Source organism: Mycobacterium rhizamassiliense (assembly GCF_900157375.1).
Lineage (GTDB): Bacteria > Actinomycetota > Actinomycetes > Mycobacteriales > Mycobacteriaceae > Mycobacterium > Mycobacterium rhizamassiliense.
Genome location: NZ_LT721901.1, coordinates 5,088,158 through 5,144,896, shown reverse-complemented (window position 1 = coordinate 5,144,896; position 56,739 = coordinate 5,088,158). Strand labels below are relative to the sequence as shown.

Below are 56,739 nucleotides of genomic sequence, written 5' to 3'. Positions count from 1 at the left end.
GCCGAAAACGCCACCGGGCTGCGCAACCTGTTCAAGCTGTCGTCGCTGGCGTCCTTCGAGGGCCAGCTCGGCAAGTGGTCGCGCATGGACGCCGAACTGATCGCCGAACACGCCGAGGGCATCATCGCCACCACCGGCTGCCCGTCCGGTGAGGTGCAGACCCGGCTGCGGCTCGGGCATCAGCGCGAGGCGCTGGAAGCGGCCGCCAAGTGGCGCGAGATCTTCGGCGCCGACAACTTCTTCCTGGAGCTGATGGACCACGGGCTGTCCATCGAGACGCGGGTCCGCGAGGGCCTGCTGGAGATCGGCCGCAACCTAGGCATCCCTCCGCTGGCCACCAACGACTGCCACTACGTCACCCGCGACGCCTCCCACAACCACGAGGCGCTGCTGTGCGTGCAGACCGGCAAGACCCTGTCGGACCCGAACCGGTTCAAGTTCGACGGCGACGGCTACTACCTGAAGTCGGCCGCCGACATGCGGCAGATCTGGGACGACGAGGTGCCCGGCGCCTGCGACTCGACGCTGCTGATCGCCGAGCGGGTCCAGCCCTACGACGAGGTGTGGGCGCCGCGCGACCGGATGCCGGTCTTCCCGGTGCCCGAGGGACACGACCAGGCGACCTGGCTGCATCACGAGGTGATGGCGGGCCTGCAGCGGCGGTTCGGATCCGGCGTAGGCCAGGACTACATCGACCGGGCCGAGTACGAGATCAAGGTCATCTGCGACAAGGGATTTCCGGCGTACTTCCTGATCGTGGCCGACCTGATCAACCACGCGAAGTCCATCGACATCCGGGTCGGGCCGGGGCGCGGTTCGGCGGCCGGCTCGCTGGTGGCCTACGCGATGGGCATCACCAACATCGACCCGATCCCACACGGTCTGCTGTTCGAGCGGTTCCTCAACCCGGAACGCCCGTCGGCGCCCGATATCGATATCGACTTCGACGACCGCCGGCGCGGCGAGATGGTGCGCTACGCCGCCGACAAGTGGGGCTCCGACCGCGTCGCCCAGGTCATCACCTTCGGCACGATTAAAACCAAAGCGGCACTCAAGGATTCGGCGCGGATCCACTACGGTCAGCCCGGCTTTGCGATCGCCGACCGGATCACCAAGGCGTTGCCGCCGCCGATCATGGCCAAGGACATCCCGCTGTCCGGCATCACTGACCCGGCCCACGAGCGGTACAAGGAAGCGTCCGAGGTCCGGGGGCTGATCGAAACCGACCCCGACGTGCGCACCATCTACCAGACCGCGCGCGGCCTGGAAGGCCTGATCCGCAACGCGGGTGTGCACGCGTGCGCGGTGATCATGAGCAGCGAGCCGCTGACCGAGGCGATTCCGCTGTGGAAGCGGCCGCAGGACGGCGCTATCATCACCGGCTGGGACTACCCGTCGTGTGAGGCCATCGGCCTGTTGAAGATGGACTTCCTGGGCCTGCGCAACCTGACGATCATCGGCGATGCCCTGGAGAACATCAAGGCCAACAGGGGAATTGACCTCGACCTGGAAGCGGTGCCGCTCGACGACAAGGCCACCTACGAGCTGCTGGGCCGCGGCGACACCCTGGGTGTGTTCCAGCTCGACGGCGGGCCGATGCGCGATCTGCTGCGCCGGATGCAGCCCACCGAGTTCAACGACATCGTCGCGGTGCTGGCGCTGTACCGGCCCGGACCGATGGGCATGAACGCCCACAACGACTACGCCGACCGCAAGAACGCCCGCCAGGCGGTCAAGCCGATCCACCCGGAGCTCGAGGAGCCGCTGCGCGAGATCCTCGCCGAGACGCACGGCTTGATCGTCTACCAAGAGCAGATCATGTTCATCGCCCAGAAGGTCGCCTCGTACTCGATGGGTAAGGCCGACGCGCTACGCAAGGCGATGGGTAAGAAGAAGCTCGAGGTGCTCGAGGCCGAGTACCAGGGCTTCAAGGAAGGCATGACCGCCAACGGCTTCTCCGAAAAGGCGGTGAAAGCGTTGTGGGACACCATCCTTCCGTTCGCCGGGTACGCGTTCAACAAGTCGCACGCCGCCGGCTACGGCCTGGTCTCGTACTGGACCGCCTACCTGAAGGCCAATTACCCGGCCGAGTACATGGCCGGGCTGCTGACGTCGGTGGGCGACGACAAGGACAAGGCCGCGGTCTACCTGGCCGACTGCCGCAAGCTGGGCATCACGGTGTTGCCGCCGGACGTCAACGAGTCGCTGGTGAACTTCGCGTCGGTCGGCCAGGACATCCGCTTCGGCCTGGCCGCGGTGCGCAACGTCGGCGCCAACGTCGTCGGCTCCCTGATCGCGACCCGCAACGACAAGGGCAAGTACACCGACTTCTCCGATTACCTGAACAAGATCGACATCTCGGCGTGCAACAAGAAGGTCACCGAGTCGTTGATCAAAGCCGGTGCCTTCGATTCGCTCAGCCACCCGCGCAAGGGCCTGTTCCTGGTGCACACCGACGCGGTCGATTCGGTGCTCGGCACCAAGAAGGCCGAGGCGATCGGACAGTTCGACCTGTTCGGCGGCGGCGACGACGGGGCCGACACGGTGTTCACCATCAAGGTGCCCGAGGACGAGTGGGAGGACAAGCACAAGCTCGCGCTGGAGCGAGAGATGTTGGGGCTCTACGTGTCCGGCCATCCGCTCAACGGTGTGGCGCACCTGCTGGCCAGCCAGGTGGACACCCAGATCCCTGCCATCCTCGACGGCGATGTCGCCAACGAGACCAACGTCCGCGTGGGCGGCATCCTGGCCTCGGTGAACCGGCGCGTCAACAAGAACGGAATGCCTTGGGCGTCAGCCCAATTGGAGGACCTCACCGGCGGCATCGAGGTGATGTTCTTCCCGCACGCCTACTCGGCCTACGGCGCGGACATCGCGGACGACGTGGTGGTGCTGATCAACGCCAAGGTGGCCATCCGCGACGACCGGATCTCGCTGATCGCCAACGAGCTGGTGGTGCCCGACTTCTCCCACGCCCAGCCGAACCGGCCGTTGGCCGTCAGCCTGCCGACCCGCCAGTGCACGATCGACAAGGTCAGCGCGCTCAAGCAGGTGCTGGCGCGCCATCCGGGAACCGCGCAGGTCCACCTGCGCCTGATCAGCGGCGACCGGATCACCACGCTGGAGCTGGATCAGTCGCTGCGCGTGACACCCTCGCCGGCGTTGATGGGTGACCTCAAGGCGCTGCTCGGCCCGGGGTGCCTGGGCGCCTAGCCGCAAGCGCACACCTGACGTCGTCCGGCTCAGAACCGGTAGCGCAAAATCCGCGCCTTGCGCGCGGACGTCTCGAACATGCCGGATACCTTGGTGGCCAACCGGATCCACTCCGGAAACAGCTCGATCTCGGGCGCGTGCGTCAGGCTGGCCTCCTCGACCAGCTTGAGCTTCGGGTTCCACTGCTCGGGCACGCGGGCGTCCTGAAATCCCGGATACCCCCACTGCGCACCGACGGTGGCGAACATCCGCTGCGGGGCGAGCTTGACGGCGGCCCGGCTGAACCAGCCGATGCGCCCGTAGTCGTTGAACGCCAACTCCCCGGACCTGAAATGTTCGGTGAGACGGCAGAAGACGGCGACGATCACCGGCTCGGACAGGAACGCGAACAGCCCGTTGGCGATCACCATGGCGGGCCGCTGCGAGGGAATGCCGTCGGCCCAGCTGTGATCGGCCACCGAGGCGATCACCGAATGGGCCCGCCTGCTGATCGGAAGCAGCCGCCGGCGCAGGGCGATGACGCCCGGCAAGTCGATGCTGTACCAGTCGACCGTCGGCGGCACATCGACCCGGAACGGGCCGGAGTCCAGTCCGGCGCCGAGTTCGACGACGACGGCGTCCGGATTGTCGGACGTGAACGCGCGCACCCTTTCGTCGAGCATCTTGGTGCGCAGGGCCGACTGGCACACCACGCTCTTGGGGACGCCGAGCCCGTCGAAGTCGAAGTCGATCTGGCCGACGATCTCGGCGGCAAGCGGGTCGCCGAGAATCGGCTGCGGCCACCGGCTGTCCAGCGTTCGTGCGTATTGCGACAGCAACGCAGTCTGCTCCAGCGGTGACAGCTCGCTGACGTCAATACCGCGACCGGACCGCATAATCCGAACGTACTAGCTGCCCGCTGTCCGCGGACGGTTGTCCGAAATAGAAATCGCGCATTGTATTCCCCGCCGCCCGCGCCGGACGTACGCTCACCGATGTGACGTGGGCAAATCAATACGACGCCGCAGCCGCTGGGCCGGTCCGGCCGTCGTGACCGGGGGACGGGTGTCGACGATGCAGGAGTTCGGCCGTACAGGAGTACGAAAGATGCTGCAGCGCACCGGAATTATTCAGGAGTCGGGGGCATCGCTGTCCGGCGATCCCGACGAGGTGGTGCAGCTGCTGGCCGCGCCGTGGTACGACGAGCGGCTCACGCAGCTAGCCGGCGAGCTCGGGCGTGACGCGGACGGCGTGCGCGCCGAGGCCACGGTCTACCTGCGCGAGATGGCGGCCTCGCTCGACGAGCGGGCGGTGCAGGCCTGGCGCCGGTTCAGCCGCTGGCTGATGCGGGCCTACGACGTCTTGGTCGACGAGGACCAGATCGCGCAGCTGCGCAAGCTGGATCGCAAAGCGACGCTGGCCTTTGCCTTTTCGCACCGCTCCTACCTGGACGGTCTGCTCCTGCCGGAGATGATCGTGGCGAACCGGCTGTCGCCCGCGCTGACCTTCGGCGGGTCGAACCTCAACTTCTTCCCGATGGGCGGCTGGGCCAAGCGCACCGGGACCATCTTCATCCGGCGGCAGATCAAAGACATTCCGGTCTACCGGTTCGCGCTGCGCGCCTACGCCGCACAGCTGGTGCAAAACCACGCCAACCTGAGCTGGTCGATCGAGGGCGGCAGGACCAGGACCGGAAAGCTGAGGCCGCCGGTGTTCGGCATCCTGCGCTACATCACCGACGCCGTCGACGAAATCGACGGCCCCGAGGTGTATTTGGTGCCGACGTCGATCGTCTACGACCAGCTGCACGAAGTGGAAGCCATGACCACCGAGGCCTACGGCGCGGCGAAACGGCCCGAAGACTTCCGCTTCCTGGTCCGGCTGGCGTTGCAGCAGGGCAAGCGGCTGGGCCGCGCCTACCTGGACTTCGGCGAACCGCTGCCGCTGCGCAAGCGCCTCGAGGAGATGCGCGCCGACGAGCTGGGGACCGGCACTGAAATCGAGCGCATCGCGTTGGACGTCGAACACCGGATCAACCGCGCGACGCCGGTCACGCCCACCGCGGTGGTGAATCTCGCGTTGCTGGGCGCGGACCGGTCGCTGTCCATCAGCGAGGTGCTGGCAACCGTGCAGCCGCTGGCCAGCTACATCGCGGCCCGGAACTGGGCGGTCGCCGGCGCCGCCGACCTGACCAACCGCTCGACCATCCGGTGGACCCTGCATCAGCTGGTCTTGTCCGGGGTGATCAACGTGTACGACGCGGGCACCGAGGCGGTGTGGGGGATCGGCGAGGACCAGCACCTGGTGGCGGCGTTCTACCGCAATACCGCGATCCACATCCTGGTCGACCGCGCCATCGCCGAGACGGCGCTGCTGGCGGCGTCGGAAATCTCCACGGACGGCACGGTGTTGCCGGTGACCGTGCGCGACGAGGCGCTGCGGCTGCGCGAGCTGCTGAAGTTCGAGTTCCTGTTCTCGGCCCGCGCGCAGTTCGAGAAGGACCTCGCCGACGAGGTCCGGCTGATCGGGCCCGTGGAGGACACCAGCAAATCCGCGGCCGCCAGCATGGTGCGGGGGCTGCTGGAATCGGCGGATTTGCTGCTGGCGCATCTGGTGCTGCGGCCCTACCTGGACGCCTACCACATCGTGGCCGACCGGCTGGCCGCCTACGAGGGCGAATCCTTCGACGAGGACGCCTTCCTGGCCGAGTGCCTCGAGGTCGGCAAGCAGTGGGAGCTGCAGCGCCGCGTGGCCAGCGCCGAATCGCGGTCGATGGAGCTGTTCAAGACCGCGCTGCGGCTGGCCAAGCACCGCGAACTGGTCGACGGGCCGGACGTCGCGCAGCGGCGGCGGGAATTCGCCGACGAGATCGCGACCGCCATCCGCCGGGTCAACGAGATCGCCGAGCTGGCCAGGCTCCGATCCGCCTAAAGTGGTCGGTATGCCGCTCACCGGAGAGTACGAACCGTCGCCATGGGATTGGTCCCGCGAACAAGCCGACAAGTACGCCGAATCCGGCGGCACCGAGGCCGCTGACATGAAAGGCCTGCCGATCATCTTGCTGACCACGGTCGGAGCCAAGACTGGCAAGCTTCGCAAGACCCCGCTGATGCGCGTCGAGCACGAGGGCCAGTACGCCGTCGTCGCCTCGCTGGGCGGGGCCCCCAAGCATCCGGTCTGGTACTACAACATCGCCAAGAACCCCCGCGTCGAGCTGCAGGACGGCTCGGTCACCCGCGATTACGACTCCCGTGAGGTGTTCGGCGGCGAGAAGGCCGTCTGGTGGGAGCGGGCCGTGGCGGCCTATCCCGACTACGCGGACTACCAGGAGAAGACCGAGCGCCAGATTCCGGTGTTCGTGCTGACACCGGTGAATTGAGTCCCTTCACCAGGCACGTGGCACCATTGATCGGTGTCCGCTGAACTGAGCAGTAGCCCGCGCACCCCGGGAAGCCGGCCGCTTGTCGCGGCCGACATCGACACGGCGGCGCAGCGAATTGCTCCGGTGGTCACGCCCACCCCGCTGCAGTTCAGCGATCGGCTGTCGGAGATCACCGGCGCGCGGGTCTACCTGAAGCGCGAAGACCTGCAGGTCGTGCGCTCGTACAAGCTGCGGGGCGCCTACAACCTGCTGGTGCAGCTGTCCGACGCGGAGATCAACGCGGGCGTGGTGTGCTCGTCGGCGGGAAACCACGCGCAGGGCTTCGCGTACGCGTGCCGGAAGCTGGGCGTGCACGGCCGCGTGTACGTGCCGGCCAAGACCCCGCGCCAGAAGTGCGACCGGATCCGCTACCACGGCGGGGAGTTCATCGACCTGATCGTGGGCGGGTCGACCTATGACCTGGCGGCCGAGGCGGCCCTGGACGACGTGCAACGCACCGGCGCGACGCTGGTGCCGCCGTACGACGACCTGCGCACCATGGCCGGGCAGGGCACCATCGCCGTCGAGATGCTCGACCAGCTCGGCGAGCTCGGTGTTGGGGAGCCCGACCTGGTGGTGGTCCCGGTGGGCGGCGGGGGCTGCATCTCCGGCATCACCACCTACCTGGCCGAGCGGACGTCGAACACGGCCGTGCTGGGCGTCGAGCCGGCCGGTGCGGCGGCGATGATGGCCGCGCTGGCCGCGGGCGAGCCGGTGACGCTGGACCACGCCGACCAGTTCGTCGACGGCGCCGCGGTGCGGCGGGCCGGCACGCTGACCTACGCCGTGCTGGCGGCGGCCGGCGACATGGTGTCGATCACCGCGGTCGACGAGGGCGCGGTGTGCACCGCGATGCTCGACCTCTATCAGAACGAGGGCATCATCGCCGAGCCGGCGGGCGCGCTGTCGGTGGCGGGCCTGCTGGAAGCCGACATCGAGCCCGGGTCGACGGTGGTGTGCCTGATCTCGGGCGGCAACAACGACGTGTCCCGCTACGGCGAGGTGCTGGAGCGCTCGCTGGTCCACCTCGGCCTCAAGCACTACTTCCTGGTCGACTTCCCGCAGGAGCCCGGCGCGCTGCGCCGTTTCCTCGACGAGGTGCTCGGGCCCAACGACGACATCACCCTGTTCGAGTACGTCAAGCGCAACAACCGGGAGACCGGCGAGGCGCTGGTGGGCATTCAGCTGGGAGCGGCCGCGGAACTCGAGGGCCTGATGGCCCGGATGCGCGCGACCGAGATGCACGTCGAGATCCTCAAGCCCGGGTCGCCGGCCTACCGCTACCTGCTGCTCTAGGCGCCTGTAGCCGTCAGCGCGAGTACGCGGCCAGATACGGCGGCACCGGGACGGCGGGATCCAGGTCGTCGGCGGGCACCGGATTTCCGGCCGTCACGCTCAACGGAACCACGCCGGCCCAATGCGGCAGCTCGAGGTCCTCGGGTTCGTCGGCCGGACCACCGCTGCGAACCTTCGCCGACACCTCGACGAGGTCCAGCGCGAGCACCGCGGTCATGGCGAGTTCCCGCGGATTCGGCGCCCGGCAGTCGTCGGCCCGTCCGGCCGCGACGTGATCGAGCAGGCAGCCCAGGGCACGCAGCTTCTCCTCGGGGTCGTCGACCAGGCGCGCGTCGCCCAGCACGACCACCGAGCGGTACACCAGCGAATGGTGCAGCGCCGAGCGGGCCAGCACCAGCCCGTCGACGAGCGTCGCGGTGACGCACACGGGCAGGGCCGCATGCGCGCTCAGCATCGGCCGGCTGCCGGTGGAGCCGTGCAGGTAGAGGGTCTCGCCGCAGCGCGCATGGGTGGTCGGCAGGACGACCGGCCTGCCGTCGTTGACGTAGCCGAGGTGGCAGATCAGGGCCTCGTCCAGGATGCGGTGGACGACGTCACGGTCGTAGCTGGCGCGCTCCCGGTAGCGGGTGGGGGTGGTGCGCGAAGTGGGGTCGTAGGTGGTCGTCACGGATTGCCTCTTGAGTTTGTAATAGTACATAATGCATTTCGTGCCAGTACAACAGAGCATAGCCGGAACGGGCGCGGAGTCCATAGCCGCCAACATCGAGGAAGCGATCTCGGCGGGCTCGCTGGCGCCCGGGGACGCGCTGCCGCCGATCCGGGAACTGGCCGGCCAGCTCGGGGTGAACGCCAACACCGCCGCCGCCGCGTACCGGCTGCTGCGCGATCGCGGGGCCATCGAAACCGCGGGCCGTCGCGGCACCCGGGTGCGGCACCGGCCCGCGACCACCCCCCGCTCGCTGCTGGGGCTCGACGTCCCCGCGGGGGTGCGCGACCTGTCCACCGGCGCTCCGGATCCCGCGCTGCTGCCGATTGCCGCTGTGCTGCAATCGAATTGGAGAACCGTCGGTCGTCCGGTGTTGTATGGGGAGCCGGCGCTGTCGCCCGGGCTGGCCGAGCACGCCCGCGCGACACTGTCCGCGGACGGGGTTGCGGCCGAGCACCTCGCGGTCACCAGCGGCGCACTCGACGGCATCGAGCGTGCCCTCACCGCGCACCTGCGTCCCGGTGATCGGGTGGCGGTCGAAGACCCGGGCTGGGCGAATCTCCTGGATCTGCTTGCGGCGCTGGGGCTTTCGGCCGAGCCCGTCGGTGTCGACGACGACGGGCCGTTGGTCGCCGACGTGACCCAGGCGCTGGACCGCGGTGTGCGCGCGCTGATCCTGACCAATCGCGCGCAGAACCCCACCGGGGCGGCGTTGTCGCCGGACCGCGCCCGCGCGCTGCGCGCGGTGGTGGCCGGCCGCGACGTCCTGCTGGTCGAGGACGACCACTGCGCGGGCATTTCCGGCGCGCCGCTGCACACGTTGGCCGGATCGACCACGCATTGGGCCTTCGTTCGCTCGGCGTCCAAGGCCTACGGCCCGGACCTGCGCGTCGCCGTGCTCGCCGGGGATGAGCGCACCGTCGAGCGGGTGCACGGTCGGCTGCGGTTGGGGCCCGGGTGGGTGAGTCACCTGCTGCAGGGTCTGGCCGTGAGCCTGTGGTCCGACGACGCGGCGACTCGCCTCGTCGCGACGGCGGAGCGGCGATACGCGAGCATCCGCACCGGATTACGGGACGCGCTGGCGAACCGCGGTGTCGTCGCGCACGGGCGGTCCGGCCTCAACGTGTGGATCCCCGTTCCCGACGAGACGGTCGCGATCACGCGGCTACTCGCCGCGGGCTGGGCCGCCGCCCCCGGCACCCGGTTCCGGATTCGCACGCCCGCGGGCATCCGGATCACCGTGGCGGACCTGGCCGACGACGAGATCGACCCGCTCGCCGACGCGGTGGCCAACGCGCTGCGCAGCGCCGGGCGCTCCAGCGTCTAGGTCTGGGGCCTGGCACCCAGGACATCGCGGAACAGCGCCTGCCGCAGGGCGAGTTCCCTCGGGTCGTTCACCAGGTAGAAGCCCAGCTTGTTCATCACGTAGCCGAACCCGATGCCGGTGTCCGGATCGGCAAACCCGAACGAGCCGCCCGCCCCCGGCGTGCCGAAGGCATTCATCGACGAACCGAAGGTGCAGAGGGGACTGGGCTTGTTGAAGCCCAGGGTGAAGTTCGATTCGACGTGTAACACCTTGTCGCGCAACCCCTTTGTCGGCGGCTGCGCGGGCTGCTTCAGGGCGTCGAGGGTGCCGGCACTCAGGCCGAGTTCGGGGTCGCCGGTGCCGGCGCTGCCGTACAGCCTGGCGATGGCGCGCGCGGTGCCGGTGCCGTTGACGGCGGGCATCTCGACGACGCGGAGCTCGTCGCGGTTGAAGTCCTCCAGGTTGTTGATCCCCTTGGCGATGGCCAGCGCGGGCGCCGCGAGGTCAAACGGGTTGAACAGCGCCAGCGCCAGGCCGCGCGGCATGGTGTTCAGATGAAACAGGAGCTGGGGCAAGGACCAGCCGTCCAGGAGTGCGACGCGATCGCGATCGACCGAGGCCGGCAGGCCGATGTGGAAGTCCAGCCCGAGCGGGCCGGCGATCTCCTCGGCGAAGAACCGGCCCAGCGAACGCCCGGCCGGGTCGGTGCGGCGGATCAGCTCGCCTTCGTACCAGCCCAGCGTGATGCCGTGGTAACCGTGCCTGGTCCCCGGGGTCCACGCGGGCGCCTGCGCCGCGAGTCTGGCCGACATCCTCGGCGGGTCGGCGAGCTCCTGCAGCGTCAGCGGCGGTTTGACGACGGGCAAGCCGGCCTGATGCGCCAGCAGTTGGCGGACGGTGATCGCCTCTTTGCCGGCCTGAGCGAATTCCGGCCAGTAGTCGGCGACATTGGCGTCGTACGAGAGATGGCCCCGGGAGGCGGCCAGCGCGACCGCAAGGGATGCAACGCCTTTGGTGGTCGAGAAGACGTTGACGAGGGTGTCGTGCTGCCACGGCGCCCGCGTCTTCCCGTTGCGGTAGCCGCCCCACAAGTCGACGACCTTGCGGCCGTCGCGGTACACGGCGATCGCGGCGCCGACCTCCTGACCGCTGCCGAGGTTGCGCCGAAAGGCGTCGGCGACCTTGCCATACCCCGCGTCGACGTCGCCCCCGATGAGATCGGGCGGGATCTGGACCTTCTGCGCCATGTTCTGCTCCGATGCAGCATCGCGGTGATGTGGGGATAGCGGTGATGCTAGCGCTACCCGCGCACGGCGCGATAGATCGACATCGATCCGCTGACGGTCTCGAAGACATGGGTCTCCTCGACGCGGTCGAATCCGACGTCGGCCATCAGTTCGGGAAGCACGCCCTGCGCGTTGGGCTCGGTGTTGTCGAACCCGTCGCCCTTCTGGACGAGGCGAAATCGCTTGCGCATCTTCGCGGTGCGCTGCAGACCGTAGTCGGCGACATGCAGGCTGCCGCCGGGCCGCAGCGAATCGCGCATCGCGGCCAGGCCCGCGCGCTTCTCTTCGAGCGGAACCTGATGAAAGACCAGGGAGGACAACACCTTTGTCACGCCGCGGCCGCGCAACAGGTCCGCCGCGTTGCGGGCGTAACCGGGAAGTAGCTCCACCGCCGGTGTCAGTCCCGCGAGCTTGGCGCCGGCCCGCCGCCGGATCGCCGCGTCGGGGTCGATGCCGATCAGCGTCGCCGACGGGCATGCGCGGGCGACCAGGCGCAGTTGCGTACCGGTGCCACAGCCGATGTCGGCGATCACGTCTTCGGGTGTGGGGGACAGTTGCGCGAGCAGCGCCGGCCGCCACCGCCGCGCCTTCGTGAGCAGGAAGCTCAGCGCGTCATAGGTCCACAGCTGCGGGGCCGCCGGCACGAAATCCCTGGCGGATGGCTCGGCCATGCGCCGATGGTAGCGGCTGGGTCACCCCCGGCGCAGTATCGCGACCGAATGTCCCTGCAGTGCCGTGCTCTCAGCGCCGACGGCCGGCTCGCCCCAGCACAGCACGACATCACCGGCCAGCGGCACCGTCACCGGCTCGGTGCTGAGGTTGCAGACGATGCGTAACTGCCCACGAGACAGGATGATCCAGGCCAGCTCCTCGTCGTAGTCGACGGTGACGTTGTTCAGCCAGGGGTTGGCCAGGTCGGACTCGTTGCGCCGCAACGCGATCAGATCCCGGTAGAAGCCCAGCAGCGCGGCGTGTTCGCCCGCCCTGACCTCGTCCCAATCGAGTTTGGAGCGCAGGAACGTCTGCGGGTCCTGCGGGTCGGGAATATCGTCGGCGTCCCAACCGTGCTCGGCGAATTCGGCCTTGCGGCCCTCGGCGGTGGCGCGGGCGAGCTCCGGCTCGGGATGGGAACTGAAGAATTGGAACGGCGTGGACGCGCCCCATTCCTCGCCCATGAAAAGCATTGTCGTGTAAGGCGAACCAAGCACCAGGGCGGCCTTGATCGCCAGCTGGCCCGGGTCGAGGTTCTGCGACGGCCGATCGCCGAGGGCGCGGTTGCCCACCTGGTCGTGGGTGCAGGTATAGGCGAGCAGCCGCGTCGCGGGAATGGCCGACGTGTCCAGCGGCCGCCCGTGCCTGCGGTGCCGGAACGACGAATACGTGCCGGCGTGGAAGAAGCCGTGACGCAGCGTCTGGCCCAGCGTGGCCAGCGAACCGAAGTCGGCGTAATACCCTTGCCGTTCGCCGGACACCGCGGTGTGGACGGCGTGGTGGATGTCGTCGGCCCATTGCGCGGTGATGCCGAGGCCGCCGCGGTCGCGCGGCGTGATCAGCCGCGGGTCGTTGAGGTCGCTCTCGGCGACCAGCGACAGCGGACGTCCGAGCTGCGCTGCGAGCCAATCGGTTTCGGTGGCGAGCTCTTCGAGGATGTGGATGGCGGTGGTGTCGACCAGCGCGTGCACCGCGTCCAGGCGCAGGCCGTCGGCGTGGAAGTCGCGCATCCAGCGCAGCGCGCACCCGATGATGTAGCGGCGGACCTCGTCGGAGTCGGCGTCGGCGATGTTGACGCCTTCGCCCCACGGGTTGCTGCCCGACGAAAGGTAGGGGCCGAACTTCGGCAGGTAATTGCCGGACGGGCCGAGGTGGTTGAACACCGCGTCGATCAGCACCGCCAGCCCGCGGGCGTGGCAGGCGTCGACGAACCGGACCAGCCCGTCGGGGCCGCCGTAAGGCTCGTGCACGCTGTACCACAGCACGCCGTCGTAGCCCCAGCCGTGCGTGCCGGCGAAGGAGTTGACGGGCATCAGCTCGACGAAATCGACGCCCAGCTCCACCAGGTAGTCCAGCTTCTCGATGGCGGCGTCGAAAGTGCCGGCCGCGGTGAAGGTTCCGATGTGCAGCTCGTAGACGACCGCGCCCTCGACCGGCCGGCCCGCCCAGTCGCCGTCGGTCCATCGCGCCGCGCCGGCATCCCAGCGCTGCGAGCGTTCGTGCACCCCGTCGGGCTGACGGGCCGACCGCGGGTCGGGCAGCACCTTGGGGTCGTCGTCGAGCGCATACCCGTAGCGGGCGTCCGCCGGGGCATCGACGTCCGCGTGCCACCAGCCGTCACCGGAGCGCGTCATCGCGTGCAGCGCGCCGTCGACGTCCAGCTGCACCCGCGCGGGTTTGGGCGCCCAGACCCGGAATTCAGTCATGGTGGCGCTCCAGCAGCGCGACGGGCAGGGCGGCGAACAATTGGGCGGCCGACGTGGGCCCGTCCGCGATGACCCCGCTGAACGTGTCTTTCCAGGTGCCGTCGGGAAGCGGCAGCACGGTGTTGCCCCAGCCGGTTTCGGAGAGCCGCACCGTCCAGCGGGTGACCGCGACCACGATGTCGGTGCCGCGGCCGAACGCGACCACGTGGTCGCTGGCGTCCCCGTCGGCGAGCAGCGGGACGTAGTCGCCACGCGCGAAGGTATCGGGATGGGCGCGGCGCATCCGCAGCGCCGTGGTGACGACCCGGATCTTCGGGTGCTCGAGGGCGCGCAAGGCGGCCCTGCGCGCGTCGTAGTCCACCGCGCGCCGGTTGTCGGGATCGACCAGGCTGTCGTCCCACAGCTCGGTGCCCTGGTAGACGTCCGGGGTTCCCGGCACCGTCAGCGCCAGCAGCTTCTGGCCCAGCGCGTCACTTGCCGCATGCGGATTCAGTTGGGCGACAAGCTCGGTCAGCTGCCCGGCGACGGGTCCGTCGAGGACGGTGTCCAGCCAGCCGTGCACCGCCCCCTCGAACGCGGGATCCGGATCGTTCCACGAGGTGTGCCAGGCCGCTTCGCGGATGGCCTTCTCGGCGTAGCGGTGTAGGCGGTCGCGCAGCTCGCCGGTGACCTCGCCGTTGACCGGCCAGACGCCGAAGATGTTCTGCCACAAGAACTGTCCGGTCGCCGGATCGGGGGAGGGGGCCGCGATCTCCCAGCGGGCCAGGAACTCCGTCCACAGCGACGGCACCTGGGACAGGACGCCGATGCGGGCGCGCACGTCCTCGCCGCGCTTGGTGTCGTGGGTGGTCAACGTCGTCATCGTGCGCGGCCACCTGTGCAGCCGGGTGGCGGAGCTGTGGTGGAGCTCGGCGCTGCCGACGCCGAACCGATGCGGTTCGCCGCCGACCTCGTTGAGCGACACCAGGCGGGCGTCGCGGTAGAACAGGCAATCCTCGACGGCCTTGGCGGTGACGGCCCCGCACAGCTGTTGCAACCGTGCGGCCGGCTCGTCGCCCCGGGCCAGCGCCGCGGCGATCACCTGCAGCGCAGGCCCCAATTCCGGTTCCGCGGCTTGGGTTTCGGCGAGCGCGGCGGGCAGGACCGCGGCCAGGCCCGGGTAGTCGGAGCGGTAGACGTCGACGTGGCGCAGCAGCGCGGCCACCGCCTCGGGCAGCAGCCGATGATCGGTGCCCGCCGTCGCGGCGATGCTGCGCCGGAGCCGACGCAGCTCGCTGGCCAGCGTGCCGGTGGCCGCGTGCAGCTTCAGTTCGGCGAGCATCGTCGGCATCGCGTGATAGTCGACGCCGGCCGACTCGACCAGCGCGGTGAGTGCGGGCGCCCCGGCGGGGTCGACGAAGACGCCGCCCACCTCGCGCAGCACGTCGTAGCCGGTGGTGCCGTCGACCGGCAGTGTCGGTTCCAGGGCCTCGTCGACGGCCAGGATCTTCTCGATCACGATGTAGGCGTCCGGGCCCAGCAATTCGCGCAGCCACGCCAAATACCCGCTGGGGTCGGCCAATCCGTCGGGGTGGTCGATGCGCACGCCGTCGACCAGCCCCTCACGCACCCAGCGCGCGACCTCGGCGTGGCTGGCGTCGAACACCTCGCGGTCCTCCTGGCGTAGCCCTGCCAGCGAGGTGATGGAGAAGAACCGGCGATACCCGACGACCCCATTGCGCCAGCCCACCAGTCGGTAATGCTGGCGATCGTGCACCTCGGGGCCGGTTCCGTCGCCGGTGCCGGGGGCGATGGGGAACTTCAGATCGCCCAGCCGCAGCAGCTCGCCATCGACGGTGAGGTCGGCGGCATCATCGTCGGAACCCAAGACCGGCAACACAATTCGGCCGGCCTCGTCGAGGTCCCAGTCGATGTCGAAGAAGGTCGCGTAGCGCGACGAGCGCCCATTTTGCAGGACGTCCCACCACCACGGGTTCTGCTCGGGCTGGTCGACCCCGACGTGGTTGGGCACGATGTCGACGATCAGGCCCAGGCCGCGGGCCTTCGCCGCCGCCGACAACCGAGACAGTCCCTCGGCGCCGCCCAACTCCGCGGACACCGTCGTCGGGTCGGTGACGTCGTAGCCGTGGCTGGATCCGTGCGTGGCGGTGAGGATCGGGGACAGGTACACGTGCGAGACCCCGAGTTCGTCGAGGTAGTCGATCACGTCCTCGGCGTCGGCGAACGTGAACCCGAATCCGCTATCGGGGCCGCGCAGCTGCAACCGGTAGGTGGACAGCACCGGAAAGGGCATGTGTTAGGCGGTCTTCCGCAATATCAGGACCGAGCGCGCGGGCACGGTGATCTTGTCCTCGGCAGCCACGACCATCTCGGCGGCGCCGGCGGGATGGTTGGTGTCGAGCTCGACGATCCACTCCCGCGCGTAATCGACGTGCGGGGTGACGAATTCGACGTCGCGCTTGTGCGCGTTGAAGCACAGCAGGAACGAGTCGTCGACGACGCGTTCGCCGCGGGCGTCGGGGGCGGTGATGGCCTCGCCGTTGAGAAACACGCCGACGCACTTGTCGAACGCCTGGTTCCAGTCGTCGTGCGTCATCTCCTGGCCGCCGGCCGTCAGCCACGCGATGTCGCGGACCTCGTCACCGCTGCGGATCGGCTCGCCGTCAAAGAACCGGCGCCGGCGGAACACCGGGTGCTTCTTGCGCAGCTTGGTCACCTTGCGGGCGAACGTCAGCAGATCGGCGTTCTTCTCGGCCAAAGTCCAGTCTACCCAAGACAATTCGGAGTCCTGGCAATAGGCGTTGTTGTTGCCCTGCTGGGTGCGGCCCAGCTCGTCGCCGTGGGCGATCATCGGTGTGCCCTGGCTGAGCATCAGGGTCACCCAGAAGTTCCGCATCTGGCGGCAGCGCAGCTCGGTGATCTCCGGGTCGTCGGTCGGGCCCTCCACACCGCAGTTCCACGACCGGTTGTGGCTTTCGCCGTCGCGGTTGTCCTCGCCGTTGGCCGCGTTGTGTTTCTCGTTGTAGGAAACCAGGTCGTTGAGTGTGAATCCGTCGTGGGCGGTGACGAAGTTGATGCTGGCACTCGGCCGTCGGCTGCTCGCCTCGTACAGGTCCGACGAACCCGTCAGCCGCGAAGCGAACTCGCCCAGGGTTGCGGGCTCGCCCCGCCAGTAGTCACGCACAGTATCGCGGTACTTCCCGTTCCACTCGGTCCACAAACCCGGGAAGTTTCCGACTTGGTAGCCGCCCTCGCCGACATCCCACGGCTCGGCGATCAATTTGACCTGACTGACGATTGGATCCTGCTGCACCAGATCGAAGAACGCGCTCAACCGGTCCACGTCGTGCAGCTCGCGGGCCAGCGTCGCGGCCAGATCGAAGCGGAACCCGTCGACGTGCATCTCGGTCACCCAGTACCGCAGCGAGTCCATGATCAGCTGCAGGACGTGCGGGTGGCGCGGGTTGAGGCTGTTGCCGGTGCCCGTGTAGTCCTTGTAGAGCCGCAGGTCGTTGTCGACCAGCCGGTAGTACGCGGCGTTGTCGATCCCGCGGAAGTTGATCGTGGGGCCCAGGTGGTTGCCCTCGGCGGTGTGGTTGTAGACCACGTCGAGGATGACCTCGATGCCGGCTTCGTGCAGGCTGCGCACCATCATCTTGAATTCGGCGACCGCGCCGCCGGCCTGCCGGCTGGCGGCGTATTGGTGTTGCGGTGCGAAGTAGCCAAATGTGTTGTAGCCCCAGTAGTTTCGCAGGCCGAGGTCGAGCAGCCGCTCGTCATGCATGAACTGGTGCACGGGCATCAGCTCCAGGGCGGTGACGTTCAGCGACTTGAGGTGATCGATGATCGCCGGATGCGCCAGGCCGGCGTAGGTACCGCGCAGGCCCTCGGGAATCCCGGGATGGGTCTGGGTCAGGCCTTTGACGTGCGCCTCGTAGATGACCGTCTCGTGGTACGGGGTGAGCGGCGCGCGGTCGAATGCCCAGTCGAAGAACGGGTTGATCACCACGCTGGTCATGGTCTGGCCGAGCGAGTCGATCATCGGCGGGGTGCCGGTGGCCGCCGTGTCGCCGTTGAGGTCGACGGCGGCCAGGTCGTAGGAGAACAGCGCCTGGCCGAAGGTGAAGTCGCCGTCGAACGACTTGCCGTACGGGTCGAGCAGCAGCTTGCTCGGGTCACACCGGTGGCCGGCCGCGGGGTCGAACGGGCCGTGCACCCGGAAGCCATAGCGCTGGCCCGGGGTGATGTTGGGCAGGTAGGCGTGCCAGACGTAGCCGTCGACCTCGTCGAGCGCGATACGCGTCTCGTCGCCGCGCTCGTCGATCAGGCACAGGTCCACCTTCTCGGCGATCTCGGAGAAGAGCGAAAAGTTCGTGCCCGCCCCGTCGTAGGAGGCTCCGAGCGGGTACGCATTGCCCGGCCAGACGGTGGGCGATGTGGGCGCGCCGGCTTCAGCTGGCGCAGCGCCCGAGGCTGCGACCGAGTTGGAAACCGGGTTGGTGGACGGCATGTGTCGACCTTATCGGCGCGCGGGCGACCGGGCGGACTAAGCCGTCGATCACCACCATCCGGTGGCGGCCGCGATTTGCCGGCCGAGTTCGTGAGCCATCGTCTTCATGTACGTCGGCGTGATGTGGTGAGCGCCGGTGTAGATCAGCACGTTTCCCTCGACGGGACGGCAGACGTCGCTACGGCACACCGCGTCCGACATGTCGAGCACCTTGAGCAGCGGGAATTGCCCGACGAAATCCAGAGTTTGGTTGCGATCGGAGAGCAAATCGGAGCGCTTGATCGCACAGGACTGCGCGCTGCCGCCTCTCTTGGCCAGGCAATCCGCGGGGTCGAACGGCTGGCCGTTTTTCACCAGCCATGGCGTGTCGCGCATGCCGAGAATCGGAATGTTGTTGTCGGATAACGTTTGCCAGATGCCGATGTACGTGGCAGGCATCACATCACCGGACTTGATGTTCCAGGGCCGGGTCGTGGTGGTGAACACGTAGTCGGGTCGGTCGGACACCAGCTTGGCCATGGTCCGCTGCACCCATTCGCGGCACTGCGGGTATGGGGCGTTGTTGCCCATGATCAGCGGGACCTGCTCGGTCGACAACGGGCAGCCCATCTTCAGATACGTCACCACTTTGAAGTGGTGCACCTGACCGAGCAGGTCGAGCGCGGGCAGCCAGTGCTCGGCGTGCGAGCCGCCGGCGAGCGCGATGGTGCGGTCGGACGCGAGGTCGCCGTAGACGCAGTTGACCACCGCCGGGTTGACGAAGTCGCTGATGCAGCCGTCCCTGGTCGACGCGGGATGATCCAGCTTGACTTCCAGCACCGTGGGCCGCATCGGCAGCGACGGCACCCGCACGTGTTCGGTCAGGGCGCGCGCGCCGGGGTAGTCCTGCGGGTTGAGCACGGTCAGTTCCTTGCCGGCGGCCCGCAGCACGGTGATGTGCTGGCGCCAGCTGAACGACGTCGCGGTCAGCGTGACGCCCAGTAGCACCACCGCGGTTCCCAACGCCATCGTCGGGCGGCGCAGCCGCGAGTGCCAGGTCACCGGGAGCGGCGACGCGGCGCCCTGCGGGGCCCGGTAGCGCAGCGGGTCCTCGACGAGCTCGGTGGTGAGGTAGGCCAGCACCCCGGAGACCAGCAGCACCGCGGCGCCCTCGAGGAAGTTGGCGTGCTTGTGGCCGGTGTAGGACAGCCAGAAGATGAGCAGCGGCCAGTGCCATAGGTACAGCGAGTACGCGATGGCGCCCAGCTCCACGATGGGCCGGGTGGACAGCAGCCGATTCGGCAGCGGCAGCCGGCCGCCGGTCGACGGGTGCGCCTCGATGTTGGCGCCGGCCAGGACCATCAGCATCGTGGCCCCGACGGGCACCAGCGCCCACGGCCCCGGGAATTCCTTGACGCCGTCGATCAGCGCGCCGCACGACACGATGGCGGCCAGCGAGACGGTGGCCAGGGCGGTGCGCAGCCACATCGGCCAGCGGATGTAGCGGACCAGGGCGCCGACGAGCGCGCCGAGCAGCAGCTCCCACGCTCGGGCGAAGGTGTCGTAGTACGCGATCGATTGGTCGTCGGTGTGCGCGACGATCGCGTACACGAACGACGCCACCGTGAGCGCGCTCAGCAGCACGACGAAGCCGGTCCGCAGGTAGGGGGCCTGTCGGCCCCCAAAAAGGCGCTGCAACACGTACGCGCAGCCGGTGACGAGCAGCAGGAAGCCGATGAAGAACTGGCCCTGCACCGACATGGACCAGATGTGTTGCAGCGGGCTGACCGCTTCACCGGCCCGCAGGTAATCCGAGACGGTGTTGGCCAGCTCCCAGTTCTGGTAGTAGCCCAGGCTGGCCAGGCTCTGGTCGGCGAAGGTCTCCCAGCGCGTCTGCGGTTGCACGAGGATCGTCAGCACCGCGCAGCCGGCCAGCACGACGACCAGGGCGGGGACCAGGCGGCGGATCAGCCGGATGGTTTCGGCCACCGGCGAGAGCGATACGGCGGGGTTCAGGGCGGCGCGAAGGACCTTGCCGCCGAAGAAGAATCCGGACAGCGCCAGGAACACGTCGACGCCGCCGGACACCCGCCCGAACCAGATGTGGAACACCGCGACCAGCGCGATGGCGATGCCCCGCAAGCCGTCCAGGTCGTACCGGTAGAAGCCCGTCGACCGTGTCTTCATCGCGCCGATCCCGGGTGGGTGGCGGCGGGCGAGGGCGGGGGCGAATGCGGCATGATCGCCCGCTAATTTACCGAAACCCGCCACCTGCTCCCGACCGCTCGCATCGGCAGCGGGGCTGCTCAGCGGGCTCGCCGAGCGTCAACACGGTCGGCGGGGGAACAAGGGGCGGGTTGTCGGGAGCCCTGGAAAGCGGCCCGGCGAAAGCTACCGGGCTACCGGGTGGTGCCGACGGGCGCTTGCTGGAGCAGCGTCTGCTGGGTCGGCACCTGCTGCAGGGGCACTTGCTGCGTCGGTAGCTGCTGTAGCGGTGCCTGCTGTGCCGGCAGCTGCTGGAGCGGCGCCTGCTGGGCGGGCAACGTCTGTCCGGGCAGTTGCTGCACGGGTGCCTGCTGGACCGGCGCCTGCTGCAGCGGGGCCTGCTGACCCGGTAGCTGCTGGACCGGGGCCTGCTGAACCGGTGCCTGCTGGCCGGGCAGCGTCTGCGCCGGCACTTGTTGCGCCGGTGCCTGCTGGGCGGGCAGCTGCTGGAGCGGCGCCTGCTGCAGCGGGGCCTGCTGGGTGCCCAGCACCCGGACCAGGTACGGCGTCATGCCGTTGGCGCGCACCGGTGAGACCTGCACCACGTCGCCGACCTCGAGCATCTGGTTGTTACCCAGGTACATCGCGACGCTCTGCGTGCCTTCGGGGCCGTAGAAGAGCATGTCGCCCTTGCGGGCCTGTTGCGGCAGAACCTTCTGGCCCACCCGGTAGATCGCGCCGGAGGAGCGCGGCAGCTTCAAGCCGGCGCCGGCGTAGGCGTACTGCATCAGGCCGGAGGCGTCGAAACCGATGGTGTTGAGGCCGGTGCCGGTGCCGCGGGTGGGGCCGTTGATGCCGCCGCCAGCCCACGAGAACGGCACGCCGCGCTGCGAAAGTCCGCGCATCACCACGGTGTCGGTGGCCTGCTGGGAGTTGTCCATCGGCCGGGTGCCCGGGTCAGCGCTCGCCACAACGGGCGCGGCCAGCGGGGCGGCCGCGATGGCCAGGCCGACGGCGAAGGCGTAAATGCGTTTCATCGGAGTTTCCAACCTCTCTGTGGGTGGCCTCGGCGCCGTATCGCGCCGCTGCCGCCGTTTCTGACCCATGCGACGACCTCGACGTCGTCGAATCACACCAGTCACTACAGAAACTTCTACCCCAGAAGTCGAGCTGGGAAAACCCCTGGTGAGGCCGCTGGGGCATTTTTTGTCGGACCGTGACCGGATGGTGACTGGAGCGCCGAATTCGGTATGCGCGGTTGTGATTTCGGTCTCACACCGGGGCGGCAGCGGTCAGGACGGCCGCCGCGCGCCGGAGCTACCCGCTCAGTGCCAGTATCGGGTGCTGAAAACGGTGATGAAGTCGCCTACGACCGAGCTTCCCATCAGGATGGCGAGCGACAAGACCGGCCAGAAGGACATGTACCAGCCCTTCAGCAGCGACACGAAGGGGCCGATGCCGGCCGCGGCGATCGCCGCGCCGATGCCGCCCCACACCACCGGGTAGATGTACATGTCGACGCCGTAGGGCACCAGACCACATTCCTCTCCGGTGCACACGTCGGAGAGGAAGCCGTAGAGCCTTGTCGGCCACGTCGTTGCGGTGGCCAGGACGAGCAGCAGGACCACCAGCGTGATCGTGGCGATCACGTCCCACGGGGCCACCCGGAGGCGAATGACGCGCGACTTCTCCTGGCCGGATTCATTGGCGCCGTAGGGAACCGGCCGGAACTCGCCGGGGTTGCCGGACTCGTGCGGGGCGCGGTTGGAGTCGGCGCGCTCGGAGTCGTCGAACGGGTACGGCAACGCCATGCCGATAGATGCTCCCCGATGGCCGCCATTTGTGCGACCCGGCTGCTTTACGCTCGGTCTCTATGCCTGCGGCGACACCCGGGTTGACGCCCGAGCAAATCAGCGCGATCGACGCCGCTCACCTGTGGCATCCCTACAGCACCATCGGCGCCGAGGCGATCGCGCCCGTGGTGGCCGTCGGCGCCCGCGGCGCCTGGCTGACGCTGGTCCGCGACGGCGAGCAGATCGAGGTGCTCGACGCGATGAGCTCCTGGTGGACCGCGATTCACGGCCACGGCCACCCGGTCCTCGACGAGGCGCTAAAGGCCCAGCTCAGCACCATGAACCACGTCATGTTCGGCGGATTGACGCACGAACCGGCGGCGCGGCTGGCGCAGCTGCTGGTGGACATCACGCCCGACGGCCTGCAGACGGTGTTCTTCAGCGACTCCGGCTCGGTGTCGGTGGAGGTCGCGGTGAAGATGGCGCTGCAGTACTGGCGCAGCCGCGGTGAGCCCGGCAAGCACCGGCTGATGACCTGGCGCGGCGGCTATCACGGCGACACCTTCACGCCGATGAGCGTCTGCGACCCCGACGGCGGCATGCACTCGCTGTGGACCGACGTGCTGGCCCACCAGGTGTTCGCACCGCAGGTCCCGCGCGACTACGACGCGGCCTACAGCGCCGCGTTCGAGGAGCAGCTCACCGCGCACGCGTCCGAGTTGGCCGCGGTCGTCGTCGAACCCGTCGTGCAGGGCGCCGGCGGCATGCGCTTCCACGACCCCCGCTACCTGCGCGACCTGCGCGAACTCTGCGACCGGCACGACGTGCTGCTGATCTTCGACGAGATCGCCACCGGCTTCGGCCGCACCGGCGAGCTGTTCGCCGCCGACCACGCCGGGGTCAGCCCGGACATCATGTGCGTCGGCAAGGCGCTGACCGGCGGATATCTCAGCCTGGCCGCCACCCTGTGCACCGCCGACATCGCGCAGGTCATCAGCAGCGGCGAGGCCGGCGCGCTGATGCACGGCCCCACCTTCATGGCCAACCCGCTGGCCTGCGCGGTCTCGGTGGCCAGCGTCGAGGTGCTGCTGGCCCAGGACTGGCGGTCGCGGGTCGCCGAGATCTCGTCCGGGCTGGCGACGGGCCTCGAAGCCGCCCGGGCGCTGCCCGGCATCGCCGACGTGCGGGTGTGCGGGGCGATCGGCGTCATCGAGTGCGCGCAGCCCGTCGACCTGGCCCTGGCCACGCCAAGGGCCCTCGACAACGGCGTCTGGCTGCGGCCCTTCCGCAACCTGATCTACGCGATGCCGCCCTACATCTGCGGGCCGCGCGACATCGCCCGGATCACCTCGGCGATGGTCGAGGTCGCCAGGCTGAGCGGTTCTCGTAGTCTTTAGGGCGATGAAGGCACCGATCGAGGCTTCCCCGCTGGCCTGGCTGGAGGCGACTGAACAGCAGCGCCGCCAGGACGGCCTGCGTCGGTCGCTGCGCCCGCGTCCGGCCGTGGCGACGGAGCTCGACCTGGCCTCCAACGACTACCTAGGCCTGTCCCAGCATCCAGACGTGATCGAGGGAGGCGTTGCGGCACTGCGCATTTGGGGTGCAGGTGCCACGGGGTCCCGGCTGGTGACCGGCGACACCGAGCTGCACCAGCAGTTTGAATCCGAGCTTGCCGATTACGTCGGCGCGTCGTCGGCGTTGCTGTTCTCGTCGGGATACACGGCGAACCTCGGCGCGGTCGTCGGCCTGTCCGGCCCGGGTTCGCTGCTGGTTTCCGATGCGCATTCGCACGCGTCGCTGGTGGATGCCTGCCGGCTGTCGCGGGCGCGCGTGGTGGTGACGCCACATCGCGACGTCGCCGCCGTGGACGCCGCCTTGGCCGCGCGTGACGAGGAGCGCGCCGTCGTCATCACCGACTCGGTCTTCAGCGCCGACGGCACGCTGGCTCCGATCCGCGAACTGCACGACGTGTGCCGCCGCCACCGGGCGCTGCTCATCGCCGACGAGGCGCACGGGCTGGGTGTGCGCGGCGGCGGGCGCGGCCTGCTGCACGAGGCCGGGCTGGCCGGCGCGCCCGACATCGTGATGACCACGACGCTGTCCAAGGCACTGGGCAGCCAGGGCGGCGCGGTGCTGGGGCCCGCGGAGGTGCGCGCGCACCTGATCGACGCGGCCCGGCCGTTCATCTTCGACACCGGCCTGGCGCCGGCCGCCGTCGGCGCCGCGCTGGCCGCGCTGCACCTGCTGCAGACCGAATCGTGGCGTCCCGACGCCGTGTTGCGGCATGCCCGCGAGCTGGCCGAGATCTGCGACGTGCCCGAGGTGCCGCCGTCGGCGGTGGTCTCGGTGATCCTGGGGCAGCCGGAGGTGGCGGTCGCCGCAGCGACGGCCTGCCTGGACGCGGGCGTACGGGTGGGCTGCTTCCGGCCGCCGACCGTGCCCGCCGGAACGTCGCGGCTGCGGCTGACGGCGCGCGCGTCCCTGGACGCCGCCGAGATGGAGCTGGCGCGCCGGGTGCTGACGGATGTCCTCGCGGTGGCGCGCCGTTGACCGTCCTGGTCGTCACGGGCACCGGCACGGAGGTCGGCAAGACGGTCACGGTTGCCGCGCTGGCGTCGCACGCCCGGCAGGCCGGCATCGACGTGGCGGTGTGTAAACCCGTGCAGACCGGCACCGACTCCGGCGACGACGACCTGGCCGAGGTCGGCCGCTTGTCCGGAGTGAAAGAGCTCGCGGGGCTGGCCAGATATCCGCGGCCGCTGGCGCCGGCCGCCGCGGCCGAGCAGGCCGGCAAGCCGTTGCCTACCCGCGATCAGCTGCTCGGGCTCATCGCTGGCCTGGACCGCCCGGGGCGGCTGACGTTGGTCGAGGGCGCGGGCGGGCTGCTGGTCGAGCTCGCCGACGCGGGCGTGACGCTGCGCGACCTCGCCGTCGACCTGGGCGCAGCGGCGCTGGTGGTGGTCGGCGCGCAGCTGGGCACGCTCAACCACACCGCACTCACATTGGAAGCGCTTGCCGCACATGGCATTTCGTGTGCCGGGCTAGTGATCGGCAGCTGGCCAGCGCAACCCGGGGTGGTGGAGACTTCGAACCGGTCGGCCCTGGATCGGCTTGCCCCGGTGCGGGCCACGCTGCCGGCCGGGGCCGGCGCGCTCAGTGTCGACGACTTCGTGGCGCTCAGCGCCGAGGCGTTCGACCGCGGATGGGTCACCACGTTGGCCGGCTGATGGTCCATTCGATCGAGCTGGTCTTCGACCCCGACACCGAGGCCGCGATCCGTCACATCTGGGACGACCTGGCCGGCGCCGGGATCCCCAGTCAGGCCCCGGCGAGCCGCCCCCACGTCACACTGGCTGTCGCAGGAAGCATTTCGGCCGAGGTCGACGAGCTGCTGGGACCGGTGAGCAAACGGCTCCCGCTGCGCTGCGCCGTGGGCGCTCCATTGTTGTTCGGCCGCACCAGCGCCGTGTTCGCGCGGCTGATCGTCCCGACCGGCGAGTTGCTGAGCCTGCACGCCGAGGTACACCGGCTCTGCGGTCCGCATCTGGCGCCCGCGCCGCTGCCCAATTCGCTGCCCGGGCAATGGACTCCACACGTCACGTTGGCCCGCCGCGTCGGCGATGCGCAACTGGGCCGCGCGCTACACATCGCGGGCCGGCCGTCGCAGCTCGAGGGGAGTTTCGCGGGCCTGCGCCGCTGGGACGGCAACAAGCGCGTCGAGCACCCGCTTTAGCCGCCGAACAGCAGGTACAGGCCGGTGAAGGTGTAGCAGACCATCACGACCATCATGGTGAGCTGCCCGGTGAGCTGATGGCCCTTGGGCAGCAGCCGCAGCGCCTTGTCGTGGGCCGCGATCACCGCCACGATGTGCCCGGTGACCACGTAGGCCACCTTGACGCCGGCCAGCACCGGGGGATGGGCGGACAACACGTAGGCGACGTGAGCGTGGGCCAGCCCCAACAGGTTCCAGCCCTGGCCGAACGGATCGGCCAGCGCGATGACGGCCTGCTGCCCGCGCTCCACCAGATAGGACAGGTAGTGCGCGAAGATGTAGCCCACGACGATCGGGACCAGCGAATGCGCCATCTGCCCAGGCAGCTTTCGGCGTTGCTCGCGGTCCAGCCCGCCGGTCGCCCGTGCCGCGAGCGAAAAAGTCAGTGCGACAACGGAAATGAAGACGATCAGCCCGATGGTCTTCAGTCCCGACGACGCCAGCGTCGGTGGTACGCCGTGGGCGGAGCGGGACACCGCGTCGGAGAAGTTGCGCCAGGTCGGCGAGGCCGAGTAGCTGTCGAAGGCGGTCGACCCCAGCAGCACGGCCAGCATCGTCACCACACCGGGGCGCACCGGCAGCGACGGCAGGTGGTCGAACGGGTTGCCGATGACGATCGCACCGGTCGGCGAGCGGCGAAACGGCGCCAGCCGCGAGACCGCCATGCTGTACACGCCGAACGGGTCGGCCCTGGCCAGCCACCGCTGCCCGCACAACCACGCCCCGCCGAGCAACACCACCGCGTAGACCAGCAGCCACGTTCGGACCCACTGCAGCGACGCCGAATTCGGGCTCGCCAGCTCCATCCAGACGAAGGCGAACAGGCCCACCGCCGCCGGGCGGTAGCCCCAGCCTTCCGGATACGAGCACCGGGCCCGGCTCAACCGGCTCGGGACGGTGCACCGCAGCAGCAGATAGACGGTGCGCATCGGGGAGATCACTCGCCACACCGGCCCGAAAAGCACTGACACGGCGACCAATCCGACCCACAGCAGCACGTAGAACGTTCCGAGCAGGGCGTTGTTTTGCGTCTGCGGGCCCAGGAAGCCGGCCAGCACCACCCAGATCGTGAACGCGAGCGCTATGCCCACCGCGGCCCAGCGCGTCGCGCGGGCGTCAACCAGGGTGGTGAGCCTGGGCAGCGGGCGGCCGGGCTTCTCCGGGTCGAATCGTGGCCGCCGCCAGGCGAATGCGATCAGCGCGAACGTGAACGTCAGCGCCCACGCGGCTCCCACCATCGCGTACATGTAGGGCACGGGCAAATCGCCGGACCCGCCCAGACCATGCGCCAAGATCGCCGCATGATCACCGGTCACGGTTGAACTTGGATGGTCGCGATCGTGCGATCCAGGTGGTGCAGTTCGACTTCCACGTTCCCCGGGACGTCGACGCTGAACTGAAACGTCTGGTTGGGCGCGGCCGCGATCTCGAACTTGTGGTCCGGTGACGAATGCACGTGCAGCTCGTCGGTGGCATCACTGGTCACATGAAAGGTGATCTGCTGCTTGACTTTTGCCTGCAGCGTGGCGTTGGTGGGGGTGACCTGGCCCTTGGCGATGGTGACGTTGACGTCGAGGGCCGCCGCGGGGGGCGGGTTTTGTGAACCGCCGCAGGCCACTAGGCCGCACGTCAATGCCGCCGCCCACACCGTGACGGCGATGTTGCGAAATGCCATGCCTCAGGCCGCTTTCGGGAATGGTTGCTTTTCGTCGACCGGCTCCGGCTCGGACAAGGAATTGTTGAGCCGGCCGGCGCCCCACGTCAGGGCGGCGATCACCATCAACGAAAAGATCAGCACCAGTATCGAACCGGCGGTGAACAGCCAGGCCGGGGCATTCTGGTCGCGCTCGCGCTGCAGAATAGTGACTTCCTGCACGAACGGCCGGTCGATCGCCGACAGCGCCGGAACCTCGGCCGCCGGGATGGCGTCATCGGCCGGTTCGTAGATCGGGACACCTGTCATCGTGTAGCCGTCCTGCACCCGCAGCAGCGTCTTCCACGATCCCCACACCGGCACCGGCTGGGTGGACCGGTAGTGCCCCGGGCCGACGCGGTCGAGCCGGTCGATCACCAGGCCGCGCTGGTTATCCATGCGGCCTTGCCAGGACAGGATCGTCACCCAGTCCGGATGGGCGCTCACCATGTCGGCCGGCCGGATCTGCACATCGGCCGACACCATGCGCTGCCCGGGCGCACTCGGCAGCTCGGTCAGCGTGATAGTCGCGCGATTCTGTTGTGGCACAAGAATATGTAACCCGTTGGCCACTGCGCCGCCGACCACGAGAACGGTCGCCACCACCACCGCGATGCCGATGCGGCGGCCGGGCAGTCGCTGCCCGGTGAGCACCATGCCGAACATCGCGCCGCATATTCCGGCCAGCACCGAAACGGGGACAGCCATCGCCAGCGCCTCGAACCAGATGCTCGCCGGCCACGGGTAGTGGTAGACCGTCGAAATCCACAGCGACTCCAGCCAGAGCCCGACGGTCCCCACCGCCAGGCCGGAGACGGCCCCAAATAGGAGGGGGCGCTTAAACAATGGGGTCAACGCGACCAGCTCGACAACTAGCGCGGGACCCAGATACAGCGGGAACCAGTTGATCGGGGCGCCCAGGACCGGGCCTACCAGGAGTGCAACCCCGCCGCGCAGCGCGATGGCGAACAACGCCGCAATGATCGCGGCGCCGCGGCCCATGGTCATGCGGGCGGCGGCGGCGGCCAGGGCCGCCGCGAAGGCGATCATCATCGGCTGCAAGACCAGCCGAAACTGCTCGACGCCGAAGTCATACTCGATCTGGTACACCGACAGGCCGATGAACATTCCGCCGAAGGACAGGTAGCGCAGGATCGTGATGAAAATGCCGTGGTGGACTTCCTCGGCATCGTCGGCCTCGCCCTCGCGCTCCAGCATGAGGACCGCGAACAATGAGAAGCAGGCGCCGCCGATCATCATCAAATGCGTTGGACCCCACAGCGTGACGTCCTGCCCGAAAATGCGGTGCCAGATGTCGTCGAGCGGGAATCCGGTCATGGCGTACAACCCGCAAGCCGCCATCAAGATGCCGCCGACCGGCGCGTGCCAGTTCTTCGTGATGCGCACCGCCGCCGGGCCGGGCTTGTCGAAGGGCAGGACGATCGCAGTCATGCCGCCCAGGAAGATTCCGAACAGGCCGATAATGATGAAGTAGTGCGCGGGGTTGGCCAGCGGGCCGGGATCTCGCCCGTTGCCGATATGCCAGCTGACATCCCAGATGAACCCGAACAGGGCGCAGATGATCGACGTGGTGAAGACCAGCACCGGTAGCGCCACCCAGCTCGGCCGGTGAAATTTCTCGCCCAGCTTCTCCGCGAGCCGCGTCAACCACTGGATGCGATGGGTGCGGTGCGCATGGCCCACCCACAGCATGATCAGCGTGATGACCAATGCGGCGATCGAAAGCCCGATCACCTGGTTGAGACCCGCGCCCCGCGCCGATGGCTCGGCAAGGAATGTCATCTGTGTCGACGTCACTGTCATACCTCCGAACCGTGCCCGGCTGTGCCGGGAGATTTGATCCGACTGCTTGACCGGAATGCCCAATCCGAATAGCAGTCAATCACGCGTTTTACGAGCCGCATCGGCTCCTGGGCACCGTGACCGACCTCTCGCGCCGGCATGGGACCTAGAAGTCTGTAGGTTACCCACTGGTAGCCTTTTGATGCAATGCTTGGGTGAACAGTTGTATTAATTAGAACATGTGCCAATAACGCTCTGAGCCTGCGCTTACCACGCCATATTGGGCCTTCGGGTGAACAACGCAGCGGATTAATCGAAGGGCAATCAGCGTTCGTCAGTCGCGCTTTTGGTCGGCCGCACCGGTGTCGGGGGCGGGCGGTTCGTCGCCATCGCCGTCCTTCCCCTCGCGCCGGTCCCGCAGGGCGATGTACAAGACCACGCCGACGACGATCACCGCGGGCAAGAACGCCGGCGCCGCCAACAGAATCCAGTGATGTGCCACGAAGTCGACGTGCGCAGTGGTCATGGTGGTCGTATACCCCGGCGGTCCTCAGGTTCTCAGGCCGTTACCCTACTTTGAACACGTTTTATCGAGGCTGCCTTGACGGGCGGCAGGTGCGTGACGCGCACACGACGACGATGCAGGGGAGTACCTGGTGACTCAAGCGGCAACTCGACCGAAAACCGAGGCCGACGGCGAAGCCGACATCCTGGCGGTAGCCCGGCAGCAGGTGCTCGAGGGCGGCGAGGGATTGAGCAAAGACCAGGTGCTGCAGGTCCTGCAGCTGCCCGACGAGCGGCTCGAGGAGCTGCTGGCGCTGGCCCACGAGGTACGGATGCGCTGGTGCGGTCCCGAGGTCGAGGTCGAGGGCATCATCAGCCTCAAGACCGGCGGCTGCCCGGAGGACTGCCACTTCTGCTCCCAGTCCGGCCTGTTCGCGTCGCCGGTGCGCAGCGCCCGCCTCGACATCCCCAGCCTGGTCGAGGCCGCCAAGCAGACCGCCAAGTCCGGTGCCACCGAGTTCTGCATCGTTGCGGCCGTTCGTGGACCCGACGAGCGGCTGATGGCCCAGGTCGCGGCCGGCATCGAGGCCATCCGCAACGAGGTCGACATCAACGTCGCCTGCTCGCTGGGCATGCTGACCGCCGAGCAGGTCGAGGAGCTGGCGGCGATGGGTGTGCACCGCTACAACCACAACCTCGAGACCGCCCGGTCGTTTTTCACCAACGTGGTCACCACGCACTCCTGGGAGGAGCGCTGGGAGACGCTGTCGATGGTGCGCGACGCCGGCATGGAGGTGTGCTGCGGCGGCATCCTGGGCATGGGCGAGACCCTGGAGCAGCGCGCGGAGTTCGCCGCCGAGCTGGCCGAGCTGGGCCCCGACGAGGTGCCGCTGAATTTCCTGAACCCGCGCCCCGGCACGCCGTTCGGCGACCTGGAGGTGCTGCCGGCATCCGAGGCGCTGAAGTCGGTGGCCGCGTTCCGCCTGGCATTGCCGCGGACGATGCTGCGCTTCGCCGGTGGCCGCGAGATCACCCTGGGCGACCTGGGCGCCAAGCAGGGCATCCTGGGCGGCATCAACGCTGTGATCGTCGGGAACTACCTGACCACCCTCGGCCGCCCCGCCGAGGCCGATCTGCAGCTGCTCGACGACCTGCAGATGCCCCTCAAGGGGCTCAACGCCAGCCTCTAGCAGCTAGGTTTGAGAGTCGTGATTGGCGATCTGGGTGCTCCGGTCAGCGCCGGCATCTACAACGTCTACACGGGGGAATTGGGCGGTACCACGATGCCCACGGCAGCCCAGCTGGGCCTCGAACCGCCCCGGTTCTGCGCCGAGTGCGGACGCCGGATGATCGTCCAGGTCCGCCCCGACGGCTGGCGCGCCCAGTGCTCGCGGCACGGACAGGTGGACTCGACCGACCTGGAGGCACAGCGATGACCGACCAGGCGGGGACCGTGGTCGCCGAGCCCGTCGGCGCGCCGGCGACGCCCCGGGGCCGCGCGACGGTCCTGGTGGTGCTCGGGCTCCTGGCGGCCGGCGTCGTGGTCGGCGGCCTGTGGGCCTGGATCGCGCCGCCGATCCATCTCGTGGTGGCGATGACGCGGGGCGGCGAGCGGGTGCACGACTACCTGGGCACCGAATCCGACCACTTCTTCGACGTGCCCTGCCTGATGCTGGGCCTGCTGACCATCCTCGCGGTGGTCACGACGGTGCTGGTGTGGCAGTGGCGCGCACATCGCGGGCCGGGAATGGTCATCGGGCTGTCGCTGGGGATGCTGATCGCCGCCGGCGCCGCGTCGGGCGTGGGCGCGGTGCTGGTGCGGCTGCGGTACGGCGCGGTGAACGTCGACGCCGTTGCGCTGTCGGGCAAGCCATCGGTGGCCTACGTGGTGGAGGCGCCGCCGGTGTTCTTCGGACACGGGCCGCTGCAGATCGCGGCCACCCTGGTGTGGGCGGCGGCCATCGCGGCGCTGGTCTACGCGGCGCTGGCGGCCGGCAACGCTCGCGACGACCTGGGCGCGTTCCCGCCGGCCGGTTGGCAGCCGCAGCCGCTGGCGGTCAACCCGGAAGCCCCGGAAGCCGCCGTCTCATAGCCGCGTCATAGCGGGCGGCGGCGGATCTTTCGCCCGGTGATGACCCTGGCCGCGATGATGCCGAGCCGCACCATGCCGGCGTAGGTGATCGGGTTGAACATCGTCGGCCAGGCGGTCCGGATCAGGTGGTCCTTGAGCGGGCGGCGGGCGAACCGGTCGGTCAGCCAGCGCAGCGCCATCGGGGCCGACAGCGGGTGCATGAAGATGTGCTCGTTGAACGCGTCGCGATGGTAGGTCACGTCGGCGCCGGCGGCCGAGTACCACTCGGCCAGGCGGTCGATGTCGTGGACGTCGATGATGTAGTCGTGCACGGCCTGCACGATCAGCACCGGCGGAGTCGGCACCTCGGCGCCCAGCTTGATGTTGTCGAAGACTTGCTTGACCTCCGGCCTCGCGAGGGTGTCTTCGAGCGGTTCGTCGAGATAGTCGGCCATGTTCTTGCCGGCCATGTGCAGCACGGCCCCGCTGGTCGTCATCGACTCGAGCCGGTCCAGCAGGGCGCGGCCCTCGTCATTGGTGTGCTCCTTGATGACGCGGTCCAGACCGGGGTAGACGTGCGAGAGCGCCGCCACCACCAGCGCAGGCAACCCGGCGAACAGGCCGCCGTTGAGCCGGCGGAAGGTGTGGCCCAGGTCGCCGACGGGAGATCCCAGCACGGCCCCGACGATGTCCAGCTCTGGCGCGTATTTGCCGCACATCTCGGCGGCCCAGGCGCTGGCCAGTCCGCCACCGGAGTAGCCCCACAGCCCGATCGGCGCCGTCGGCGCCACCGCGACGTGTTCGGAGTTCTTGGCGGCGCGAATGCCGTCCAGGATGCGGTAGCCGGGCTCGAACGGCGGCCCCCACATGCCGCGCAGGCCCTCGTGATCGGGCACCGACACCACCCAGCCCTCGGCGACGGCGGCGGCGATCAGCAGCAGCTCCAGCTGGGCGATGGACCCGAGGGCCTTCGACCTGCGGCGCAGCGCGTAGGACGGGAAACAGCGCGACGACATGGCGTCGATGGCGCACTGGTACGACAGCAGCGGGCTGACGTGCCCGGCGGCGCGCTCGGCCGGGACGATCAGGGTCGTCACGGACGCTTCCGGGTCGCCGTTCATGTCGGTGGTCCGGTACAGCAGCTGGACGGCGGTCACCGGCTGCGGAATCAGGCCCAGAAAGGCCACCTCGACCTCGCGGGAGCGCAGCACCGTGCCGGGATCTGCGTGCTGGAAGCCCTCGGGGGGCTGATAGAACGGGTCGTCGCAGGGCAGTACCGGATGCGCCTTGGGCTGCAATTGCTCGTGTCGCGGCCGACCGATCCACTCCGCGCCGCTCGTCCCCGCCAAATTGCCGAGCTCAGACATTGAGTTCCCTTCTAGGCCGTTTGGCATTTTCGCGCATGAACGGGTGGTAACCAAAACGTCGTGGCCGTGCTGTGAGCCATTTCTCGATTCCCCTGCGGCTCCCCAGCGCCGTACCGCAGCCCAATGTACCGGCGCGGGGATTGCTGGCCTTTCCGCCGGCGCGAGGTGTTGGGATGAAAAGCCGGCCTAGGACCCCGGCGGTTTCAGCGCGGCGAATTCGTCGGTGACCCTCAGCCGCGAGTCGGTGAAGTGGTACAGCGCCGCGGGACGGCCGCCGCTGCGGCCGGACTGCGCGATGGTGCCGGTCTGGGTGATGACGCCGCGGCGGACCAGGACGCGTTGCAGGTTCGTCGTGTCGACCTGATAATCCAGCGTCGCGCAGTAGATGTCACGCAGCGTGGAAAGCGCGAATTCCTTTGGCGCCAAGGCGAATCCGATGTTCGTGTAGGACATCTTGGCGACCAGCCTGGTGTGGGCGTGAGCCACCATCGGGCCGTGGTCGAACGCCATCGGCGGCAACGAGCTGACCGGGTGCCAGCGGGTGTCCGGCGGTAGCTCCGGGGTGGCGGGGTAGGGCACCAGCCCCAGGAAGGTTGTCGCGATCATCCGGGGCCCCGGCACCCGATGCGGATCGGAGAACACCGCGAGCTGTTCCAAATGCGCGAGCTCGCGCAGATCGACCTTTTCGGCCAATTGCCGGCGCACCGAAGTGGTCAAATCCTCGTCGTTGCGCAATTTGCCACCCGGCAGTGACCACGCGCCGCGCTGCGGATCCTGGGCGCGTTGCCATAGCAGCACGTTTAGCTGCGGTTTTACTGCTCGGTGGGCTCCCGTAACCTGCTCGGAACCCTCCCGAACCTGGAACACGACCGCAAGCACTTCGTGCGCGGTGCTACCATTGGGCATGTTTTCGATTATAAGTCGAAAACCTCCTCGTCCGAAAGGAGCCGCCATGACGGTCGTGAACCGCATGGACACGCTCGCCGAAGACATGGTCGCCAGCATCACCGATTCGCCCACCGGCTATCACGGCGTGGACGGCGACGCGGCGTGGGCCGCGGAGATTCGCCGCCTCGTCGACCTGCGTGGCGCCACCTTGCTGGCGCACAACTACCAGCTGCCGGCCATCCAGGACGTCGCCGACCACGTCGGCGATTCGCTGGCGCTGTCGCGGATCGCCGCCGACGCCGCCGAGGGCACCATCGTGTTCTGCGGCGTGCACTTCATGGCCGAGACCGCCAAGATCCTCAGCCCCGACAAGACCGTGCTCATCCCGGATCAGCGGGCCGGCTGCTCGCTGGCCGACTCGATCACGCCCGACGACCTGCGGGCCTGGAAGGACGAGCATCCCGACGCCGTCGTCGTCTCCTACGTCAACACCACCGCGGCCGTTAAAGCGCTCACCGACATCTGCTGCACCTCGTCGAACGCGGTCGACGTCGTCGAGTCCATCGACCCCGAGCGCGAGGTGCTGTTCTGCCCGGACCAATTCCTCGGGGCCCACGTCCGCCGCATGACCGGCCGCGAGAATCTGCACGTGTGGGCCGGCGAGTGCCACGTGCACGCCGGGATCAACGGCGACGAACTCGCCGACCAGGCCCGCGCCAATCCCGACGCGGAACTGTTCGTCCACCCCGAATGCGGCTGCGCCACTTCGGCTCTGTACCTGGCCGGTGAGGGCGCGTTCCCGTCGGACCGGGTGAAGATCCTGTCCACCGGCGGCATGCTCGACGCCGCCCACCAGACGCACGCGCGCAAGGTCCTGGTCGCTACCGAGGTCGGCATGCTGCACCAGCTACGCAGGGCCGCACCGGAAGTCGACTTCCAGGCCGTCAACGACCGCGCGTCATGCCGGTACATGAAGATGATCACCCCGGCCGCGCTGCTGCGGTGTCTGGTCGACGGCGCCGACGAGGTGCACGTCGACCCGGACATCGCGGCGCTCGGGCGGCGCAGCGTGCAGCGGATGATCGAGATCGGCCAGCCGGGCGGCGGCGAATAATGGCCCGCACCACCACCTGGACGGACTCCGCCGACGTCGTCGTCATCGGCACCGGCGTCGCCGGATTGGCCGCCGCGCTGGCCGCCCACCGCGCCGGGCGCAGCGTCGTCGTGCTCAACAAGGCGGACCGCACCCACGGCGTGACCGCGACGCACTACGCGCAGGGCGGAATCGCGGTGGTGCTGCCCGACAACGACGACTCCATCGAGGCCCACGTCGCCGACACCCTGGCTGCCGGCGCGGGAATGTGCGACCCCGACGCCGTGTACTCGATCGTCGCCGACGGCTACCGCGCGGTCACCGAATTAGTCGGGCACGGCGCACAATTCGACGAATCGATCCCCGGCCAGTGGGCGCTGACCCGCGAGGGCGGGCATTCGCGGCGCCGCATCGTGCACGCCGGGGGCGACGCCACCGGCGCCGAGGTGCAGCGCGCGCTCGACCACGCCGCCGGGACGCTGGACATCCGCGCCGGCCACGTCGCGCTGCGGGTGCTGCACGACGGCACCGCGGTCACGGGCGTGTCGGTGGGCAACGCCGACGGGATCGGGATCATCAGCGCGCCTTCGGTGATCCTCGCCTCCGGCGGACTCGGGCATCTCTACAGCGCCACCACCAACCCCGACGGGTCTACCGGCGACGGAATAGCCCTGGCGCTGTGGGCCGGCGTCCCGGTCGCCGACGTCGAGTTCATCCAGTTCCACCCGACCATGCTGTTCGCCGGCCGCGCTGACGGCCGCCGGCCGCTGATCACCGAGGCCATCCGCGGTGAGGGTGCGGTATTGATTGACCGGCAAGGCAATTCGGTGACCGCCGGGGTTCACCCGATGGGCGACCTGGCCCCGCGCGACGTGGTCGCGGGCGCGATCGACGCGCGGCTGAAGGCCACCGGCGACCCCTGCGTCTATCTCGACGCGCGCGCGATCGCGGGCTTCGAGAGCCGTTTCCCCAACGTCACCGCCTCGTGCCGGACCGCGGGCATCGATCCCGTCCGCCAACCCATCCCGGTCGTTCCGGGCGCCCACTACAGCTGCGGCGGCGTCGTCACCGACGTGCACGGGCAGACCGAGCTGCCCGGCCTGTTCGCCGCGGGCGAGGTGGCCCGCACCGGGATGCACGGCGCAAACCGGTTGGCGTCCAACAGCTTGCTGGAAGGCCTGGTGGTCGGCGGCCGCGCCGGAAACCTCGCGGCCGAGCACGCTTTGTCGGCCGCGCGAATCGATGCGGCCGGCCCCGACCCGATTGCGCACACCGCCGCGCCGCGCCGCGACCTGCAGGCCGCGATGACCAAGGACGCATCGGTGGTGCGCAATTCCGTTGGGCTGCAGGAGCTTTCCGCGACGCTCTCGCAGGCGCGGGCCCGCGCGGTGGCCGGCCGTCGCGACTTCGAGGACGTGGCGTTGACGCTGACCGCCCGGGCGGTGGCCGCGGCGGCATTGACCCGCAACGAAAGCCGGGGGTGCCACCACCGGGCCGAGTACCCCGATGCCGCGCCAGACCAAAGCCGCAGCATCGTGGTCCGGTTGGCCGCCGACCGCCACGCGATATGCGCCGAGGCGCTGACGGCGGTCTGCTGATGGCGCTGTCCGACGACGAACTCTCCGCGGCCAAGGACCTCATCAAGCGCGCCCTGACCGAGGACCTGCGCTACGGGCCCGACGTCACCACGCTGTCGACGGTGCCCGCCGAGGTGCGGGCGACGGCGTCGATGGTGCCCCGGGAGCCGGGCGTGATCGCCGGCCTGGACATCGCGCTGCTGGTCCTCGACGAGGTGCTGGGCGCCGATGGCTACCGGGTGCTCGATCGCCTCGACGACGGCGCCCGCGTCGAGCCGGGCCAGTCGGTGCTGACGCTGGACGCCGAGACCCGGGGCTTGCTGACCGCCGAACGCACCACGCTCAACCTGATCTGCCACCTGTCGGGCATCGCCACCGCCACCGCGGCCTGGGTCGAGGCCGTCAGCGGCAGCCACGCCAAGGTCCGCGACACCCGCAAGACGCTGCCCGGCCTGCGCGCGCTGCAGAAATACGCCGTGCGGGTCGGCGGCGGCGTCAACCACCGCCTCGGCCTGGGCGACGCCGCGCTGATCAAGGACAACCATGTGGCGGCCGCGGGATCGGTGGTCGAGGCCCTGCGGGCGGTTCGCGAGGCAGCGCCCGATCTGCCCTGCGAGGTCGAGGTGGACTCGCTCGAGCAGCTCGACGAGGTCCTGCCCGAAAAGCCGGAGCTGATCCTGCTGGACAACTTCCCGGTATGGGAGACGCAGATCGCCGTGCAGCGGCGCGACGCGCGGGCCCCCGCGGTGCTGCTGGAGTCGTCGGGTGGGCTCAGCCTCGAGAACGCCGCCGCCTACGCCACGACTGGGGTGGATTACCTGGCCGTCGGCGCGCTGACCCACTCGGTGCGCGTGCTCGACGTCGGTCTGGACATGTAGGCGGGCCCATCGCCCGCGCTAGCCGCGCAGCAGCGTGCGCGCGGCGGACTTGGCGGCGTGCAGCGCGCCCGGGTCGCCCGCGATGCGAGACAGGATCAGCGCGCCCTCGATCAGCGAGATCACCGAGAGGGCAGCCCGTTTCGCGTCCGCGGCGGGCCAGTCGTCGGCGCGCAGCCGATCTTCGACCGCCGCACACCAACCCTGGAATGCGCGCGCCGACGCCTCGCGTACCAGCGGGCTCGCGTTCACCGATTCCGTGGCGATCGGCTCGATCGGGCAGCCGTCGCGCTGGTCGCCGGCCAGCCCGGCGATCAGCAGGTCGATCCACCGATCGACGATGTCGGCCGCGGGTCGGCCGGTCGCCAGGAATCTGCGCAGCAATTGCTCGATGCCGCTCCCTTCGGCGTCGACGACGGCGGCGGCCAACTGTTGCTTGCCCTGCGGAAAGTGGTGATACAGCGAACCGGGTTTGACGCGGGCGCCCTCGAGGATCTGGTTGAGACCGGTCGCCGCGTAGCCCTGCCGACGAAACAGGGTGGTGGCGTGGTCGATCAGCGCTGCGCGGCTGCGATCTGGTCTCGGCACGGTATTGACTTTACTTGAGTGATCGCTCAAGAATGCTGAGATGAGGCAGCTGACGTACGAAGAGACCGGGCGGTACGCGTGGCGGGATGTGCCGGAGCCGCAGCTCACGGCCCCAGAGCAGGCGTTGGTGCGGCCCCTGATGGTGGCGTGTTGCGACCTCGACGTCGCGGTGTGCCGCGGGCGGTTGCCCTTGCCCCCGGGGTACGCCGTGGGCCACGAAGGGTTGGCCGAGGTTGTCGCGGTCGGCGATGACGTCAAAGGCGTCCGCGCGGGCGACCGCGTTGTGGTGCCGTTTCAGATCAACTGCGGAGCATGCCGGGAATGCCGCCGCGGCGTGACCGGATCGTGCAGCTCGGTGCCATTGATGGCCGCTTACGGGATGGCGCCGATCGCCGGCCTGGACGGTGGCGGATTCATGTCGGACCTGGTGCTGGTGCCGTACGCGGACGCCATGCTGATCCCGATTCCCGAGGCGGTCGAACCCGTTTCGATCGCATCCCTGTCCGACAACATCCCCGACGGCTGGCGGACCGTCGGACCATTCGGTGCGGAGCTGGACAAGCTCGACGTGGTCGATCGCCGCGTCCTCGTGCTCGGGCGGCTGTCGATCGGGTTGTATTCGGCTGCCTTCGCCGTGGCAATGGGCGCCCAGGTCGACTACGTCGACACCGACCCGCAGCGGCTGGCCGCCGCCGAGAAACTCGGTGCGGTGGTCCACGATGTCGCCAAACCCGACAAATCGTGGGGCTCCTACCCGGTCACGGTGCACACCACGGCCGATCCGGGCGCGCTCTCGGCGGCACTGCGCGCGACCTGGCCGGACGGCGTCTGCACCGACACGGGGATCTACTCCCAACCGAAAGTCGAGATGCCGCTACAGCCCATGTACACCCGCGGCGTGCGGTTCGTCACCGGACGCGTCAGTGCGCGCACGGTCATTCCGCAGGTGCTCGAGCTACTCGCCGGCGGCTTGGACCTGTCGCCGGCCGTCGACCGCGTCGTTGCCTGGGAGGACGCCCCTTCGGCCTGGCCCACGATGACCGGCAAGACGGTGTACGCGAGGACCTGAGTACCCGTCGACCGGTACTAAGCCCTCGTCACTAGCGGCAGCTCCGGCAGCCACAACGAGTTCTGAGTGTTGGGGAACCCGGCTACCGGCCGGAAACCCGGAGCCAGCCCAAGGTGCCCGGCCCGGTCGACCCACTCCGTAACCAGCACGCGCAACACCTGCCGGACGATGTGCCCGCCACGGCAACGCATAGATCCCGCACCCAAACTCCAATGCCGGTGCGCCCCAGCGCCGATCACAAGATCATCAGTGGACATGGCGTCGCTGCCGTCCCGGTGCACGGCACCGATACACAACATCACCACCACGCCGGGCGGCAGCTCCACCCCACCGACGATCGTTGGCTGGGTAGTAAACCGCTGGCAACCCGGCACCATCGGCTCCAGCCGTAGGACCTCTTCGACGAACCCGCGTATCAGCTCAGGCTGACGGCGAAGCACATCGCACAGCTCGGGGTGGCTCGCCAACGCGAAGAGGTGCCAGCTGGCGTGTTTGAACAGGTTGCGGCACGCCTCGTAGAAGACACGGCCGGACGGCCCATTCAGTTGCTCGACGGGCAGTAGCTGCAGGCGCGACACGATGTCGAAAACGATGCTGGCCATCGGCGTGGTCACCTGGGCCACCGCGTCACCGCCGCCGGCGGCGACGAAGCGATCGATCAGCGCGGCGGCCTCCGGGCGGAACGCCGCCGCGATCTCGTGGGCTGATTTGGGCGCGAATAGCACCTGGTGCGCATCGAGATCGCTCTCGGGAAGTGCACGCGTGGCGTCCAATGTCGCATCGTCCAGATGCGCTAGGACCTCATCCCGTCCGACGACAAACACCCAGTTTCCCTCGGGATTTCGCAAAACGGGCCCGGCCTGTCGCGCCAGGCGCCAACCCAAGCCGCGATCCGTGCTCAGGGCGGCTACCGCCTCGGCGGGAACGACCGGACAGTCGGCAAGCTTCACATGCCCGCTCCTCATTCTCAGCCGAGTGGCGCACTAAGTTCCCGGATGGGACAGGCCTGAAGGCTTGCTCAGGCGATGTCGCTGACCAACACCGCCATCTGGCGCAGCTGCAGCCGCACCAGCCAGGGCAAACCCTCGCCGTCCGAGCCCGCGGGCAGGACCCGGGGATTCGTGATGTGCACCTGGCGGCGGGCGAACCGCAGGTCGGCCTGCCCCGCGGCCAGCACGTTCTTGACCCAATCCGTCTTGCCGTGGCCCAACGCGATCGCCAGCACGTTGCCACTGCGGTAGGTCGTCACAATGGTGTTGTACGTCTTGCCGGACGTGCGGCCACGATGCTCGATGGTTCCCGTTCCCGGCAGGAAGCGGGCGACCGGCTTGAGCGCCTTATTGAGATATTTGACCTGGATGTTCTCAAACCAGGTCGGATACACCATCGGGAACCCCGGGGCGTTGTTGGGATGGTCCTTCCTAGACATAACGCGCACAGTACCGGTCGGATATTGAGTTGAGTTCCTCTGGGACAATGGAGAGCGTGACTGCCAGCCCACCACCCGTGATGGCCCGCATCGACCTGCGGGGCGCGGAGCTGACGGCTGCCCGCCTCCGGGCGGCGCTGCCCCGCGGGGGCGCCGATGTGGAGGCGGTAATGCCCAAGGTGCGGCCCATCGTGGAGGCCGTGGCGGACCGGGGCGCCGAGGCGGCCCTGGAATACGGGGAATCGTTCGACGGAGTGCGCCCGCCGGCCGTGCGGGTGCCCGACGCCGCGCTGCGGGCGGCGCTGGACGACCTGGACCCCGCCGTGCGCGAGGCGCTGCAGGTGATGATCGAGCGGACCCGCGCGGTGCACGCCGACCAGCGCCGCACCGACGTCACCACGGCTCTCGGTCCGGGCGCGACCGTCACCGAGCGGTGGGTTCCCGTCGAGCGCGTCGGCCTGTATGTGCCCGGCGGCAACGCGGTCTACCCGTCGAGCGTCGTGATGAACGTGGTCCCGGCCCAGGCCGCGGGCGTCGGCTCGCTCGTGGTGGCCAGCCCGCCGCAGGCCGCGTTCGGCGGCCTACCGCACCCGACGATCCTCGCCGCCGCCCGGCTGCTCGGCGTCGAAGAGGTATGGGCCGTCGGCGGTGCGCAGGCGGTGGCACTGCTGACCTACGGCGGCACCGACACTGACGGCGCCGAGCTGGCGCCCGTCGACATGATCACCGGCCCCGGCAACATCTACGTCACCGCGGCCAAGCGGCTGTGCCGCTCGCGGGTCGGCATCGACGCCGAGGCCGGGCCGACCGAGATCGCCATCCTGGCCGACCACACCGCCGATCCGGCACACGTGGCGGCCGACCTGATCAGCCAGGCCGAGCACGACGAGATGGCCGGGAGCGTGCTGGTGACCGCCGACCTCGACCTGGCCGACGCCACCGACACCGAACTGGCCGCCCAGCTGCAGGCCACGGTGCACCGCGAACGGGTGACGACCGCTCTGGGCGGACCACAGTCGGCGATCATCCTGGTCGACGACCTGGACGCCGGGATCAGCGTCGTCAACGCCTACGCCGCCGAGCACCTGGAGATCCAGACCGCCGATGCGCGGCGGGTTGCCGGCCAGATACGTTCGGCCGGTGCGATTTTCGTCGGCCCTTACGCGCCGGTAAGCCTGGGCGACTACTGCGCGGGGTCCAACCACGTGTTGCCGACGGCGGGCAGCGCCCGGCATTCCAGCGGCCTGTCGGTACAGACCTTCCTGCGCGGCATCCACGTTGTCGACTACACCGAGGCCGCGCTCAAAGACGTGTCCGGACACGTCATCACGCTGGCCAAGGCCGAAGACCTGCCGGCACACGGCGAGGCGGTACGGCGGAGGTTCGAACGATGACGCGCGCTTCCGGGTTCAAGCCCACCCTCGACGACCTGCCGCTGCGCGACGACCTGCGCGGCAAGTCGCCCTATGGCGCACCGCAATTGGCGGTCCCGGTGCGGCTGAACACCAACGAGAACCCGCACCCGCCGACGCAGGCCCTGATCGACGACGTCGTGGGGTCGGTGCGCGGGGTGGCCGGTGAGCTGCACCGCTACCCCGACCGCGACGCGGTGGCCCTGCGTACCGATCTGGCCAGCTACCTCACCGCGCAGACCGGTACGCGGCTCGGTGTCGAAAACCTTTGGGCTGCAAACGGTTCCAACGAGATCCTGCAGCAGCTGCTGCAGGCGTTCGGCGGCCCGGGGCGCAGCGCGATCGGGTTCGTCCCCTCGTACTCGATGCACCCGATCATCGCCGGCGGCACCCGCACCGAATGGCTGGTGGCCGCCCGCGCCGACGACTTCAGTCTCGACGTGGACGCCGCCGTCGCCGCGGTCACCGAACGCCGGCCCGACGTGGTGTTCGTCACCAGCCCGAACAACCCGTCCGGACAAAGCATCCCGCTGGCGGATCTGCGCCGCCTGCTCGACGTGACGCCGGGCATCCTGATCGTCGACGAGGCGTACGGCGAATTCTCTTCGCAGCCAAGCGCGGTCGAGCTGATCGAGGAGTATCCGACCCGGCTGGTGGTCAGCCGCACCATGAGCAAGGCGTTCGCCTTTGCCGGCGGCAGGCTCGGCTACCTGGTGGCCACGCCGGCGTTGATCGACGCGATGCTGCTGGTGCGGTTGCCCTATCACCTTTCTGTGGTCACCCAGGCCGCCGCCCGGGCCGCGCTGCGGCACGCCGACGACACGCTGGGCAGCGTGGCCACCCTGATCGCCGAACGCGAGCGCGTCGAGGCGGCACTGACCCGCATGGGCTTTCGTGTCATCCCGAGCGACGCGAACTTCGTGCTGTTCGGCCAATTCGCGGACGCGCCCGTCGCCTGGCAGCGCTACCTTGACGTCGGCGTACTGATCCGCGACGTCGGCATTCCCGGCTACCTGCGCACCACCATAGGGCTGGCCGACGAGAACGACGCGTTCCTGAAAGCCAGCACCCAGATCGCAGCCACCGAGCTGGCCCCAGCCCCCAGCCCAGTAGGAGCATCGTGACCACTATTGCGACCCGTCGTGCGCGTATCGAACGCCGCACCAAGGAATCCGACATCGTCGTCGAACTCGACCTCGACGGCACCGGGCAGGTGCACATCGACACCGGTGTGCCGTTCTACGACCACATGCTGACGGCGCTGGGCAGCCACGCCAGCTTCGACCTGACCGTGCGCACCAAGGGCGACGTCGAGATCGAGGGACACCACACCATCGAGGACACCGCGATCGTCCTGGGCCAGGCGCTGGGGGAGGCGCTGGGCGACAAGAGGGGCATCCGGCGGTTCGGCGACGCGTTCATCCCGATGGACGAGACGCTGGCCCACGCCTCCGTCGACGTGTCCGGCCGGCCCTACTGCGTGCACACCGGCGAACCGGATCACCTGCAGCACACCACCATTGCGGGCAGCTCCGTGCCGTATCACACCGTGATCAACCGGCACGTGTTCGAGACGCTGGCGATGAACGCGCGGATCGCGCTGCACGTGCGCGTGCTGTATGGCCGCGACCCGCACCACATCACCGAGGCGCAGTACAAGGCCGTGGCCCGCGCGCTGCGTGCCGCGGTCGAGCCCGATCCCCGCGTGTCTGGCGTGCCTTCCACCAAAGGTGTTCTGTGACAGCAAAATCCGTAGTCGTTCTGGACTATGGCTCCGGTAATCTGCGTTCGGCCCAGCGTGCCCTGCAGCGAGTCGGTGCCTCGGTCGAGGTGACCGCCGACGCTGGTGCCGCCGCGGCCGCAGACGGGCTGGTGGTGCCGGGCGTCGGTGCGTACGAGGCGTGCATGGCGGGCCTGCGCGAGATCGACGGTGAACGGATCATCGCGCAGCGGGTGGCCGCGGGCCGCGCGGTGCTGGGAGTCTGCGTCGGCATGCAGATCCTGTTCGCGCGCGGGGTGGAATTCGGGGTGGAGACCGCGGGCTGCGGCCAATGGCCCGGGGCCGTCACCGGACTGGACGCCCCCGTCATCCCGCACATGGGCTGGAACATCGTGAAATCCGGTGCCGGCAGCGCGCTTTTCAAGGGTCTGGACGCGAGCGCCCGCTTCTACTTCGTGCACTCCTACGCCGCGCAGCGCTGGGAAGGTACACCGGAGGCGGTGTTGACCTGGGCCACCCACCACGTTCCGTTTTTGGCAGCTGTCGAGGAAGGGCCGCTGGCCGCCACTCAATTCCACCCGGAGAAGAGTGGCGATGCCGGTGCGGCCATATTGAGCAATTGGGTTGAAGGACTGTAGATGCCGCTGATTTTGTTACCCGCCGTCGACGTCGTCGAGGGCCGAGCCGTGCGCCTGGTGCAGGGCAAGGCCGGCAGCGAGACCGAATACGGCTCGGCGCTGGACGCCGCGCTGAACTGGCAGCGCGACGGTGCCGAGTGGATCCACCTGGTGGACCTGGATGCGGCGTTCGGCCGCGGCTCCAACCGTGAATTGCTCGCCGAGGTGGTGGGCAAGCTCGACGTGAAAGTGGAGCTGTCCGGCGGAATTCGCGACGACGACTCCCTGACTGCGGCACTGAACACCGGCTGTGCCCGGGTCAACCTGGGGACCGCGGCGCTGGAGAATCCGCAGTGGTGCGCCCGCGCGATCACCGAGCACGGCGAGAAGGTCGCCGTCGGCCTGGACGTCCAGATCGTCGACGGTCAGCATCGGTTGCGGGGCCGCGGCTGGGAGACCGATGGCGGCGATCTGTGGGAGGTGCTGGAACGCCTTGATGGTGAGGGCTGTTCGCGATTCGTCGTCACCGATGTCACCAAGGACGGAACGCTGGGTGGGCCCAACCTCGATCTGCTGGCCCGGGTGGCCGAGAAGACCGACGCCCCGGTGATCGCCTCCGGCGGCGTGTCCAGCCTCGACGACCTGCGCTCCATCGCCACGCTGACCGATCGCGGGGTCGAGGGCGCGATCGTCGGCAAGGCCCTCTACGCCGGGCGGTTCACGTTGCCCGAAGCCCTCGACGCGGTACGGGCATAGCGGCCCAATGGATCTCAATGCGCTGGTGGCCGAGGCATCGGGGATTCTCGACGCGGCGGTAGAGCCGTTTTTAGCCGGCCACCGCGCCGATTCGGCGGTGCGCAAGAAGGGCAACGACTTCGCGACCGCCGTCGACCTCGCGATCGAGCGGCAGGTCGTCGCCGCGCTGGAACACGCCACCGGAATCGGTGTGCACGGTGAGGAATTCGGCGGAACGGCCGTCGACTCGGAGTGGGTGTGGATACTCGACCCGGTCGACGGCACCTTCAACTACGCCGCCGGGTCGCCGATGGCCGCGATCCTGCTGGGCCTGCTGCACAACGGCGAGGCGGTCGCGGGGCTGACCTGGTTGCCGTTCACCGATGAGCGCTATACGGCCGTTGCCGGTGACCCACTGATGAAAAACGGTGTGCCGCAACCGCTACTGACGCCGGTGACCCTGGCCGACTCACTGGTTGCCGTCGGCAGCTTCAACGCCGACTCGCGCGGCCGGTTCCCGGGGCGGTACCGGATCGCGCTGCTGGAGAACTTGAGCCGGGTGTCGTCGCGGCTGCGCATGCACGGCGCCACCGGTATCGACCTGGCCTATGTCGCCGACGGAATTCTCGGTGGCGCAATCGGTTTCGGTGGTTACGTGTGGGATCACGCCGCGGGCGTCGCTTTGGTGCAGTCCGCCGGTGGCGTCGTCAGCGATCTGAGCGGCCGGCCGTGGACCCCCGAGTCACGCTCGGTGCTGATGGCCGCCCCCGGCGCACACGGGGAGATCCTCGATATCGTGCGCGCCACTGGCAACCCGGAGGACTACTGACATGTATGCGGGCACCGACCTTGCCGTGCGGGTGATTCCGTGCCTGGACGTCGACGACGGCCGGGTGGTCAAGGGGATCAACTTCCAGAACCTGCGCGACGCAGGCGACCCGGTGGAGCTGGCGGCGGCGTACGACGCCGAGGGCGCCGACGAGCTGACCTTTCTCGACGTCACCGCCTCGTCATCGGGCCGGACCACCATGCTCGAGGTGGTGCGCCGCACCGCCGAGCAGGTGTTCATCCCGCTCACGGTGGGCGGCGGGGTGCGCACGGTGGCCGACGTCGACGTCCTGCTGCGGGCGGGGGCCGACAAGGTCTCGGTGAATACGGCGGCCATCGCGCGCCCGGACCTGTTGGCCGAGCTGTCAAGGCAATTCGGCTCCCAGTGCATCGTGTTGTCGGTCGATGCCCGCACGGTGCCCGAGGGGTCGGCGCCGACGACGTCGGGCTGGGAGGTCACCACCCACGGCGGCCGCCGCGGCACCGGCATCGACGCGGTCGAGTGGGCGGCCCGCGGCGCCGAACTCGGCGTGGGGGAGATCCTGCTGAACTCGATGGATGCCGACGGCACCAAGGCCGGATTCGATCTGGCCATGTTGCGGGCGGTGCGCGCCGCGGTCACCGTGCCGGTGATCGCCAGCGGCGGGGCGGGTGCGGCCGAACACTTCGCGCCCGCAGTCGACGCCGGCGCCGATGCGGTGTTGGCGGCCAGCGTCTTTCACTTCGGTGAGCTGACGATTGCCGAGGTGAAGGCGGCCATGAGCGCAGAAGGGATCACCGTGCGATGACGCTCGACCCCGAAATCGCGGCCCGCCTGAAGCGCAACGCCGAAGGGCTGTTCACCGCCATCGTGCAAGAACGCGGCAGCGGCGACGTGTTGATGGTCGCCTGGATGGACGACGATGCGCTGGCCCGCACGCTGGAAACCCGTGAGGCCACCTACTATTCGCGGTCGCGCAGCGAGCAGTGGGTCAAGGGCTCGACGTCGGGCCACACCCAGCGCGTGCACTCGGTGCGCCTGGACTGCGACGGCGACGCCGTGTTGTTGACCGTCGACCAGGTCGGCGGCGCCTGCCACACCGGCGACCACAGCTGCTTCGACGCCGACGTGCTGCTGGAACCGGACGCCTAACCCGTCTCCGAGCCGTTGGCCGCGCCGAGCGCGGCGCGGGTCCATTCGCGGCGGAAGACGGCAGGCCCGATGCGGTCGCGGCGAATCAGCTCGACGTCGATGGCCCTTCCGTTGGTGACCGCGGCCGGCACCCGGAACGAGTACGCCGGTTCGTCGGTCGCGATGGCCAGGATGGCGTCGGTGTCGGTGAACTTGTTGGCGCGCATGGTGTCCTCGGCCCAGCGAAATGGCTTGAGGCCGCCGAAGTCCTTGACGTAGACCACCCAGAGCCGGGTGCCCTGCTGGTTGTGGAGCTTGTCGAGCGTCCGGGTGACCGCCTCGGACTCGCGGGGGCCCAGCACGCCCGCGGCGTCGGTGAGCTGACCGGACAGTTTGATCGGCGATCCGGGCGTCGTCGGCGGCTGTCCGGTGGTTTGCGCGGCGGGCGGCGCGGCGCTGCCACCCGGCTGGCTCGAATTCTTGTGCAGCACACGGACACCGACGAGCACGCCGAGGCCGAGCAGCGCGACGGCGACGATCGCCCCGACCGCTATCGCGGTCCGTCGGGTGCCGCCGGCCTTGGGTGCCGCGTGCGGTGCGGACTGCGGCGGCGCGATGACCTCCGTCGGCCCGACGATGACCTCGGTGGGCTCGGTCACCCGCGCGGCGGTGGTGCCCAGCTGATTGCCCAGGGCGGCAGCGAAATCCGTACAGGTGCGATAGCGGTCGTTGGGGTTCTTGGCCAGCGCCCTGGCGAGGGGGCCGTCGAGTTCGGCCAGCTCGGGCCTGCGTTCAGTGATCGACGGCGGCGGCTCGGACAGATGCTGGGTGATGATCACCGCCGGGTTGGAACCGTGAAACGGCGCGTAACCGGTCAGCAGGTTGAAAGCCGTGCACCCGAGCGCGTATTGGTCCGCGCGCGCGTCGAGATCCAGGCCTCGCAGCTGTTCGGGCGCGCAGTAGGCGGTGGTGCCCATCAACATGTTCGTCGCGGTCAGGCCGCTGACCTCACCCAGTTCGCGGGCGATGCCGAAGTCGGCCAGCAGGATGCGGCGCCGGGGATTGGCCTCACCCAGCAGGATGTTGGCGGGTTTGACGTCGCGGTGCAGCAGTCCGCGCGAGTGGGCGTAGTCGAGCGCGTCGGCGATCGCCCCGATGATCTCGACGACGTCGGATTTGGGCATCCCCGAAGGAAATTGGTCGCGCAGCAGCCTCGCGGCGTCGGTTCCCTCCACGTAGTCCATCGAGATCCACAGCTGGCCTTCGTATTCGCCGCGATCGTGGACGCCGACGATATGCTCGTTGTACAGGCTCGCGGCCAGGTCGGCTTCCCGATTGAAGCGTTGGCGGAATTCGAGGTTGTCGGTCAGCTCGCTAGGCAGGATCTTGAGCGCGTCGCGGCGGGGTAGCCGAGGATGCTGCGCCAGGTACACCTCGCCCATACCGCCGGCCCCGAGCCGCCGAACGATCGTGTATCCGGCGAACCTCGCGCCTTCGGGTAGCCCATCGCTTTGCGGCATGTGAGCATGCTACTGAGGCGATGGTCGCGGCACTGGCTCATAACTTCGACGAGAATGGCGGGCGATGCGCGAACGGCTGTCCTGGAACGTGGTGGTGCCCCTGGTCGCCCTCGTCACGCTGGCGGTGACATGGGGCACGGTGCCCGGACCGGTGCTCGCCTCCGTCGAGGCGGTCTTTCTGATCGGCGCGGTGCTGGCCGCCGTGCATCACGCCGAGGTGGTCGCCCACCGGGTCGGGGAGCCGTATGGGTCGCTGGTGCTGGCCACCGCGGTGACCGTCATCGAGCTGGCTCTGATCATCGCGCTGATGGCGTCCGGCGGCAACGAGGCGGCGACGCTGGCCCGCGACACCGCGTTCGCGGCCTTGATGATCACCACGAACGGCATCGCCGGGCTGTCGTTGCTGCTCGGATCGCATCGATACGGCGTGACGCTGTTCAATCCCGAGGGCACCGGCGCCGCGCTGGCCACGCTCACCACGCTTGCGACCCTCAGCCTGGTGCTGCCCGCCTTCACCACCACCCGTGGGGGCCAGGAATTCTCGCCCGGCCAGCTCGAATTCGCCGCGGCCGCCTCGTTGCTGGTCTATCTGCTGTTCGTCTTCACGCAAACGGTGCGGCATCGCGACTTCTTTCTGCCGATCGCGCAGAAAGGTCAGCAGCGCGACTTCGACGAAGAAAGCCACGCCGACCCGCCGAGCAAACCCGCGGCGCTGCGCAGCCTGGGGCTGCTGCTGGTCGCGCTGGTGGCCGTCGTCGGTCTGGCCGAACAGGAGTCGCCGGGCGTCGAGAAACTGGTGTCGATGGCGGGCTTCCCGCACTCGTTCGTCGGTGTGGTGATTGCGGCCCTGGTGTTGCTGCCGGAGACCCTGGCGGCGGCGCGAGCGGCGCGTCAGGGCCGCATCCAGACGAGCCTGAACCTGGCCTACGGCTCGGCGATGGCCAGCATCGGGCTCACCATTCCCGGCATCGCGCTGGCGTCGATCTGGATCAAGGGACCGCTGATACTCGGCCTGGGGTCCACGCAGCTGGTGCTGTTCGCGTTGACCGTGGTGATCAGCATGCTGACGGTGATACCCGGCCGGGCGACCCGGCTACAGGGCGAGGTGCATCTGGTACTGCTGGCCGCCTTCGTGTTCCTGGCAATCATCCCGTAATAGAAAGCGGTACAACGGATTACGCCGTCGAACGGGCCCGCAACGTCGTCAGCGCCTTGTCGGCGTGGGTGTCCATGCTGAATTCGCTGGCGATCACGTCGAGCACCCGGCGATCGGTGTCGATGACAAAGGTCGTGCGCTTGACCGGCATCAGCTTGCCCAGCAGGCCGCGCTTGACGCCGAACTGCGTTGCGACCGTGCCCTCGGTGTCCGACAGCAGCGGGTAGTCGAAGTTCTCCTTGTCGGCGAACTTGGCCTGCTTCTGCACGGCGTCGGCGCTGATACCGACCCGGTTGGCCCCGACCGCGGCGAATTCGGCGGCCAGGTCGCGGAAATGACACGCTTCCTTGGTGCAGCCGGGTGTCATCGCGGCCGGGTAGAAAAACAGGACCACAGGCCCGGCGGACAGCAGTTCGGTGAGCTTGCGCGGTGTTCCGGTCTGATCGGGAAGTTCGAAGTCGGCGACGGTGTCTCCAGTTTTCATGGGCGTCAGGCTACGCCGGGGCGCAGCAACCCGATCTGCGAGGATGGTTTGGTGCATGCCCACCTCGCCGCCACCACCTCACGAGAGGAATTCCGCCTGCTCGCGGCCGAGCATCGCTTCGTTCCGGTGACCCGTAAGGTCCTGGCGGACAGCGAGACGCCGCTGTCGGCGTACCGCAAGCTCGCGGCCAATCGGCCAGGCACATTCCTGCTGGAATCGGCGGAGAACGGGCGCTCCTGGTCGCGGTGGTCGTTCATCGGGGCCGGGTCGCCGTCGGCGTTGACTGTGCGCGACGGCGAGGCGGTATGGCTGGGTGCGGTGCCGCAGGACGCGCCCACCGGCGGCGACCCGCTGGACGCGCTGCGCGCCACCCTCGAGTTGCTTGCCACCGCGAAGATGTCGGGCCTGCCGCCGCTGTCCGGCGGCCTGGTCGGTTTCTTCGCCTACGACCTGGTGCGGCGCCTGGAACGGCTGCCGCAATTGGCGGTCGACGACCTGCAGCTGCCGGACATGGTGCTGCTGCTGGCCACCGACATGGCGGCCGTCGACCACCACGAGGGCACCATCACGCTGATCGCCAACGCCGTGAACTGGAACGGCACCGACGAGCGGGTGGACGAGGCCTACGACGACGCGGTGGCGCGCCTGGACGTGATGACCGCGGCGCTGAGTCAACCGCTGCCGTCGACGGTGGCCACTTTCGGCAGGCCCGAGCCGCGGCACCGCGCGCAGCGCACGGTCGAGGAGTACGGCAAGATCGTCGACTTCCTCGTCGAGCAGATCGCCGCCGGCGAGGCTTTTCAGGTGGTGCCGTCGCAGCGTTTCGAGATGGACACCGACGTCGACCCGATCGACGTGTACCGCATGCTGCGGGTGACCAACCCCAGCCCGTACATGTACCTGATGCATGTGCCGAATAGTGCTGGCGCAACGGACTTTTCGATCGTGGGCTCCAGCCCCGAGGCGCTGGTCACGGTCGTCGACGGCCGGGCGACGACGCACCCGATCGCCGGGACGCGGTGGCGTGGGCAGAACGAGGAAGAAGATCAGCTGCTGGAAAAGGAGCTGATGGAAGACGAGAAGGAACGCGCCGAGCACCTGATGCTGGTCGACCTTGGACGCAACGACCTGGGCCGGGTCTGCACGCCGGGCACCGTGCGCGTCGAGGACTACAGCCACATCGAGCGCTACAGCCACGTGATGCACCTGGTGTCGACGGTGACGGGCATGCTCGGCGAGGGCCGCACCGCGCTGGATGCGGTGACGGCCTGCTTCCCGGCCGGCACGCTGTCCGGTGCGCCCAAGGTGCGGGCCATGGAGCTGATCGAAGAGGTGGAGAAGACGCGCCGCGGTCTGTACGGCGGCGTCGTCGGTTACCTCGACTTCGCCGGGAACGCCGACTTCGCGATCGCCATTCGCACCGCGCTGATGCGCGACGGCACCGCGTATGTGCAGGCCGGCGGCGGCGTGGTGGCCGACTCCAACGGGCCGTACGAATACACCGAGGCCAGCAACAAGGCGCGCGCGGTGCTGAACGCGATCGCGGCGGCCGAGACGCTGACCGCGCCGGACGCGAGCCGGGATGGTTGATGTCCGGCGCGGCCGGCTGGCCATCGGGATAGCGCAGTTACTACTGGTGGTCGCGGCGGTCGGGCTGTATGCGGCGTCGCGGCTGCCGTGGGTCGTCATCCGGTCCTTCGACGGGCTGGGACCGCCGAAGGAAATCGTCTTGGCCGGCTCGTCGTGGTCGACGGCGCTGCTGCCGTTGGCGCTGCTCGACCTGGCGATGGCCGTCGCGGCGCTGGCGGTGCGTGGCTGGCCGCTGCGGGCACTGGCCGGGCTGCTGGCGTTGGCCAGCCTCGCCGTCGCGTACCTGGGCATCAGCCTGTGGGCCTTGCCCGACGTGGCTCTGCGCGGCGCCGATCTCGCGCATATCTCCCTGCTGACGCTGGTGGGAAGCGAACGGCGGTACTGGGGCGCGGCGATCGCCGTACTGGCCGCGGTGTGCACATTGATCGCCGCGGTCCTACTGCTGCGGTCGGCTTCGATTCTGGCGTCCGACCCTGCGGGGCGAGCAAAATACGTCGCACCCGCGACACGTCGCTCAATTGCGAGACGCGAAGACCCCGCGGGGGCGATGCTGGAGGAGCCGGGGAAACCAGAGATGTCGGAACGCATGATCTGGGACGCGCTTGACGGGGGACGCGACCCGACCGATACGCCCCGCGAGTCTGACACCGAGGGTCGGTGACGGGTCGCGAGCCGACGGTCGCTACCCTTCATTCACGTCGCCGAAACAGGTTGGGGACCGGTTAGGTGACAGACGGTAACTCTGGGAAGGGAAACGACAGGCATGAGTCCGGCAAGCGTGCTTGACTCCATCCTCGAGGGAGTCCGGGCCGACGTTGCCGCGCGTGAAGCGCAGATAAGCCTGTCCGAGATGAAAGCTGCCGCCGCCGCAGCGCCTCCGCCGCTGGATGTGATGGCAGCTTTGCGCGAGCCCGGCATCGGGGTTATCGCTGAGGTCAAGCGCGCCAGCCCATCGGCGGGTTCGTTGGCGACCATTGACGATCCGGCGAAACTCGCGCGCGCCTACGAAGACGGTGGCGCGCGGGTGATCAGCGTCTTGACCGAGGAACGCCGCTTTCACGGTTCGCTCGACGACCTCGACGCGGTGCGCGCCGCGGTGTCGATTCCGGTGCTGCGCAAAGACTTTGTGGTCCAGCCGTATCAGATCCACGAGGCGCGCGCCCACGGCGCCGACATGTTGCTGCTGATCGTCGCCGCGTTGGAGCAGTCCGCGCTGGTGTCGATGCTGGACCGCACCGAATCCCTTGGCATGACCGCCCTTGTCGAGGTGCACACCGAACAAGAGGCCGACCGCGCACTGAAGGCCGGGGCCAACGTGATCGGGGTCAACGCCCGCGATCTCACGACGCTGGACGTGGACCGCGATTGCTTCGCGCGAATCGCTCCGGGCCTGCCCAGCAACGTGATCAGGGTCGCCGAGTCCGGTGTGCGCCACACCGGAGACCTGTTGGCGTACGCCGGCGCGGGAGCTGACGCCGTCCTGGTCGGTGAGGGCCTGGTCAAAAGCAATGATCCCCGTGCCGCGGTCGCCGATCTGGTCACCGCCGGCACCCACCCATCCTGTCCGAAACCGTCGCGCTGAAGCTTGGCAGAGCCGCTGCCGTGCCCGGGCGCTGAAACGTCGAACCCGATGAAATGGTAGATCTAACCCGCCCCGAGCTTCCGCTTTCGAGCGCGGCTATCTCCGAACCCACCCGGCACGACCCGGATCCGGGCGGCCATTTCGGCGTGTACGGCGGTCGCTACGTCGCCGAGGCGTTGATGGCGGTGATCGAAGAGGTCACGGCCGCCTACGAGAAGGAACGCGTCAACCCGGACTTCCTGGACACCCTCGACGAGCTGCAGGCCAATTACGCTGGCCGGCCCTCGCCGCTGTACGAGGCGGAGCGCCTCGGCGAGCATGCCGGCTCGGTGCGCATCTTCCTCAAACGAGAAGACCTGAACCACACCGGTTCTCACAAGATCAACAACGTGCTCGGTCAGGCTTTGCTCGCCAAGCGGATGGGCAAGACCCGGGTCATCGCCGAGACGGGGGCCGGGCAGCACGGCGTGGCCACCGCGACCGCGTGCGCGCTGTTCGGCCTGGAGTGCGTGATCTACATGGGCGCCGTCGACACCGCGCGTCAAGCGCTCAACGTGGCGCGAATGCGGTTGCTGGGGGCCGAGGTCGTCTCGGTGGAGACCGGCTCGCAAACGCTCAAGGACGCCATCAACGATGCGTTCCGGGACTGGGTTACCAACGCCGACAACACTTACTACTGCTTCGGCACCGCCGCCGGGCCGCATCCCTTCCCGACCATGGTCCGCGATTTTCAGCGGATCGTCGGCCTGGAAGCGCGCGTGCAGGTCCAGGCGCAGGCCGGCCGGCTGCCCGACGCCGTCGTCGCCTGCGTCGGCGGGGGTTCCAACGCCATCGGAATCTTCCATCCCTTCATCGACGACCCCGGCGTGCGGCTGGTCGGCTATGAGGCCGCCGGCGACGGCGTCGAAACCGGAAGGCACGCAGCCACATTCACCGGTGGATCGCCCGGCGCGTTCCAGGGGTCGTTCTCCTACCTGTTGCAGGACGAGGATGGGCAGACCATCGAGTCGCATTCGATCTCGGCGGGTCTGGACTATCCCGGGGTCGGTCCCGAACACGCCTGGCTCAGGGAAACGGGTCGCGCGGAGTATCAGCCGATCACCGACGCCGAAGCGATGGAAGCCTTCGGCCTGCTGTGCCGCACCGAAGGCATCATTCCGGCAATCGAATCCGCGCACGCCGTCGCCGGTGCCCTCAAGCTGGGCAAGGAGCTGGGCCGCGGCGCGATCATCGTGGTGAATTTGTCGGGCCGCGGGGACAAGGATGTCGAGACGGCGGCCAAGTGGTTCGGCTTGATGGACGACCGGAATAAGCGATGACGGTGGAACAGAGCCAGGCGAGCAGGCTTGGGCCGGTGTTCGACTCCTGCCGCAACGAGAATCGGGCGGCGCTGATCGGGTACCTGCCCACCGGTTATCCCGACGTGCCGGCATCGGTGGCGGCGATGACCGCCCTGGTCGAATCCGGTTGCGACCTCATCGAAGTCGGCGTGCCCTACTCCGATCCCGGTATGGACGGCCCGACGATCGCGCGGGCCACGGAGATGGCGCTGAGCGGGGGAGTGCGAGTCCGCGACACGCTGGCCGCGGTCGAGGCGATCAGCCGGGCCGGCGGTCATGCTGTGGTCATGACGTACTGGAACCCGGTGCTGCGCTATGGGGTTGACGCATTCGCGCGGGATTTGGCGTCGGCGGGTGGGTACGGACTGATCACCCCCGACCTCATCCCGGACGAAGCCCAGCAGTGGATGGAGGCCTCCGAGGAGCATCGGCTGGACCGCATCTTCCTGGTGGCGCCGTCGTCGACCCCGCAGCGGTTGGTGACGACGGTCGAGGCATCGCGCGGATTCGTCTACGCCGCCTCGACGATGGGGGTGACGGGGGCACGCGATGCCGTGTCGAACGCCGCACCCGAACTGGTCAGCAGGGTGAAGGCGGTGTCCGACATACCCGTCGGTGTGGGCCTCGGTGTGCGGTCGCGAGAGCAGGCCGCCCAGATTGCCGGCTACGCCGACGGCGTGATCGTCGGTTCGGCTTTGGTGTCCGCGCTCGGCGAGGGTTTGCCCCAGTTGCGGGCGCTCACTGAGGAATTGGCCGCCGGCGTGCGGGTGTCCGCGGCATGACGATGTTGCCCACGTATTTCCCCAGCCCGTCGCAAGGTGTCTGGCACTTGGGGCCGTTGCCGATTCGTGCCTACGCGCTGTTCATCATCACCGGGATCATCGCCGCGCTCATCATCGGCGACCGGCGCTGGGCCGCCCGCGGTGGCCAGCGCGGGGTGATCTATGACATCGCCTTGTGGACGGTGCCTTTCGGTTTGATCGGCGGAAGGCTGTATCACCTGGCCACCGACTGGCGGACCTATTGGGGACCCGGCGGTGCGGGCCTGAGCGCGGCGACGCGGATCTGGGACGGCGGGTTGGGCATTTGGGGCGCGGTCGCCCTCGGCCTGCTGGGCGCCTGGATCGGCTGTCGGCGCCACGGAGTTCCGCTGCCGGCGTTCATCGATGCGCTGGCCCCGGGAATCATCTTGGCGCAGGCCATCGGTCGGCTCGGGAACTACTTCAATCAGGAGCTCTACGGCCGCGAGACCACCGTGCCGTGGGGCCTGGAGATCTTCTATCGCAGGGACCCATCCGGATTTATCGACCCGCATTCGCTCGACGGCGTCTCGACGGGGCAACTCGCCGTCATCGTCCAGCCGACGTTCCTGTACGAATTGCTCTGGAATCTCCTCGTTTTCGTCGCCCTGCTGTACATCGACAAGCGGTTCACGATGGGCCACGGCCGGTTGTTCGCGTCTTACGTCGCGCTGTACTGCATCGGGCGCTTCTGGGTGGAGCTATTGCGCGACGACACCGCGACACACATCGCTGGTATCCGGATCAACACGTTCACATCGACTTTCGTGTTCATCGGTGCCGTGGTGTATATCATGGCCGCGCCGAAGGGCCGCGAGGATCCCGAGAGTCTGCACGGCAAAGACGATGCCGCCGACGACGAATCCGATTCGGAAGTCAAACCGGCGAAAGAACCCGCAAAGGTGGCCGCGGCTAGCGCTGCGACGGCAGCGGCCCCGGTGGTCGCGGACAAGGACGACGGACCGCCCGATTCGGGCGACACCGCCGAGGCCGTAGACGCTGTT

At 68.8% G+C, this 56,739-nt stretch carries 51 protein-coding genes and 1 pseudogene (2 of these 52 only partly in view); 31 read left to right on the top strand and 21 right to left on the bottom strand.

Going from position 1 to position 56,739, the window contains the following annotated elements; all coding sequences use genetic code 11:
* A protein-coding gene (gene dnaE / locus MRAB57_RS24440) for a DNA polymerase III subunit alpha (protein ID WP_077089638.1) crosses the window boundary here: on the top strand, window positions 1-3,213 show its 3' portion. 321 nt of this gene lie to the left of the window's left edge; only the last 3,213 of its 3,534 coding nucleotides appear in the window; its start codon lies beyond the left edge, outside the window; its stop codon occupies window positions 3,211-3,213.
* A gap of 29 nt (window positions 3,214-3,242) precedes the next feature.
* On the opposite strand, the gene MRAB57_RS24435 is transcribed toward dnaE, so the two are convergent.
* Window positions 3,243-4,088, bottom strand: a complete 846-nt coding sequence (locus MRAB57_RS24435) for a class I SAM-dependent methyltransferase (protein WP_077089637.1) — start codon at window positions 4,086-4,088, stop codon at window positions 3,243-3,245.
* A 178-nt stretch (window positions 4,089-4,266) separates the two neighbouring features.
* Between MRAB57_RS24435 and MRAB57_RS24430 the strand changes: the two genes are divergently transcribed.
* The 3 genes from MRAB57_RS24430 to ilvA are packed head-to-tail and all read left to right on the top strand — an operon-like array spanning window position 4,267 to window position 7,909.
* Entirely contained in the window at window positions 4,267-6,123 is a 1,857-nt protein-coding gene (locus MRAB57_RS24430) for a lysophospholipid acyltransferase (RefSeq protein ID WP_108637992.1), read from the top strand.
* 10 nt (window positions 6,124-6,133) lie between these two features.
* The gene (locus tag MRAB57_RS24425; RefSeq protein WP_077090824.1) at window positions 6,134-6,571 is read left to right on the top strand and encodes a nitroreductase family deazaflavin-dependent oxidoreductase; all 438 of its coding nucleotides are present in this window, start codon (window positions 6,134-6,136) and stop codon (window positions 6,569-6,571) included.
* 33 nt (window positions 6,572-6,604) lie between these two features.
* Complete coding sequence (gene ilvA / locus MRAB57_RS24420; protein ID WP_077089635.1) at window positions 6,605-7,909, top strand: threonine ammonia-lyase; 1,305 nt, start codon at window positions 6,605-6,607, stop codon at window positions 7,907-7,909.
* 13 nt (window positions 7,910-7,922) lie between these two features.
* Here ilvA and MRAB57_RS24415 read toward each other — a convergent pair whose 3' ends face one another.
* Entirely contained in the window at window positions 7,923-8,606 is a 684-nt protein-coding gene (locus MRAB57_RS24415; protein ID WP_077089634.1) for a pyridoxamine 5'-phosphate oxidase family protein, read from the bottom strand.
* Between the two features lie 10 nt (window positions 8,607-8,616).
* On the opposite strand from MRAB57_RS24415, the gene MRAB57_RS24410 reads away from it, so the two are divergent.
* Window positions 8,617-9,942 (top strand): aminotransferase class I/II-fold pyridoxal phosphate-dependent enzyme, encoded by a 1,326-nt coding sequence (locus tag MRAB57_RS24410; protein WP_077090823.1) that lies wholly within the window; start codon window positions 8,617-8,619, stop codon window positions 9,940-9,942.
* Here MRAB57_RS24410 and MRAB57_RS24405 read toward each other — a convergent pair.
* The 8 genes and pseudogenes from MRAB57_RS24405 to MRAB57_RS24370 all read right to left on the bottom strand — a co-directional run bounded on the left by MRAB57_RS24405 (window position 9,939) and on the right by MRAB57_RS24370 (window position 22,129).
* On the bottom strand, window positions 9,939-11,168 hold the full coding sequence (locus MRAB57_RS24405; RefSeq protein WP_077089633.1) for a serine hydrolase domain-containing protein: 1,230 nt from the start codon (window positions 11,166-11,168) through the stop codon (window positions 9,939-9,941). The two genes, MRAB57_RS24410 and MRAB57_RS24405, sit on opposite strands and share 4 nt — an antisense overlap.
* Before the next feature lie 53 nt (window positions 11,169-11,221).
* Window positions 11,222-11,878, bottom strand: a complete 657-nt coding sequence (locus MRAB57_RS24400) for a class I SAM-dependent methyltransferase (protein WP_077089632.1) — start codon at window positions 11,876-11,878, stop codon at window positions 11,222-11,224.
* 21 nt (window positions 11,879-11,899) lie between these two features.
* Complete coding sequence (treZ, locus tag MRAB57_RS24395; protein WP_077089631.1) at window positions 11,900-13,624, bottom strand: malto-oligosyltrehalose trehalohydrolase; 1,725 nt, start codon at window positions 13,622-13,624, stop codon at window positions 11,900-11,902.
* Window positions 13,617-15,917, bottom strand: coding sequence for a malto-oligosyltrehalose synthase (gene treY / locus MRAB57_RS24390; protein ID WP_077089630.1), 2,301 nt, complete (start codon window positions 15,915-15,917; stop codon window positions 13,617-13,619). The genes treZ and treY overlap by 8 nt, the downstream gene beginning before the upstream one ends.
* 3 nt (window positions 15,918-15,920) lie before the next feature.
* Window positions 15,921-18,134 (bottom strand): glycogen debranching protein GlgX, encoded by a 2,214-nt coding sequence (glgX, locus tag MRAB57_RS24385; protein ID WP_077089629.1) that lies wholly within the window; start codon window positions 18,132-18,134, stop codon window positions 15,921-15,923.
* Between the two features lie 48 nt (window positions 18,135-18,182).
* Window positions 18,183-20,300, bottom strand: a complete 2,118-nt coding sequence (locus MRAB57_RS24380; protein ID WP_077089628.1) for an acyltransferase family protein — start codon at window positions 20,298-20,300, stop codon at window positions 18,183-18,185.
* Window positions 20,301-20,695: 395 nt separating this feature from the next.
* Window positions 20,696-21,355 (bottom strand): annotated as a pseudogene (gene ripD / locus MRAB57_RS24375) (NlpC/P60 family peptidoglycan-binding protein RipD); the annotation flags it as partial.
* Between the two features lie 288 nt (window positions 21,356-21,643).
* On the bottom strand, window positions 21,644-22,129 hold the full coding sequence (locus MRAB57_RS24370; protein ID WP_077089626.1) for a hypothetical protein: 486 nt from the start codon (window positions 22,127-22,129) through the stop codon (window positions 21,644-21,646).
* Window positions 22,130-22,191: 62 nt separating this feature from the next.
* On the opposite strand from MRAB57_RS24370, the gene MRAB57_RS24365 reads away from it, so the two are divergent.
* From MRAB57_RS24365 to MRAB57_RS24350, 4 genes are read left to right on the top strand one after another with little or no spacing between them, the layout of a single operon-like run.
* A complete protein-coding gene (locus MRAB57_RS24365; RefSeq protein WP_077089625.1) occupies window positions 22,192-23,508 on the top strand; it encodes an adenosylmethionine--8-amino-7-oxononanoate transaminase in 1,317 nt (438 codons plus the stop codon).
* Between the two features lie 4 nt (window positions 23,509-23,512).
* Window positions 23,513-24,661: an 8-amino-7-oxononanoate synthase gene (locus tag MRAB57_RS24360; protein ID WP_077089624.1), complete on the top strand. Its 1,149-nt coding sequence runs from the start codon at window positions 23,513-23,515 to the stop codon at window positions 24,659-24,661.
* On the top strand, window positions 24,658-25,338 hold the full coding sequence (bioD, locus tag MRAB57_RS24355) for a dethiobiotin synthase (RefSeq protein ID WP_077089623.1): 681 nt from the start codon (window positions 24,658-24,660) through the stop codon (window positions 25,336-25,338). The genes MRAB57_RS24360 and bioD overlap by 4 nt, the downstream gene beginning before the upstream one ends.
* On the top strand, window positions 25,338-25,844 hold the full coding sequence (locus MRAB57_RS24350) for a 2'-5' RNA ligase family protein (protein WP_077089622.1): 507 nt from the start codon (window positions 25,338-25,340) through the stop codon (window positions 25,842-25,844). The genes bioD and MRAB57_RS24350 overlap by 1 nt, the downstream gene beginning before the upstream one ends.
* On the opposite strand, the gene MRAB57_RS24345 is transcribed toward MRAB57_RS24350, so the two are convergent.
* The 4 genes from MRAB57_RS24345 to MRAB57_RS24330 form a co-directional block, all read right to left on the bottom strand.
* Window positions 25,841-27,199 carry a hypothetical protein gene (locus MRAB57_RS24345; RefSeq protein WP_077089621.1) on the bottom strand — a complete coding sequence of 453 codons (1,359 nt, stop codon included), beginning with the start codon at window positions 27,197-27,199 and terminating at the stop codon, window positions 25,841-25,843. The genes MRAB57_RS24350 and MRAB57_RS24345 overlap by 4 nt on opposite strands.
* On the bottom strand, window positions 27,196-27,558 hold the full coding sequence (locus MRAB57_RS24340; RefSeq protein WP_077089620.1) for a hypothetical protein: 363 nt from the start codon (window positions 27,556-27,558) through the stop codon (window positions 27,196-27,198). Before MRAB57_RS24340 ends, MRAB57_RS24345 begins: the two co-directional genes overlap by 4 nt.
* Before the next feature lie 3 nt (window positions 27,559-27,561).
* Window positions 27,562-29,400: a hypothetical protein gene (locus MRAB57_RS24335; protein ID WP_077089619.1), complete on the bottom strand. Its 1,839-nt coding sequence runs from the start codon at window positions 29,398-29,400 to the stop codon at window positions 27,562-27,564.
* Window positions 29,401-29,713: 313 nt separating this feature from the next.
* Entirely contained in the window at window positions 29,714-29,905 is a 192-nt protein-coding gene (locus tag MRAB57_RS24330; protein ID WP_077089618.1) for a hypothetical protein, read from the bottom strand.
* Between the two features lie 130 nt (window positions 29,906-30,035).
* Here MRAB57_RS24330 and bioB point away from each other — a divergent pair, with 130 nt between their 5' ends.
* The 3 genes from bioB to MRAB57_RS24315 are packed head-to-tail and all read left to right on the top strand — an operon-like array spanning window position 30,036 to window position 31,975.
* On the top strand, window positions 30,036-31,073 hold the full coding sequence (bioB, locus tag MRAB57_RS24325; RefSeq protein ID WP_077089617.1) for a biotin synthase BioB: 1,038 nt from the start codon (window positions 30,036-30,038) through the stop codon (window positions 31,071-31,073).
* Between the two features lie 18 nt (window positions 31,074-31,091).
* A complete protein-coding gene (bsaP, locus tag MRAB57_RS24320; RefSeq protein ID WP_077089616.1) occupies window positions 31,092-31,319 on the top strand; it encodes a biotin synthase auxiliary protein BsaP in 228 nt (75 codons plus the stop codon).
* Window positions 31,316-31,975 (top strand): DUF2567 domain-containing protein, encoded by a 660-nt coding sequence (locus MRAB57_RS24315; RefSeq protein WP_077089615.1) that lies wholly within the window; start codon window positions 31,316-31,318, stop codon window positions 31,973-31,975. The genes bsaP and MRAB57_RS24315 overlap by 4 nt, the downstream gene beginning before the upstream one ends.
* Window positions 31,976-31,980: 5 nt before the next feature.
* On the opposite strand, the gene MRAB57_RS24310 is transcribed toward MRAB57_RS24315, so the two are convergent.
* Both MRAB57_RS24310 and MRAB57_RS24305 read right to left on the bottom strand, forming a co-directional pair.
* The gene (locus MRAB57_RS24310; protein ID WP_077089614.1) at window positions 31,981-33,321 is read right to left on the bottom strand and encodes a lipase family protein; all 1,341 of its coding nucleotides are present in this window, start codon (window positions 33,319-33,321) and stop codon (window positions 31,981-31,983) included.
* 186 nt (window positions 33,322-33,507) lie between these two features.
* The gene (locus MRAB57_RS24305; RefSeq protein ID WP_077089613.1) at window positions 33,508-34,227 is read right to left on the bottom strand and encodes an NUDIX hydrolase; all 720 of its coding nucleotides are present in this window, start codon (window positions 34,225-34,227) and stop codon (window positions 33,508-33,510) included.
* A 46-nt stretch (window positions 34,228-34,273) separates the two neighbouring features.
* Here MRAB57_RS24305 and nadA point away from each other — a divergent pair, with 46 nt between their 5' ends.
* From nadA to nadC, 3 genes are read left to right on the top strand one after another with little or no spacing between them, the layout of a single operon-like run.
* The gene (gene nadA, locus MRAB57_RS24300) at window positions 34,274-35,323 is read left to right on the top strand and encodes a quinolinate synthase NadA (RefSeq protein ID WP_077089612.1); all 1,050 of its coding nucleotides are present in this window, start codon (window positions 34,274-34,276) and stop codon (window positions 35,321-35,323) included.
* Window positions 35,212-36,900 (top strand): L-aspartate oxidase, encoded by a 1,689-nt coding sequence (locus tag MRAB57_RS24295; protein ID WP_077089611.1) that lies wholly within the window; start codon window positions 35,212-35,214, stop codon window positions 36,898-36,900. The genes nadA and MRAB57_RS24295 overlap by 112 nt, the downstream gene beginning before the upstream one ends.
* Entirely contained in the window at window positions 36,900-37,757 is an 858-nt protein-coding gene (gene nadC, locus MRAB57_RS24290) for a carboxylating nicotinate-nucleotide diphosphorylase (RefSeq protein ID WP_077090822.1), read from the top strand. Before MRAB57_RS24295 ends, nadC begins: the two co-directional genes overlap by 1 nt.
* Before the next feature lie 18 nt (window positions 37,758-37,775).
* Here the strand turns inward: nadC and MRAB57_RS24285 are convergent, their stop codons facing one another.
* On the bottom strand, window positions 37,776-38,342 hold the full coding sequence (locus tag MRAB57_RS24285) for a TetR/AcrR family transcriptional regulator (RefSeq protein WP_077089610.1): 567 nt from the start codon (window positions 38,340-38,342) through the stop codon (window positions 37,776-37,778).
* Between the two features lie 40 nt (window positions 38,343-38,382).
* On the opposite strand from MRAB57_RS24285, the gene MRAB57_RS24280 reads away from it, so the two are divergent.
* Window positions 38,383-39,411, top strand: a complete 1,029-nt coding sequence (locus MRAB57_RS24280) for a zinc-dependent alcohol dehydrogenase (RefSeq protein ID WP_077089609.1) — start codon at window positions 38,383-38,385, stop codon at window positions 39,409-39,411.
* Between the two features lie 17 nt (window positions 39,412-39,428).
* Here the strand turns inward: MRAB57_RS24280 and MRAB57_RS24275 are convergent, their stop codons facing one another.
* A complete protein-coding gene (locus MRAB57_RS24275; RefSeq protein ID WP_077089608.1) occupies window positions 39,429-40,361 on the bottom strand; it encodes a cytochrome P450 in 933 nt (310 codons plus the stop codon).
* A gap of 68 nt (window positions 40,362-40,429) precedes the next feature.
* On the bottom strand, window positions 40,430-40,840 hold the full coding sequence (locus tag MRAB57_RS24270) for a nitroreductase family deazaflavin-dependent oxidoreductase (RefSeq protein WP_077089607.1): 411 nt from the start codon (window positions 40,838-40,840) through the stop codon (window positions 40,430-40,432).
* Between the two features lie 77 nt (window positions 40,841-40,917).
* On the opposite strand from MRAB57_RS24270, the gene hisD reads away from it, so the two are divergent.
* The 8 genes from hisD to hisI are packed head-to-tail and all read left to right on the top strand — an operon-like array spanning window position 40,918 to window position 47,284.
* A complete protein-coding gene (gene hisD, locus MRAB57_RS24265) occupies window positions 40,918-42,234 on the top strand; it encodes a histidinol dehydrogenase (RefSeq protein ID WP_173814053.1) in 1,317 nt (438 codons plus the stop codon).
* Window positions 42,231-43,376 (top strand): histidinol-phosphate transaminase, encoded by a 1,146-nt coding sequence (locus tag MRAB57_RS24260; RefSeq protein ID WP_077089605.1) that lies wholly within the window; start codon window positions 42,231-42,233, stop codon window positions 43,374-43,376. Before hisD ends, MRAB57_RS24260 begins: the two co-directional genes overlap by 4 nt.
* On the top strand, window positions 43,373-43,993 hold the full coding sequence (gene hisB, locus MRAB57_RS24255) for an imidazoleglycerol-phosphate dehydratase HisB (protein WP_077089604.1): 621 nt from the start codon (window positions 43,373-43,375) through the stop codon (window positions 43,991-43,993). Before MRAB57_RS24260 ends, hisB begins: the two co-directional genes overlap by 4 nt.
* Window positions 43,990-44,610: an imidazole glycerol phosphate synthase subunit HisH gene (gene hisH / locus MRAB57_RS24250; protein ID WP_077089603.1), complete on the top strand. Its 621-nt coding sequence runs from the start codon at window positions 43,990-43,992 to the stop codon at window positions 44,608-44,610. The genes hisB and hisH overlap by 4 nt, the downstream gene beginning before the upstream one ends.
* On the top strand, window positions 44,611-45,345 hold the full coding sequence (gene priA, locus MRAB57_RS24245; RefSeq protein ID WP_077089602.1) for a bifunctional 1-(5-phosphoribosyl)-5-((5-phosphoribosylamino)methylideneamino)imidazole-4-carboxamide isomerase/phosphoribosylanthranilate isomerase PriA: 735 nt from the start codon (window positions 44,611-44,613) through the stop codon (window positions 45,343-45,345). It abuts the gene before it with no gap.
* 7 nt (window positions 45,346-45,352) lie between these two features.
* Window positions 45,353-46,153: an inositol monophosphatase family protein gene (locus MRAB57_RS24240; RefSeq protein WP_077089601.1), complete on the top strand. Its 801-nt coding sequence runs from the start codon at window positions 45,353-45,355 to the stop codon at window positions 46,151-46,153.
* 1 nt (window position 46,154) lies between these two features.
* Window positions 46,155-46,940 carry an imidazole glycerol phosphate synthase subunit HisF gene (hisF, locus tag MRAB57_RS24235; protein ID WP_077089600.1) on the top strand — a complete coding sequence of 262 codons (786 nt, stop codon included), beginning with the start codon at window positions 46,155-46,157 and terminating at the stop codon, window positions 46,938-46,940.
* Complete coding sequence (gene hisI, locus MRAB57_RS24230; protein ID WP_077089599.1) at window positions 46,937-47,284, top strand: phosphoribosyl-AMP cyclohydrolase; 348 nt, start codon at window positions 46,937-46,939, stop codon at window positions 47,282-47,284. Before hisF ends, hisI begins: the two co-directional genes overlap by 4 nt.
* Here hisI and MRAB57_RS24225 read toward each other — a convergent pair.
* On the bottom strand, window positions 47,281-48,783 hold the full coding sequence (locus MRAB57_RS24225) for a serine/threonine-protein kinase (RefSeq protein WP_077089598.1): 1,503 nt from the start codon (window positions 48,781-48,783) through the stop codon (window positions 47,281-47,283). The two genes, hisI and MRAB57_RS24225, sit on opposite strands and share 4 nt — an antisense overlap.
* A 64-nt stretch (window positions 48,784-48,847) precedes the next feature.
* On the opposite strand from MRAB57_RS24225, the gene MRAB57_RS24220 reads away from it, so the two are divergent.
* The gene (locus MRAB57_RS24220) at window positions 48,848-49,939 is read left to right on the top strand and encodes a calcium:cation antiporter (RefSeq protein ID WP_077089597.1); all 1,092 of its coding nucleotides are present in this window, start codon (window positions 48,848-48,850) and stop codon (window positions 49,937-49,939) included.
* A gap of 19 nt (window positions 49,940-49,958) precedes the next feature.
* On the opposite strand, the gene MRAB57_RS24215 is transcribed toward MRAB57_RS24220, so the two are convergent.
* On the bottom strand, window positions 49,959-50,423 hold the full coding sequence (locus MRAB57_RS24215) for a peroxiredoxin (RefSeq protein ID WP_077089596.1): 465 nt from the start codon (window positions 50,421-50,423) through the stop codon (window positions 49,959-49,961).
* Window positions 50,424-50,474: 51 nt separating this feature from the next.
* Here MRAB57_RS24215 and MRAB57_RS24210 point away from each other — a divergent pair, with 51 nt between their 5' ends.
* From MRAB57_RS24210 to MRAB57_RS24185, 6 genes are all read left to right on the top strand, one after another.
* Window positions 50,475-52,013 (top strand): anthranilate synthase component I, encoded by a 1,539-nt coding sequence (locus MRAB57_RS24210; protein ID WP_077090821.1) that lies wholly within the window; start codon window positions 50,475-50,477, stop codon window positions 52,011-52,013.
* Entirely contained in the window at window positions 52,006-52,674 is a 669-nt protein-coding gene (locus MRAB57_RS24205; RefSeq protein ID WP_077089595.1) for a TIGR02234 family membrane protein, read from the top strand. Before MRAB57_RS24210 ends, MRAB57_RS24205 begins: the two co-directional genes overlap by 8 nt.
* 102 nt (window positions 52,675-52,776) lie before the next feature.
* On the top strand, window positions 52,777-53,595 hold the full coding sequence (gene trpC, locus MRAB57_RS24200; RefSeq protein ID WP_077089594.1) for an indole-3-glycerol phosphate synthase TrpC: 819 nt from the start codon (window positions 52,777-52,779) through the stop codon (window positions 53,593-53,595).
* 53 nt (window positions 53,596-53,648) lie between these two features.
* A complete protein-coding gene (gene trpB, locus MRAB57_RS24195; RefSeq protein WP_077089593.1) occupies window positions 53,649-54,914 on the top strand; it encodes a tryptophan synthase subunit beta in 1,266 nt (421 codons plus the stop codon).
* The gene (gene trpA / locus MRAB57_RS24190; protein WP_077089592.1) at window positions 54,911-55,717 is read left to right on the top strand and encodes a tryptophan synthase subunit alpha; all 807 of its coding nucleotides are present in this window, start codon (window positions 54,911-54,913) and stop codon (window positions 55,715-55,717) included. Before trpB ends, trpA begins: the two co-directional genes overlap by 4 nt.
* A protein-coding gene (locus tag MRAB57_RS24185; protein ID WP_077089591.1) for a prolipoprotein diacylglyceryl transferase crosses the window boundary here: on the top strand, window positions 55,714-56,739 show its 5' portion. The gene runs 618 nt beyond the window's last position; the window shows 1,026 of its 1,644 coding nt (coding positions 1-1,026); its start codon is at window positions 55,714-55,716; its stop codon lies off the right edge, out of view. Before trpA ends, MRAB57_RS24185 begins: the two co-directional genes overlap by 4 nt.

Excerpts from the sequence above, each read along its gene's own strand:
- treY (WP_077089630.1), bottom strand. The coding sequence starts at position 15,917 with ATGCCCTTTCCGGTGCTGTCCACCTACCGGTTGCAGCTGCGCGGCCCC.
- MRAB57_RS24405 (WP_077089633.1), bottom strand. The coding sequence starts at position 11,168 with ATGGCGCAGAAGGTCCAGATCCCGCCCGATCTCATCGGGGGCGACGTC.
- MRAB57_RS24220 (WP_077089597.1), top strand. The coding sequence starts at position 48,848 with ATGCGCGAACGGCTGTCCTGGAACGTGGTGGTGCCCCTGGTCGCCCTC.
- MRAB57_RS24415 (WP_077089634.1), bottom strand. The coding sequence starts at position 8,606 with ATGTACTATTACAAACTCAAGAGGCAATCCGTGACGACCACCTACGAC.
- MRAB57_RS24270 (WP_077089607.1), bottom strand. The coding sequence starts at position 40,840 with ATGTCTAGGAAGGACCATCCCAACAACGCCCCGGGGTTCCCGATGGTG.
- MRAB57_RS24350 (WP_077089622.1), top strand. The coding sequence starts at position 25,338 with ATGGTCCATTCGATCGAGCTGGTCTTCGACCCCGACACCGAGGCCGCG.
- MRAB57_RS24380 (WP_077089628.1), bottom strand. The coding sequence starts at position 20,300 with ATGAAGACACGGTCGACGGGCTTCTACCGGTACGACCTGGACGGCTTG.
- trpB (WP_077089593.1), top strand. The coding sequence starts at position 53,649 with ATGGTAGATCTAACCCGCCCCGAGCTTCCGCTTTCGAGCGCGGCTATC.
- nadC (WP_077090822.1), top strand. The coding sequence starts at position 36,900 with ATGGCGCTGTCCGACGACGAACTCTCCGCGGCCAAGGACCTCATCAAG.
- MRAB57_RS24400 (WP_077089632.1), bottom strand. The coding sequence starts at position 11,878 with ATGGCCGAGCCATCCGCCAGGGATTTCGTGCCGGCGGCCCCGCAGCTG.
- MRAB57_RS24310 (WP_077089614.1), bottom strand. The coding sequence starts at position 33,321 with ATGTCTGAGCTCGGCAATTTGGCGGGGACGAGCGGCGCGGAGTGGATC.
- treZ (WP_077089631.1), bottom strand. The coding sequence starts at position 13,624 with ATGACTGAATTCCGGGTCTGGGCGCCCAAACCCGCGCGGGTGCAGCTG.
- MRAB57_RS24330 (WP_077089618.1), bottom strand. The coding sequence starts at position 29,905 with ATGACCACTGCGCACGTCGACTTCGTGGCACATCACTGGATTCTGTTG.
- MRAB57_RS24240 (WP_077089601.1), top strand. The coding sequence starts at position 45,353 with ATGGATCTCAATGCGCTGGTGGCCGAGGCATCGGGGATTCTCGACGCG.
- MRAB57_RS24365 (WP_077089625.1), top strand. The coding sequence starts at position 22,192 with ATGCCTGCGGCGACACCCGGGTTGACGCCCGAGCAAATCAGCGCGATC.
- MRAB57_RS24215 (WP_077089596.1), bottom strand. The coding sequence starts at position 50,423 with ATGAAAACTGGAGACACCGTCGCCGACTTCGAACTTCCCGATCAGACC.
- MRAB57_RS24305 (WP_077089613.1), bottom strand. The coding sequence starts at position 34,227 with ATGCCCAATGGTAGCACCGCGCACGAAGTGCTTGCGGTCGTGTTCCAG.
- glgX (WP_077089629.1), bottom strand. The coding sequence starts at position 18,134 with ATGCCGTCCACCAACCCGGTTTCCAACTCGGTCGCAGCCTCGGGCGCT.
- trpC (WP_077089594.1), top strand. The coding sequence starts at position 52,777 with ATGAGTCCGGCAAGCGTGCTTGACTCCATCCTCGAGGGAGTCCGGGCC.
- priA (WP_077089602.1), top strand. The coding sequence starts at position 44,611 with ATGCCGCTGATTTTGTTACCCGCCGTCGACGTCGTCGAGGGCCGAGCC.
- nadA (WP_077089612.1), top strand. The coding sequence starts at position 34,274 with ATGACGGTCGTGAACCGCATGGACACGCTCGCCGAAGACATGGTCGCC.
- MRAB57_RS24435 (WP_077089637.1), bottom strand. The coding sequence starts at position 4,088 with ATGCGGTCCGGTCGCGGTATTGACGTCAGCGAGCTGTCACCGCTGGAG.
- MRAB57_RS24280 (WP_077089609.1), top strand. The coding sequence starts at position 38,383 with ATGAGGCAGCTGACGTACGAAGAGACCGGGCGGTACGCGTGGCGGGAT.
- trpA (WP_077089592.1), top strand. The coding sequence starts at position 54,911 with ATGACGGTGGAACAGAGCCAGGCGAGCAGGCTTGGGCCGGTGTTCGAC.
- MRAB57_RS24430 (WP_108637992.1), top strand. The coding sequence starts at position 4,267 with ATGCAGGAGTTCGGCCGTACAGGAGTACGAAAGATGCTGCAGCGCACC.
- MRAB57_RS24205 (WP_077089595.1), top strand. The coding sequence starts at position 52,006 with ATGGTTGATGTCCGGCGCGGCCGGCTGGCCATCGGGATAGCGCAGTTA.
- MRAB57_RS24315 (WP_077089615.1), top strand. The coding sequence starts at position 31,316 with ATGACCGACCAGGCGGGGACCGTGGTCGCCGAGCCCGTCGGCGCGCCG.
- hisF (WP_077089600.1), top strand. The coding sequence starts at position 46,155 with ATGTATGCGGGCACCGACCTTGCCGTGCGGGTGATTCCGTGCCTGGAC.
- MRAB57_RS24370 (WP_077089626.1), bottom strand. The coding sequence starts at position 22,129 with ATGGCGTTGCCGTACCCGTTCGACGACTCCGAGCGCGCCGACTCCAAC.
- hisI (WP_077089599.1), top strand. The coding sequence starts at position 46,937 with ATGACGCTCGACCCCGAAATCGCGGCCCGCCTGAAGCGCAACGCCGAA.
- MRAB57_RS24260 (WP_077089605.1), top strand. The coding sequence starts at position 42,231 with ATGACGCGCGCTTCCGGGTTCAAGCCCACCCTCGACGACCTGCCGCTG.
- MRAB57_RS24425 (WP_077090824.1), top strand. The coding sequence starts at position 6,134 with ATGCCGCTCACCGGAGAGTACGAACCGTCGCCATGGGATTGGTCCCGC.
- MRAB57_RS24225 (WP_077089598.1), bottom strand. The coding sequence starts at position 48,783 with ATGCCGCAAAGCGATGGGCTACCCGAAGGCGCGAGGTTCGCCGGATAC.
- MRAB57_RS24340 (WP_077089620.1), bottom strand. The coding sequence starts at position 27,558 with ATGGCATTTCGCAACATCGCCGTCACGGTGTGGGCGGCGGCATTGACG.
- MRAB57_RS24335 (WP_077089619.1), bottom strand. The coding sequence starts at position 29,400 with ATGACAGTGACGTCGACACAGATGACATTCCTTGCCGAGCCATCGGCG.
- MRAB57_RS24360 (WP_077089624.1), top strand. The coding sequence starts at position 23,513 with ATGAAGGCACCGATCGAGGCTTCCCCGCTGGCCTGGCTGGAGGCGACT.